The sequence below is a fragment of the Pseudomonas sp. BN411 genome, from assembly GCF_029871235.1.
Lineage (GTDB): Bacteria > Pseudomonadota > Gammaproteobacteria > Pseudomonadales > Pseudomonadaceae > Metapseudomonas.
The window spans coordinates 1-43,959 of record NZ_SSOM01000071.1; the positions used below are offsets into that span (position 1 = coordinate 1).

42 protein-coding genes are annotated in these 43,959 nt (G+C 64.6%); 20 read left to right on the forward strand and 22 right to left on the reverse strand.

Features of this window, described 5'->3' with window-relative positions:
• Positions 1 to 583: 583 nt before the first annotated feature.
• The 10 genes from E8F06_RS17500 to E8F06_RS17545 all read left to right on the forward strand — a co-directional run bounded on the left by E8F06_RS17500 (position 584) and on the right by E8F06_RS17545 (position 9,406).
• Positions 584 to 1,078 (forward strand): hydroxyquinol 1,2-dioxygenase, encoded by a 495-nt coding sequence (locus tag E8F06_RS17500; protein ID WP_280369553.1) that lies wholly within the window; start codon positions 584 to 586, stop codon positions 1,076 to 1,078.
• A 38-nt stretch (positions 1,079 to 1,116) separates the two neighbouring features.
• Entirely contained in the window at positions 1,117 to 2,136 is a 1,020-nt protein-coding gene (locus tag E8F06_RS17505) for a hydroxyquinol 1,2-dioxygenase (protein WP_280369555.1), read from the forward strand.
• Between the two features lie 91 nt (positions 2,137 to 2,227).
• The gene (locus E8F06_RS17510) at positions 2,228 to 3,691 is read left to right on the forward strand and encodes an aldehyde dehydrogenase family protein (RefSeq protein WP_280369557.1); all 1,464 of its coding nucleotides are present in this window, start codon (positions 2,228 to 2,230) and stop codon (positions 3,689 to 3,691) included.
• 8 nt (positions 3,692 to 3,699) lie between these two features.
• Positions 3,700 to 4,767, forward strand: a complete 1,068-nt coding sequence (locus E8F06_RS17515) for a maleylacetate reductase (RefSeq protein ID WP_280369559.1) — start codon at positions 3,700 to 3,702, stop codon at positions 4,765 to 4,767.
• A gap of 105 nt (positions 4,768 to 4,872) precedes the next feature.
• Entirely contained in the window at positions 4,873 to 5,745 is an 873-nt protein-coding gene (locus E8F06_RS17520; RefSeq protein ID WP_280369561.1) for an intradiol ring-cleavage dioxygenase, read from the forward strand.
• Complete coding sequence (locus E8F06_RS17525; RefSeq protein WP_280369563.1) at positions 5,745 to 6,056, forward strand: YciI family protein; 312 nt, start codon at positions 5,745 to 5,747, stop codon at positions 6,054 to 6,056. Before E8F06_RS17520 ends, E8F06_RS17525 begins: the two co-directional genes overlap by 1 nt.
• Positions 6,053 to 6,379: a Rieske 2Fe-2S domain-containing protein gene (locus E8F06_RS17530; RefSeq protein ID WP_280369565.1), complete on the forward strand. Its 327-nt coding sequence runs from the start codon at positions 6,053 to 6,055 to the stop codon at positions 6,377 to 6,379. The genes E8F06_RS17525 and E8F06_RS17530 overlap by 4 nt, the downstream gene beginning before the upstream one ends.
• Before the next feature lie 192 nt (positions 6,380 to 6,571).
• Positions 6,572 to 7,456: a LysR family transcriptional regulator gene (locus E8F06_RS17535; protein WP_280369567.1), complete on the forward strand. Its 885-nt coding sequence runs from the start codon at positions 6,572 to 6,574 to the stop codon at positions 7,454 to 7,456.
• 47 nt (positions 7,457 to 7,503) lie between these two features.
• Complete coding sequence (locus E8F06_RS17540; RefSeq protein WP_280369570.1) at positions 7,504 to 8,166, forward strand: DUF480 domain-containing protein; 663 nt, start codon at positions 7,504 to 7,506, stop codon at positions 8,164 to 8,166.
• A 109-nt stretch (positions 8,167 to 8,275) separates the two neighbouring features.
• Complete coding sequence (locus E8F06_RS17545; protein ID WP_280369572.1) at positions 8,276 to 9,406, forward strand: M14-type cytosolic carboxypeptidase; 1,131 nt, start codon at positions 8,276 to 8,278, stop codon at positions 9,404 to 9,406.
• A 210-nt stretch (positions 9,407 to 9,616) separates the two neighbouring features.
• Here the strand turns inward: E8F06_RS17545 and epsC are convergent, their stop codons facing one another.
• On the reverse strand, positions 9,617 to 10,558 hold the full coding sequence (epsC, locus tag E8F06_RS17550) for a serine O-acetyltransferase EpsC (RefSeq protein ID WP_280369573.1): 942 nt from the start codon (positions 10,556 to 10,558) through the stop codon (positions 9,617 to 9,619).
• A 90-nt stretch (positions 10,559 to 10,648) separates the two neighbouring features.
• Complete coding sequence (gene rhtA / locus E8F06_RS17555) at positions 10,649 to 11,542, reverse strand: threonine/homoserine exporter RhtA (protein ID WP_280369575.1); 894 nt, start codon at positions 11,540 to 11,542, stop codon at positions 10,649 to 10,651.
• A 60-nt stretch (positions 11,543 to 11,602) separates the two neighbouring features.
• On the opposite strand from rhtA, the gene E8F06_RS17560 reads away from it, so the two are divergent.
• A complete protein-coding gene (locus E8F06_RS17560) occupies positions 11,603 to 12,193 on the forward strand; it encodes an XRE family transcriptional regulator (protein WP_280369576.1) in 591 nt (196 codons plus the stop codon).
• 436 nt (positions 12,194 to 12,629) lie between these two features.
• On the opposite strand, the gene E8F06_RS17565 is transcribed toward E8F06_RS17560, so the two are convergent.
• Together E8F06_RS17565 and E8F06_RS17570 are read right to left on the reverse strand one after the other, a co-directional pair.
• Positions 12,630 to 12,959, reverse strand: a complete 330-nt coding sequence (locus tag E8F06_RS17565; protein WP_280369578.1) for a DUF5629 family protein — start codon at positions 12,957 to 12,959, stop codon at positions 12,630 to 12,632.
• Positions 12,960 to 13,012: 53 nt separating this feature from the next.
• Positions 13,013 to 14,113, reverse strand: a complete 1,101-nt coding sequence (locus E8F06_RS17570) for a 2OG-Fe(II) oxygenase (protein ID WP_280369580.1) — start codon at positions 14,111 to 14,113, stop codon at positions 13,013 to 13,015.
• A gap of 129 nt (positions 14,114 to 14,242) precedes the next feature.
• On the opposite strand from E8F06_RS17570, the gene E8F06_RS17575 reads away from it, so the two are divergent.
• Positions 14,243 to 15,229: a magnesium transporter CorA family protein gene (locus E8F06_RS17575; RefSeq protein ID WP_280369582.1), complete on the forward strand. Its 987-nt coding sequence runs from the start codon at positions 14,243 to 14,245 to the stop codon at positions 15,227 to 15,229.
• 1 nt (position 15,230) lies between these two features.
• Here E8F06_RS17575 and E8F06_RS17580 read toward each other — a convergent pair whose 3' ends face one another.
• The 4 genes from E8F06_RS17580 to E8F06_RS17595 all read right to left on the reverse strand — a co-directional run bounded on the left by E8F06_RS17580 (position 15,231) and on the right by E8F06_RS17595 (position 17,620).
• On the reverse strand, positions 15,231 to 15,551 hold the full coding sequence (locus E8F06_RS17580; RefSeq protein ID WP_280369584.1) for a hypothetical protein: 321 nt from the start codon (positions 15,549 to 15,551) through the stop codon (positions 15,231 to 15,233).
• Positions 15,552 to 15,702: 151 nt separating this feature from the next.
• Positions 15,703 to 15,957: a DUF2790 domain-containing protein gene (locus E8F06_RS17585; RefSeq protein ID WP_280369586.1), complete on the reverse strand. Its 255-nt coding sequence runs from the start codon at positions 15,955 to 15,957 to the stop codon at positions 15,703 to 15,705.
• 47 nt (positions 15,958 to 16,004) lie between these two features.
• A complete protein-coding gene (locus E8F06_RS17590) occupies positions 16,005 to 16,565 on the reverse strand; it encodes a cytochrome b/b6 domain-containing protein (RefSeq protein ID WP_280369588.1) in 561 nt (186 codons plus the stop codon).
• Positions 16,562 to 17,620 carry a catalase family peroxidase gene (locus tag E8F06_RS17595; RefSeq protein ID WP_280369590.1) on the reverse strand — a complete coding sequence of 353 codons (1,059 nt, stop codon included), beginning with the start codon at positions 17,618 to 17,620 and terminating at the stop codon, positions 16,562 to 16,564. The genes E8F06_RS17590 and E8F06_RS17595 overlap by 4 nt, the downstream gene beginning before the upstream one ends.
• 139 nt (positions 17,621 to 17,759) lie before the next feature.
• Here E8F06_RS17595 and E8F06_RS17600 point away from each other — a divergent pair, with 139 nt between their 5' ends.
• From E8F06_RS17600 to E8F06_RS17610, 3 genes are all read left to right on the forward strand, one after another.
• Complete coding sequence (locus E8F06_RS17600) at positions 17,760 to 18,266, forward strand: sigma-70 family RNA polymerase sigma factor (RefSeq protein WP_280369592.1); 507 nt, start codon at positions 17,760 to 17,762, stop codon at positions 18,264 to 18,266.
• Positions 18,263 to 19,006 (forward strand): anti-sigma factor, encoded by a 744-nt coding sequence (locus E8F06_RS17605; protein ID WP_280369594.1) that lies wholly within the window; start codon positions 18,263 to 18,265, stop codon positions 19,004 to 19,006. The genes E8F06_RS17600 and E8F06_RS17605 overlap by 4 nt, the downstream gene beginning before the upstream one ends.
• Positions 19,007 to 19,158: 152 nt before the next feature.
• Positions 19,159 to 19,848, forward strand: coding sequence for a GNAT family N-acetyltransferase (locus E8F06_RS17610; protein WP_280369596.1), 690 nt, complete (start codon positions 19,159 to 19,161; stop codon positions 19,846 to 19,848).
• A gap of 302 nt (positions 19,849 to 20,150) precedes the next feature.
• On the opposite strand, the gene E8F06_RS17615 is transcribed toward E8F06_RS17610, so the two are convergent.
• Entirely contained in the window at positions 20,151 to 20,438 is a 288-nt protein-coding gene (locus E8F06_RS17615; RefSeq protein WP_280369598.1) for a hypothetical protein, read from the reverse strand.
• A gap of 712 nt (positions 20,439 to 21,150) precedes the next feature.
• Here E8F06_RS17615 and E8F06_RS17620 point away from each other — a divergent pair.
• Both E8F06_RS17620 and E8F06_RS17625 read left to right on the forward strand, forming a co-directional pair.
• Positions 21,151 to 23,238 (forward strand): multicopper oxidase domain-containing protein, encoded by a 2,088-nt coding sequence (locus tag E8F06_RS17620; RefSeq protein WP_280369599.1) that lies wholly within the window; start codon positions 21,151 to 21,153, stop codon positions 23,236 to 23,238.
• A 9-nt stretch (positions 23,239 to 23,247) separates the two neighbouring features.
• Positions 23,248 to 23,742, forward strand: a complete 495-nt coding sequence (locus E8F06_RS17625) for a hypothetical protein (RefSeq protein ID WP_280369601.1) — start codon at positions 23,248 to 23,250, stop codon at positions 23,740 to 23,742.
• 389 nt (positions 23,743 to 24,131) lie between these two features.
• Here E8F06_RS17625 and E8F06_RS17630 read toward each other — a convergent pair whose 3' ends face one another.
• On the reverse strand, positions 24,132 to 25,340 hold the full coding sequence (locus E8F06_RS17630; RefSeq protein ID WP_280369603.1) for an MFS transporter: 1,209 nt from the start codon (positions 25,338 to 25,340) through the stop codon (positions 24,132 to 24,134).
• A gap of 154 nt (positions 25,341 to 25,494) precedes the next feature.
• Between E8F06_RS17630 and E8F06_RS17635 the strand changes: the two genes are divergently transcribed.
• Positions 25,495 to 26,379 (forward strand): LysR family transcriptional regulator, encoded by an 885-nt coding sequence (locus E8F06_RS17635; protein WP_280369605.1) that lies wholly within the window; start codon positions 25,495 to 25,497, stop codon positions 26,377 to 26,379.
• A gap of 288 nt (positions 26,380 to 26,667) precedes the next feature.
• On the opposite strand, the gene E8F06_RS17640 is transcribed toward E8F06_RS17635, so the two are convergent.
• The 3 genes from E8F06_RS17640 to E8F06_RS17650 all read right to left on the reverse strand — a co-directional run bounded on the left by E8F06_RS17640 (position 26,668) and on the right by E8F06_RS17650 (position 30,509).
• Positions 26,668 to 27,474, reverse strand: coding sequence for a lytic transglycosylase domain-containing protein (locus tag E8F06_RS17640; protein ID WP_280369607.1), 807 nt, complete (start codon positions 27,472 to 27,474; stop codon positions 26,668 to 26,670).
• Positions 27,475 to 28,077: 603 nt separating this feature from the next.
• Positions 28,078 to 29,478 (reverse strand): dihydrolipoyl dehydrogenase, encoded by a 1,401-nt coding sequence (gene lpdA / locus E8F06_RS17645; protein ID WP_280369609.1) that lies wholly within the window; start codon positions 29,476 to 29,478, stop codon positions 28,078 to 28,080.
• 149 nt (positions 29,479 to 29,627) lie between these two features.
• Positions 29,628 to 30,509 (reverse strand): pseudouridine synthase, encoded by an 882-nt coding sequence (locus E8F06_RS17650; protein WP_280369611.1) that lies wholly within the window; start codon positions 30,507 to 30,509, stop codon positions 29,628 to 29,630.
• A 171-nt stretch (positions 30,510 to 30,680) separates the two neighbouring features.
• Here E8F06_RS17650 and E8F06_RS17655 point away from each other — a divergent pair, with 171 nt between their 5' ends.
• A complete protein-coding gene (locus E8F06_RS17655) occupies positions 30,681 to 31,007 on the forward strand; it encodes an I78 family peptidase inhibitor (RefSeq protein ID WP_280369613.1) in 327 nt (108 codons plus the stop codon).
• A gap of 106 nt (positions 31,008 to 31,113) precedes the next feature.
• Here the strand turns inward: E8F06_RS17655 and ald are convergent, their stop codons facing one another.
• The 7 genes from ald to E8F06_RS17690 form a co-directional block, all read right to left on the reverse strand.
• A complete protein-coding gene (gene ald / locus E8F06_RS17660; protein WP_280369615.1) occupies positions 31,114 to 32,235 on the reverse strand; it encodes an alanine dehydrogenase in 1,122 nt (373 codons plus the stop codon).
• Between the two features lie 134 nt (positions 32,236 to 32,369).
• Positions 32,370 to 33,137: a slipin family protein gene (locus E8F06_RS17665; protein ID WP_280369617.1), complete on the reverse strand. Its 768-nt coding sequence runs from the start codon at positions 33,135 to 33,137 to the stop codon at positions 32,370 to 32,372.
• A 2-nt stretch (positions 33,138 to 33,139) separates the two neighbouring features.
• Positions 33,140 to 34,519, reverse strand: a complete 1,380-nt coding sequence (locus E8F06_RS17670; RefSeq protein ID WP_280369618.1) for a nodulation protein NfeD — start codon at positions 34,517 to 34,519, stop codon at positions 33,140 to 33,142.
• Between the two features lie 218 nt (positions 34,520 to 34,737).
• Positions 34,738 to 35,697, reverse strand: a complete 960-nt coding sequence (locus E8F06_RS17675; protein ID WP_280369620.1) for a homocysteine S-methyltransferase family protein — start codon at positions 35,695 to 35,697, stop codon at positions 34,738 to 34,740.
• A gap of 344 nt (positions 35,698 to 36,041) precedes the next feature.
• Entirely contained in the window at positions 36,042 to 37,193 is a 1,152-nt protein-coding gene (locus E8F06_RS17680) for a catalase family protein (RefSeq protein WP_280369622.1), read from the reverse strand.
• Between the two features lie 41 nt (positions 37,194 to 37,234).
• Positions 37,235 to 39,109: a di-heme-cytochrome C peroxidase gene (locus tag E8F06_RS17685; RefSeq protein WP_280369624.1), complete on the reverse strand. Its 1,875-nt coding sequence runs from the start codon at positions 39,107 to 39,109 to the stop codon at positions 37,235 to 37,237.
• A gap of 85 nt (positions 39,110 to 39,194) precedes the next feature.
• The gene (locus E8F06_RS17690; protein WP_280369626.1) at positions 39,195 to 40,298 is read right to left on the reverse strand and encodes a GNAT family N-acetyltransferase/peptidase C39 family protein; all 1,104 of its coding nucleotides are present in this window, start codon (positions 40,296 to 40,298) and stop codon (positions 39,195 to 39,197) included.
• Positions 40,299 to 40,531: 233 nt separating this feature from the next.
• Here E8F06_RS17690 and E8F06_RS17695 point away from each other — a divergent pair, with 233 nt between their 5' ends.
• Complete coding sequence (locus E8F06_RS17695; protein WP_280369630.1) at positions 40,532 to 41,806, forward strand: sigma-54 dependent transcriptional regulator; 1,275 nt, start codon at positions 40,532 to 40,534, stop codon at positions 41,804 to 41,806.
• A gap of 33 nt (positions 41,807 to 41,839) precedes the next feature.
• Here the strand turns inward: E8F06_RS17695 and E8F06_RS17700 are convergent, their stop codons facing one another.
• Entirely contained in the window at positions 41,840 to 42,436 is a 597-nt protein-coding gene (locus E8F06_RS17700; RefSeq protein WP_280369628.1) for an NAD(P)H-dependent oxidoreductase, read from the reverse strand.
• 494 nt (positions 42,437 to 42,930) lie between these two features.
• Positions 42,931 to 43,959: methyl-accepting chemotaxis protein (locus E8F06_RS17705; RefSeq protein ID WP_280365293.1), on the reverse strand; the 1,029-nt coding region annotated here is incomplete at its 5' end.

Genomic DNA, 43,959 nt, shown 5'->3' on the forward strand with positions numbered 1-43,959 from the left:
TACGGTTGGCACCGGTACGGTCAGCGCCGCCTTCGGCTACGCGGTGGATGCTGGTGCGGTCGGAACCACCTTCAGCGACAACGGCACCCTGGGGCAGGGCAAAAGCAGTGGCGGACAGGCTGGCGATGAACAGGCTGGCAAGGATTTGCTTTTTCATTTTCGGGCACCTCGGTAAGGGTTGGAATTGGTCTACGGGGCCCATGTTACTGATGTGATTTCGATGAAGAAGTGATGCTGCGTGATGTTTACCATCGACGTCAGTGATAGTTATGTGTGTTCTATTAAAAACAAAGAGTTAAGCGTTTGATTTGGGCGTTATTACGCCGAATGGAAAGGCTATTTCCATGAATTGGTATAATCGATTAGTTCGATCAATCTGCGCGATAGAGTCCCTTCATCGTTGCCACAGTTGCATCTTTTTCTGCGCAGGTTAGCTCGCCGTTCTGGCTGAAAGCGCTGTTCCAGAGCCGCTGAGGTACTGTTCGCGTTTTGCAAACACTGTTGTCGTCCGCCCTGGAATTGTTGGTTGTCGGCGTCGCTCGTAACGTTCACTCACCCACTACAACAACAAACGGTGAATGAGATGAGCACTGCCGCATTCCGGACCGTCTTCGGCTCGCTCGACGACCATCGCATGGGGTCGATCGAGATCATCCAGGGCGAAGCCCGCCACTACGCTTTTTCCAACATCTTCGACGTCGCCAGTCGATCCGCTCCTTATGAAAAGGTGGTGGTCGGCCTGAACCTCGGCTACGTCATCGAGACCCTGCGTTCCGAAGGCACCTCTCCCTGGTACACCGCCGCGCACGATGAATTCGCCATCTCGGTGGACGGCGAAGTACGGGTGGATTTCCTCAAGCTGGACGAGCCGCTGGCTGACGGCGAAGGCACTCGCCTGGCCGGTGAGCAGCCCAAGGGCCGCCCGATGGGTTACGTCCTGCTCAAGCGCGGTCACCAGGCCCTGTTACCGGCGGGCTGCGCCTACCGCTTCGAAAGCGCGCAGCCTTCGGTACTCCTGCTGCAGACCATCAAGGGACCGCTGTCGGTGGAGAAGTGGGCAGACATCTGCCTGAAGTGACAGCCCCGACCGACGACCAGAACAAGAGGACATCCACCATGGCCATGCTCGAAACCCTCGACACCTCCGCCAGCTTCGCCGCCGATGAAGTCGAAGCCAGCCTGCCTGACTCCATTACCGGCTACCGTAGCTTCAAGCTGGGCGCCTTCACCTTTTCCCGCGATGAATACTTCGCGCGCATCCAGTGGTCGGCCAAGGGCCAGGAGCGCTCGCACTTGATCCCGGCCGACGCCTTCCTGCGCGCCACCATGCGCGACGTGGCCTGGGGCTTCTTCTATGGGTGGGTGAACTTCGACGAGGTGATCGGCACCCGCAACCATTACGGCAAGGTCGACCTCTATGCCGGCACCTTCAACGGCGTGCTGCGCGAGGCGGGCGTCGACTACACCGAGCAGTTCGAAACGCCGAAGATCATGGCCACTTTCAAGGCCATCCTGCGCGACTGGACCAATGCCGGCTTCGACCCCTTCGCCGCGCCGGAAGAAACCGGCAGCGCCTTCGGTCGCAAGAACGGCGACAACATCGAGGCCATCGAGCGCTTCCGCGTCGCCACCCGCCGCATGCCGGGCCTGCCGGATGATTCGCCGTTGCGCAACGACCTGCCGGTGAACCGCCAGTTCGCCGACGTGCCCCAGGACGAGCCGGAAATCCACGCCGCCGACGGCTTCGAAGGCGAGCTGCATGCCTTCAACCTGTACAAGTACCTGTCCCGCTCCGACGTGACCTGGAACCCCTCGGTCAGCTCGGTGTGCAAGGCCAGCCTGTTCTGCCCGACCACCGAGGAATTCATCCTCCCGGTGTTCCACGGCAATGATCGCGTGGAGTGGTTCCTGCAACTCTCAGACGAAATCATCTGGGACGTCGCTGACAAGGACGACGGCGCGCCGCGTGCCCGCATCACCATGCGCCCCGGCGACATCTGCGCCATGCCCGCGGACATCCGCCACCAGGGCTACTCCACCAAGCGCTCCATGCTGCTGGTGTGGGAGAACGCCACGCCGAACCTGCCGCAACGCTACGAGAGCGGTGAGCTGCCGCCGTATCCGGTGGAGTTCTGACTCCCAGCCCCCCTCTCCCCTGAGGGGAGAGGGGGGCATTCATGCCACATATGGACGCCGTGCCTGGTCACGGCGCCCGGAGAGCTTTTTTATGCAAAACCAACTCTTCATCGATGGCCGCTTCGTGCCGGCGCAGAAGGGCGGGACCCTCTCAGTCCTGTCGCCCCATGACGGCTCGCTGATCACCCATATCGCCGCCGCCGAAGCCGAGGACGTGGACCTGGCTGTTGCCGCGGCCAAGCGCGCCTTCCCGGCCTGGGCGGCGCTGTCGGGCGCCGAGCGCGGTCGCCTGCTGCTGAAGCTGGCGGACAAGATCGAGGAACAGGCAGAAGAACTGGCACAGCTGGAATCCCTGGACACCGGCCATCCGATCCGTGATTCCCGCGGCCTCGATGTGCCGCGCACCGCTGCCTGTTTCCGCTACTTCGGCGGCATGGCCGACAAGATCGAAGGGGCGGTGATTCCGGTGGAAGCCGGTTTCCTCAACTACGTGCAGCGCAAGCCCATCGGCGTGGTCGGCCAGATCGTGCCGTGGAACTTCCCGCTGATGTTCACCAGCTGGAAGATGGGCCCGGCGCTCGCCGCCGGTAACACGGTGGTGATCAAACCGTCGGAGATCACCCCGCTGTCCACCCTGCGCATCGCCGAGCTGATGAAGGAAGTGGGCTTCCCCGATGGCGTGGTCAACGTGGTGCCGGGTTATGGCCACACCGCCGGCCAGCGCCTGGCCGAGCACGAGGACGTGGGCAAGATCTGCTTCACCGGCTCCACCGCCACCGGCCGTCGCATCGTCGAAGCCTCCCAGGGCAACCTCAAGCGGGTACAGCTGGAGCTGGGCGGGAAGGGCGCCAATATCGTTTTCGAAGATGCCAACCTGGACGCCGCCGTGAATGGCGCCGCCTGGGCGATCTTCCATAACCAGGGGCAGGCCTGCATCGCCGGTTCGCGGCTGATTCTCCACGAGCGCATTGCCGACGAATTCCTCGAACGTTTCATCGGCCTGGCGCGCTCCATCCGCCTGGGCAGCCCGCTGGACCCGAACACTGAAATGGGCCCACTGACGTCCGCCCAGCACCGCGACCGCGTGATGGACTATGTGGACATCGCCCGCGCCCAGGGTGGCCGCATACTTACCGGCGGCAAGGCACCCAGCGATCCGGCGCTCGCCGATGGCTACTACGTCGAGCCGACTGTAGTCGAAGCCCAGCCGGATCACCGCGTGGCCCAGGAAGAGGTGTTCGGCCCGTTCGTCACTGTGCTGCGCTTCTCCACGGATGAAGAAGCTCTGGCAATCGCCAACGGCACCCAGTACGGCCTGGGTAGCGGTCTGTGGACCCGCGACCTGCAGCGTGCTCACCGCATGGCGGCGAACATCCACGCCGGCATGTGCTGGATCAACTGCTACAAGCGCGTCAGCCCCGGCAGCCCCTTCGGCGGTGTCGGCCAGTCGGGCTATGGCCGTGAGATGGGCTTCGAGGCCATCCACGACTACACCGAGGCCCGCTCGGTATGGGTCAACGTGGACGCGAAGATTCCGCCCCATTTCAAGCGTTGAGGTCGACCATGAATCCCTTCATCTACCAGGGCCTGGCATCCCGCGTGGTGTTCGGCTGGGGCAAGCTGGACTTGCTGGCCGAGGAACTGGACACGCTCGGCGCCCGCCGCGCGTTGATCCTCACCACGCCGGAACAGCGCCACTTGGGCGAGCGGGTCGCTGACATCCTCGGCGAGCGTTCCGCCGGGGTCTATCCGCAGGCGGTGATGCATGTGCCGGTGGAAGTGGCCCGTGCCGCGCGTGAGGAGGCAGCCCGGCTTGGCGCCGACTGCTGCGTCGCCATCGGCGGTGGCTCCACCATTGGTCTTGGCAAGGCCATCGCGCTGGAGTCGGGCCTGCCGATCCTGGCGGTGCCGACGACGTACGCCGGCTCCGAGATGACCCCCATCTACGGCCTCACCGAGAACCGCCTGAAGAAGACCGGGCGCGATTTCCGCGTGCTGCCGAAGACAGTGGTCTATGACCCGCAACTGACCCTGACCCTGCCGGCGGCTATCTCCGCCTGCTCCGGCATGAACGCCATGGCCCATGCGGTGGAGGCGCTCTATGCCCAGGACGCCAACCCCATCATCACCCTGATGGCGGAAGAGTCGATTCGTGCGCTGGCCGAGTCCCTGCCGGGCGTGGTCGCCAACCCGGACGACGCCGAAGCCCGCAGCCGCGCGCTCTACGGGGCCTGGTTGGCCGGCATCTGCCTGGGCTCGGTGGGCATGGCCATCCACCACAAGCTCTGCCACACGCTGGGCGGCACTTTCAATCTGCCCCATGCCCAGGCGCATGCAGTGGTGCTGCCCCATGCCGCGCACTACAACCGCGAGGCTGCCGCCGAGCCGCTGCGTCGCGCTGCCCGTGCTCTCGGCGGTCGGGAAGCGGAGGAGGTGGGGCCGCTGTTGTTCGCCCTGAACCGCAAGCTGGGAATCCCGGCCTCCCTGGCCGAGATCGGCCTGCCCGAGGAAGGCCCGGCGGAGACTGCGGTAATCGCCTGCTCCAGCCCCTACTACAACCCACGCCCGTTCGAGCAGGACGCCATCGAAGCCATGCTCGTACGCGCCTGGCAGGGCCTGCCACCGGCCTGACGTCGCTCGTAGGGTGCGCCGCGCGCACCAGTTCCCGCGCACGCGCTTTCTCGTGCGCACGGCGCACCCTACGGATCAGCAAACCTGGACCCACGGGAACACAAGATGAACAACATCCCGACTAACGAAGCGAAGATTTCCGCCCAGGCGGTTGCCGCCTTCGCCAACACGCCCAACCCGCGCCTGCGCCAGGTGGTGCAGAGCCTGGTTCGGCATCTCCACGCGTTCGCCAGCGAGGTGGAGTTGACCGAGGACGAATGGCTGGAAGGCATCCGCTTTCTCACCGATACCGGCAAGAAGTGCGACGGCACCGTGCGCCAGGAATTCATCCTGCTCTCGGATGTGATCGGCCTGTCCATGCTGGTGGACGCCATCAATCACCGCGCCTGCGAGTCGGCTACCGAAACCACGGTGTTCGGGCCGTTCTACATCGCCGGCATGCCGGAGCGTGGCCACGGCGAGAACATGGCCTTCACCCCGGGCGAACCGGCCCTGGTGCAGGGGCGGGTACTGGATGCGGCGGGCGAACCCATCGCCAATGCGGTGCTGGATGTCTGGCAGACCGCGGAGAACGGCATGTATTCCGGGCAGGACCCGGAGCAGCCCCTGACCAACCTGCGCGGGCGTTATCGCACCGACGCGGAGGGTCGTTTCGCCATTCGCACCACCTTGCCGGTGAGCTATCCCATTCCCACCGATGGCCCGGTAGGACGCCTGCTGCAAGCCAGCGACCGCCACCCCTGGCGGCCGGCGCACCTGCACTTCATGGTCATGGCACCCGGTCAGCGCACCCTGGTCACCCACCTGTTCAACCATGACGATCCGTACCTGGAGTCGGATGTGGTGTTCGGCGTCAAGGATTCCCTCAAGGTGGTCTACCAGCCGTGCCAGGCGAACCATCCGCTGGCGGCGCAATTCGGCTTCGACGGTGATTTCCGCCTGGCCAGCTACGACTTCGTGCTGGAGCGAGAAGCCTGATGAGCCAGTACTTCGCCGTCTTCGCCACCGACAAGCCGAACCAGATCAGCCTGCGCAACCAGGTGCGTCCGGCTCATCGCGAACACCTGCGCAATCCCTATCCGCACCGGGTTGTGGTGCGTCTCGGCGGTCCGACGCTGGACCACAGCAATGGCCGCATGAACGGCACATTGCTGGTGGTGGAGGCGATGAGCCTGGCCGAGGTGCAGGCCTTTCTCGGCGACGACCCCTACGTGCTTGCCGGGCTGTTCGAGCACATCGAGATCCGCCCCTGGAACTGGGGCCTGGGCAACCCGGAGCTGCGTGGATGAACCCGCTCTGCGCGCTGGACGCCATCGCCGACGGCGGCGCCCTGGCCCTGGACGCCGAGCTGGAGGGCAAGGCGTTGCCGTTGGTACTGGTGCGCCGTGGTGAGGAGGTGTGGGGCTACCGCAATCGCTGCCCGCATTTCTCGGTGCCGCTGGACTTCCGCCCCGGCGAGTTCTGCACCTATCGCAGCCAGGTGCTGATGTGCGCCCACCACAGCGCCCTGTTCCGCTTCGAGGACGGTCACTGCATCGAAGGCCCCTGCGAAGGCAGTCGGCTGGAACCAGTGCCAGTGCGGGTGATGGAGGGGAGGGTGGTGGTTCTGTAAAGGCGCCGCGCTTTTTTGTGGGGGCGATTTCAATCGCTGCGCGTACCGAAGGTTCGCCCATTGGCCCTGGGGCAGCTGCGCTGCCCTTGGCGAATGGATTCGCCCCCACAGGCGGCCCGTCTTAACAAATGCCAATGCCCAAATCCGCTAAACCTGTGATAACGGCCACTCGTTCCTCACAGGCGGATAGCGATGAACCTGTTCGAAGACATGCGGGTATTCGTGGTCGTGGTCGAGACCGGCGGCTTCTCGGCGGCCGCGCAGCGCTTGAACATCGCAAAATCCGTGGTCAGCCGGCGCATGAGTGCGCTGGAGCGGCACCTGGAATGCAGGCTGTTCAATCGCACCACCCGGCGCCTCAGCCTGACCGAGACCGGGATGGACTACTTCGAGCGCACCCAGCGCATCCTTCGCGACCTGGCCGAAGCCGAGGAGGCAACCCGCAGCCTGCAGAGCGAGTTGCGCGGACGCTTGCGGTTGGCGGCGCCCATGTCGTTCGGGCTCAAATACCTGTCGCCGGCGCTCAACGAGTTCATGCAGGCCCATCCCGGCCTGGAGGTGGAGCTGGACCTGAACGACCGCTACGTGGACCTGGTCAACGAAGGCTACGACCTCACCCTGCGCATCGGCCGCCTACCGGATTCCACCCTGGTGGCGCGCGAGTTGGGGCCTTGCCCGCACGCCATCTGCGCCAGCCCCGCCTACCTCGCCGAACACGGCACCCCGCAAGTGCCCGACGACCTGCGCGAGCACCAGTGCCTGGGCTACAAGAACCGCGCCAACAGCAGCCAGTGGCAGTTCCTCATGGGGCGTGAATGGCGTTCAGTGACGGTGCGTCCCAGATTGATCGCCAACAATGGCGAGGTGCTGGTGCAGGCGGCGATGGATGGCCTCGGGCTGGTGTCGCTGCCGCGCTTTCTGCTGGAGGAAAATCTCGCCAGCGGCCGGTTGGTGGAGGTGTTGCAGGACTTTCCACTGCCCGCTTCGCAGATCTACGCGGTGTGCCCGCCGGGGCGCCGGCTGCCCGCCAAGGTGAGGGCCTTCATCGACTTCCTGGTGCAGCGCTTTTCTCGCTAGCCGGCGGAGACTAGGCTAGTGGCACTTTTCAGCAGACGGATAGTGCTATGTCCACCGAGATCCATGCCCAGTTCGCCGACGCTCCGCTCAACGCCATCGAGGCCCGGCTCCTCGGCAGCCTGATCGAGAAGCAGGCCACCACCCCCGAGTCCTACCCGCTGACCCTCAACGCCCTGGTACTGGCCAGCAACCAGAAGACCAGCCGTGAGCCGGTGATGAACGTCACCCCCGGTCAGGCCGGCCAGTCGCTGCGCAATCTGGAGTCGCGTGGCCTGGTGAAGCTGGTGATGGGCAGCCGCGCCGACCGTTGGGAGCAGCGCACGGACAAGGCCCTGGAAGTGGTTCAGCCGCAGCTGATCCTCATCGGCCTGCTGCTCCTGCGCGGCCCGCAGACCCTGGGCGAGCTGCTGACCCGCAGCAACCGCATGGCCGACTTCGACGACACCGAAGACGTCCGCCACCAGCTCGAACGCCTCATCGGCCGTGGCCTGGCAGTCCTGATGCCGCGCCAGGGCGGCCAGCGCGAAGACCGCTACATGCACCTGATGGGCGAGCCGGCCGACCTCGAGGCCCTGCTGGAGGCCCGCGCCAGCCAGCCGGAGCGGGGTGGCGAGGCGCGCGCCGCTGCCGATGCCCGCATTGAAGAGCTGGAAGCGCGGGTCGCGGACCTGGAAGCACGCCTTGCCCGCCTGGAAGACCGAGGCGAATAACCTCCATACGGGGCGCCGGCTGTCCGTCGATGTCGCCCCGACGATTTTCCCGGACGGCGCGACCTGCGATGCTGTTCGTACCGTGAAAAAAAGAGCCCCTGAGGTATTCATGAAGATCAGCTCGGACTTCGACAGCGGCAATATCGAAGTGATTGACGCCAGCAACCCGCAGCAGGTGCTGCTGGCCATGCGGCCGGACCTGAAGAGCCACCACTTCCAGTGGTTCCACTTCAAGGTCGAGGGCATGACCCCCGGCCAGCGCCATGGCTTCAGCCTGACCAACGCCGGGCAGTCCGCCTACAGCCACGCCTGGACCGGCTACAACGCCGCCGCGTCCTACGACCAGGTCAACTGGTTCCGCGTGCCCAGCAGTTTCGACGACAAGGGCCTGCACTTCGCCCTTGAACCCACCCACGATCAAATCTGGTTCGCCTATTTCGAACCCTACAGCCGCGCCCGCCATGACTGGCTCATCAGTGAAGCCCTGGACAAGACCGGCGCCGAAGTGGTGGCGGTGGGCAAGAGCATCGAGGGCCGCGAGATTCCGCTGCTGCGCGTCAGCCGCAACCCGAACGCCCAGCGCAAGGTCTGGATCATCGCCCAGCAGCACCCCGGCGAGCACATGGCCGAGTGGTACATGGAAGGGGTGGTCGAGCGCCTGTCGAAGGAGGGTGATGCCGAGATCGATGCGCTGCTGGCCAAGGCCGACCTCTACCTGGTGCCGAACATGAACCCGGATGGCGCGTTCCGTGGCCACCTGCGCACCAACGTCGCCGGCAAGGACCTCAACCGCGCCTGGCAGTCCGCTGACGACACCGAGACTCCAGAGGTGTTCTTCGTCCAGCAGCAGATGCGCAAGGTAGGCGTGGACCTGTTCCTCGACATCCACGGTGACGAGGAAATCCCCCATGTGTTCACTGCCGGCTGCGAAGGCAACCCCGGCTACACACCGCGCCTGGAAGCCCTGGAAAACGAATTCCGCCAGCGCCTGGTGGACATCGGCGCGGAGTTCCAGACGAGGTTCGGCTATCCCCGCGACGAACCGGGCAAGGCCAACACCACCCTGGCGTGCAACGCCGTGGGCATGGCCTTTGACTGCCTGTCCTTCACCATCGAGATGCCGTTCAAGGACCACGACGACAACCCGCACCCGCGTACCGCCTGGAACGGCGAACGTTCCAAGCGCCTGGGCAAGGATGTGCTGTCGGTGATCGCGGCAATGGTGGACAAGCTGCGTTGAGCTGAGCGCGCAATGAAAAACGGCCCCTGATGGGGCCGTTTTTTGTTGGTGGAAATGAAAGGCTATTTCCACCCTACGGCTGGCACGATCTTTCAGTCCTGCACCGTCGGCCCCCTCTCCCTGAGGGAGAGGGCTGGGGTGAGGGGGAAATGTGGGTACCGAACCCCTGTGGGAGCGATTTCAATCGCGAATGAATTCGCCCCCACAACGTCAAACCCCGCTTTCGTTCTGCAGGTTTGCCTGGGTGATGTTGCTGTCTTCCGGCACGCTGCGGGTCAGCCAGACGTTACCGCCAATGGTGGAGCCCTTGCCGATGGTGATGCGGCCGAGGATGGTCGCGCCGGCGTAGATCACCACGTCGTCTTCGACGATCGGGTGGCGCGGCTGGCCCTTCTGCAGGTTGCCTTCCTCGTCCGCCGGGAAGCGCTTGGCGCCGAGGGTCACCGCCTGGTAGATGCGCACCCGCTCGCCAATGATCGCGGTCTCGCCGATCACCACGCCGGTGCCGTGGTCGATGAAGAAGCTCTTGCCGATCTGTGCACCGGGGTGGATGTCGATGCCGGTGGCGGAGTGGGCGATCTCGGCGATCATCCGCGCTAGCAGCGGCAGGCCGGCCTTATAGAAATAGTGGGCCAGGCGGTGGTGGATCACCGCGTGCACGCCCGGATAGCAGATCAGCACTTCATCCACGCTGCGCGCCGCCGGGTCGCCCTGGAAGGCGGCCAGCACGTCGGTATCCAGCAGCACCCGCAGCTTGGGCAGGGTGGCGGCGAATCCCTTGACGATCTCGATGGCCTGGCAGGCGATGTCATCGCCGCTCGCACCGTTGTGGCGCGCGGTGTAGGAGAGTTCGCGGCGCACTTCACCGGCCAGCGCGTTGAGCGCCACGTCCAGGGTATGGCCGACGTAGAAGTCCTCGCTCTCTTCGCGCAGGTCGGCTGGGCCGAGGCGCATGGGGAAGAGGGCGCCGGACAGGGCTTCGATGATGTGACCGACGGTGACGCGTGAGGGCAGTTCGCGGCCGCCACGGTCCTGCAGGCGGCCGTGCCGGCTACGCCATTGGGCGCGGGCGTCGCGCAAGTCGCTGACGATCTGGTCCAGCTGCCAGTTCACCGGCTGGCAGCCGGTGGCGACATAGGGAAGTCTGTTCATTGGGGTACCTGTAAGACGCGGTCCGGATCGCTATAGCCTGCGGAGAATCACCCGTTCTCCGCAAGAGGAAAATCAGCGGAAATGCCCGGATTAGTCGGCTGGCACCAGGGGCTGGGACGGCTGGCGCGGTGGCGCCGTGACGGTGCAGCCGACGGACGCGAGGATGATGCAGAAGATCGCCAGCCACTGCAGCAACGACAGGTGCTCGCCGAGGAAGATCAGCCCGGAAAGAGCGCCGAATGCGGGCTCGATGCTCATCAGGGTGCCGAAGGTCTGCGTCGGCAGGCGGGTCAGGGCGACCATTTCCAGGCTGTAGGGGATGGCCGTGGAGAGCAGGGCGACGCCCAGCGCCACGGGCAACAGTTCCGGGCGCAGCAGGTCGACGCCAGCATGGGCGATGCCGATCGGCGCCGTGAAGATGGCCGCCACCAGCACGCCGAGGGCCGCGCCCTGCATGCCGTGGTCGCTGCCGGCCTTGGCGCCGTAGAGGATGTACAGCGCCCAGCAGACGCCTGCGCCAAGGGCGTAGGTCATGCCCGTCAGGTCCAGGTGGCCTCCGGTCTTGCCCAGCGGCAGCAGGAGCCAGAGGCCCAGGGCTGCCAGGCCGATCCAGATGAAGTCGATGGCGCGGCGCGAAGCGAACAGCGCCACCGCCAGGGGGCCGGTGAACTCAAGGGCGACGGCGATGCCCAGCGGGATGGTGCGCAGGGACATGTAGAACATCAGGTTCATGCCGCCCAGGGCCAGGCCGTAGAGGATCAGCGGCTTGAGGGATTCCTTGCTGATGCGTGCACGCCAGGGCCGAAGGACCAGCGTAAGGATGATGGCCGCGAACACCAGGCGCAGGGTGGTGGTGCCCTGGGGGCCGATTACCGGGAACAGGCTTTTGGCGAGCGACGCGCCGCTCTGGATGGAGGCCATTGCCACCAGGAGGACGGAAACGGGCAGCAGGGTGGAGGCGAGGCGGCGCGACAGCGAGGTCATGGTGGCTGATCCGGCAGAACGGTAGAGGGCTGGCGTATTCGAATGCTAATGTGCAACATAATGCGCAAAAGCCAGGGTGTGAGCAATATGTTGCCCAAATCCGATGAACGTCCCAACGTCCTGGAGCACGTCTCCGAGAACGTCCGCCGCCTGCGCCGTGCCGCAGGCCTCAGCCAGGAAGCCCTGGCCACTGCTGCCGGCGTCAGCCGGCGCATGCTGGTGGGCATCGAAGGCGGTGATGTGAATGTCAGTCTGGCCACGCTGGACCGAATCGCCGCCGCCCTCGGTGTGCTCTTTCCCGATCTGGTGCAACAACCGGATCGCCCCGATCGTTCCCGTATCAATGCTGTGGCCTGGGTGGGCGCCAAGCCCGGCAGCCAGGCCACCTTGCTGGCCAGTTCAGCGACGCGGCATGAGGTGGAACTCTGGAGCTGGTCGCTGGCACCGGGCGAGCGCTACAGGGCCGAACCGGATGCCGAAGGCTGGCGAGAGATGATCTACGTGATCGAAGGTGATCTGACCGTACTGCACAGTGGGGAGACGCATCAGGTAGCGGCCGGAGATTTTCTGGTGTTCGGAAGCGACCAGCCCTACATCTATGCCAATGAAGGCGAGCAGTTGGTGCGGTTTGTGCGCAATGTCCTCACCTAAGCCGGCTTAGTGGGCCGGGCATTGCCTTGTGGGGGCGATTTCAATCGCTAAGCGGACCGCAGGTTCGCCCTGATCATCGGCAGGGGGACGGCTGGGCCGTCCTTGGCGAATGAAATCGCCCCCACAGGAGAAGAGCGCCTCAGCCCACCATCGGAGGTCGGCGTGGGCTAAAGCCCACCCTACAGCAGAGTTGGGCATTGCCTTGTGGGGGCGATTTCAATCGCTAAGCGGACCGCAGGTTCGTCCTGATCATCGGCAGGGGGACGGCTACGCCATCCTTAGCGAATGAATTCGCCCCCACAGGAGAAGAGCGCCTCAGCCCACCATCGGAGGTCGGCGTGGGCTAAAGCCCACCCTACAGCAGAGTTGGGCATTGCCTTGTAGGGGCGATTTCAATCGCCAAGCGGACCGCAGGTTCGCCCCTAGAGCAGGCAGCTCACTCCTGCTCGTCTTCATCCTCGGCATCGCCGCCGAAAGCATCAAAGCAGCGCAGGGCGTGTTCGCCATCGGTGCCGGCCAGTTTCCAGCAGCCGGTTTCGGCGTCGAAGTGAGCGGCTTGCACGGCGGCCTGGGTGAAGCGCCATTCGCGGCGGGAGCGGCCGTCCATGCATTCAATGCGCAGCAGCTGGGCCTCGGGGTCGCCCGATTGGCCGGCGTCCAGCGCTTCCACCAGCGCTTCGTCCAGGTCGAACTCCCAGGCGTGCAGGTCGTCGATTTCCAGCATGTCGGCGTCGAGCAGGGCGTCCAGCAGGGTTTCGTGGCTCATTGGGGTATCCATCAGTCAGTCGCGAGGCGCTGAATGATATGCCAGGCCGCCGGTCATTGCTCAGTCGAGCTTTCCAGGTACTGCTGGTTTTCCTCGCGGATGCGCCTGGCTTCCTCGTCATAGAGGAAGGGCAGGAACATGTAGCGGCGACCGGAGGTGACGGGCGTGGCCTCGTGCAACAGCGAACAGGAGAACACCACGGCGCCGCCGGTTGGCGCGTTGTAGAGGCTGCGGCCGAACTCCGGGAAACGCAGCTGGCCGCCTTCGTACTCGCCGCTGTTGAGGAACAGGGAAACGGCGAAGCGGCGGTGTGCGGTGCCCTTGGTGGTGTTGTCGCGGTGGGGGCGGAAGTGGCCGCCTTCGCTGGCGTCGTAGCACGCCACCAGGTAGCGCTCCATGCGCGTGGCATGGAACTGGAAGGCCTTCTGGATCTCCGGGACCAGGCGCAGGGTGATGCGATGCATGCAGGACTGGCACAGTTGCTGGTCTTCGAGGGCGCAATCGCGGCGGCGCTTGTGGTCGTACTTGACCACTTCGACCGTCTTGCCGTCGCGCTCGATCATGTAGCCCGAGTCGGCGCCGCCGTGATGGTCGTAGTAGTCGATCAGCGTCTTGCACAGTTCGGGTTCGAAGATGCGTGGCACCACCAGCACCGGCGCTTGGGGCAGGGCGGGCGCGGCCGGCGGAATGGGTTCCTGGGCCTTTAGCAGGGCGATGAGGGTATCGATATGGCCTTCGCCGCCGGGCAGGATCGGCAGCACGGCGATCACCCGCAGGCGGGCGTCGAGCAGGTAGGTCGTCTGGCGGATGGCGCCGTTCTCGCGCTGCACGCCAAACAGGTTGCAGATGCTGCGGTCCATGTCCCAGAAGAAACGGATGCCCGGTAACAGGTCGCGCACGCGCTGTTGTTCCCGGTCGCGCGGGTCGGCGGTCACACCGAAGAAAGCTGCCTGGTCGTCGTCGAAGCACTCGCGGCGGGCCAGCAGGTCGCTCAGCACCCGCGCCGCTGTCGGGTCCGCGGAGGAGCCGAGGAAGCACAGGACGATGTAGCGCCCGGCGGTGGTATCGAAGGTGAAGCGTTCGCGGCTGGGGGTGCTGCTGGTGAACCAGGGCACCGCTTCGCCCGGGGGCACGGGTGAGTTGCGCTGGGTCATGGTGGTCTCCGTTCGCCTAACCAGAACCTAGTCCAATTGCCGGACGCGTGCCTCCCGGTCCGCCAGACGCGTCTTCGCAGGGCATGACCGGTGCTTTACTCATTCCCAGACGCCCAAGGAGCAACCTGGATGATCCACTACTACGCGCAGGATGGCGGCGTCCTGCACGCCAGCGCTGGCCAGCCCGGCGTGGCCATTCCCCCGGCCACCCTGTGGATCGACCTGATGGACCCCGAACCGGAAGAAGCAGCCTTCATCGGCCGGTCGCTGGGGGTGGAAATCCCTTCTCGCGAGGCCATCGTCGAGATCGAGGAAACCTCGCGCCTCTATCAGCACGCCGGCACCCTCTACATGAACGCCACCCTGGTGAGCGGCCTGCGCGAGCAGCGGCCGATCTCCAGCGACGTGATGTTCGTGGTGGCGCCCGACTACCTGGTAACGGTGCGCTACGCCAACCTGCCGTTCTTCGAATACCTGGAAGACAAGTTCCTCCGCGAGCCTGAAACCCACGCCTCCAGCGAGCAGATATTCCTGTCCCTGTGCGGCAGCGTGGTGGATCACATCGCCGACATGCTGGAGCTGATGCAGCGCGAGCTGGACGAGATGTCTGGTGCGGTGTTCAGCGAGGAGCGTGGTGCCGCGCCGCAGCGCAAGGGCAGCCGCACCGACCTGCAGCAGGTGGTCAAACGCCTGGGTCGTAACAACTCGGGCCTGGTGAAGCTGCGCGAGAGCCTGATCAGCATGGGGCGGGTGCTGGACTATTCGAACGCGTGGTCGGAGCTCTGGCTGAGCGAGCCCGGCCTGGACCGTTCGCGTTCCATCGAGCGGGACATCCGCTCGCTGGTGGACTACGTGGCGAAGATGTTCGACGAGATCGCCTTCCTGCTCAGCGCCACCCTGGGGCTGATCGATATCGAGCAGAACAGCATCATCAAGGTGTTCTCCATCGCCGCCGTGCTCTTCCTGCCGCCGACCCTGGTGGGCACGGTGTATGGCATGAACTTCAGGTCCATGCCGGAACTGGACTGGGCCTTCGGCTACCCGGTGGCACTGGGATTGATGGTGGTGTCGGCGATCCTGCCGTACGCCTGGTTCAAGTGGAAAGGCTGGTTCTGATTCAGGGCTTGCGCGCATCCAGCAGGGTGTCGGCTTCGGCGATGTGAGCCTTGCGCGACTTGCGCTCGAACAGGCACAGCTCGCGACCGCGCTGGTTCTTCATGTGAGGCTGCGGGTAGCGGCCTTCCAGCACCAGGGCGGTCAACCCCAGAGAATCATCGAAGAGCACCGGCTGGCCGGCGGGGCGGACGTCCTTCAGGCCGCTGACAGCCTTGCAGGCACTGAGCAGGCGGGCGTCGTGCTCCTGCCAGGCCTGGTCGCTGGAGGCGTGGGCCTGGGCGGCGAAGAGCGTGGCCAGCAGCAGCGGGAGCGAGTTTTTCAAGGAATGGGCCTCGGGTGGGGTTGGCGATCTGCTATGGACCGCCGGCGAACGCCCGGGTTTCGTAGGTCGGTGCGGGCCACGCTGGTCTGAGGCCGCGAAGCCCAACGATGCACTGCTGGGCTTCGTTGGGCTCAGCCCGATCTACGGCTTCTCAGTAGTCGTTCTTGCAGCCGGTGCCCCAGACCAGGTACTCGATTGTCTTGGTCTGCATCTGGCTGTCCTCGTAGGTCATTTGCGCCGGCCCCACGCCGCAGAAGGTGGTGAGGTCGGTCATCTGGACCACCCGCGCGATATCCAGGTGCACGCCGTACTCGTACTGGGTGACCGGCGGCGCGGTCTGGTCCGTGGCGGCCAGGGTGACGGTGGAGGCAAGGCTGAGGCTCAAGGCGACGACTAGGGTTTTCATGGTGGGGTTCTCCTGCTGGAGAGGTGGGTTGCGGGGAATGCCCGCGTCTACTGACCGTCAGGCATCGATCGGATGCCCCTGCCGGTGGTCATGCTCGAAAGCACGCCATCCCTGCGGATGAGCGCGTGGTAGAGGGCCGCCGCCAGGTGCGCCAGGATGCTGATGAACAGCAGGTACGCCAGTACAGTGTGGGCCACGCGCAGCAAGGCATAGAGCCGCGCGTCATGCGGGACGATGGGCGGCAGCAGCAGGGAGTCGTGGAGCACCACCGGGTAGTCGCCGGCGGACTGCATGGCCCAGCCCACCAGCGGCAGGGCGATCATCAGGCCGTAGAGCAGCAGGTGGGACAGCTTGGCGATACGTTGCTGCCAGTTGGGCATGTCGCTGGGCAGGGACGGCACCGGACGGGTCAGGCGTACGGCCAGGCGGATCAGCACCAGGACCAGCAACGTCACGCCCAGCGGCTTGTGCAGCGCCACCAGTGCGCTGTGGCGCGGCGACAGGTCGCCCACCATGCTGACGCCGATGAAGAGCATGGCCAGCAGCAGGATCGCCATCAGCCAGTGGAGCACCCGCAGCAGCGGGCTGAAGTGGGTCTGGGTGTTCATTTCTGGACTCCTTGCCCGGCGCCGGGTGCGCCTTCCCGGGTGCGGCGGTTATAGGACACGGCATAGGCGGCCGAGCGTGCGGCGAGGATCGGGTCGTCCGAGACCTGGATACCGTCGGGCAGTACCGTCGGGTCGTAGTTGATGTCGCGGCAGGCGCCACTGTCCTGCGGCTCGGCGCTTTCCACGACCAGGGTGCCGGCATCCACCTGGCGACGGTCGGCCGGCCACTGGCGGGTCGCGTCATGGGTGGGGTCGCCGGGTTCGGCGAGGGTCAGCATCAGGTGCCAGCGCAATGGGCCCCGCGCCAGGCGTTGCTGCAGGTCGTGGCTGAGGAAATCCGCGTCGGTGCCGGCGTCGCCCAGGGGCTCGAAGGGTGTCTCCGGTTGCACCGACCAGCGCACGAAGTGGCCATTGCCGGCAGCGTCCACCAGACGGAAGGCGTTGATGCCGTTGTAGGCGACGTTGGCAAAGCTGTTGCTGGGCTTGGCGCTTTGGGACCACTGACGGAAGGCGGCGCTTTCCGGGTGGGCGGCGAAGAAGGCCTGCATCTTTGCCGGGTCCGGCTTGCCGGTGGCGGGATCGGGGCGGGCGGCCAGAACCTGCTCGTAGAAGGCTTCCGGGGTAGCCACCGGCAGCACCGGCGGCGTGTTCATGCCGGTGCGCCACTGCTCGCCGCCGGGTAACTGGAACAGCAGCGCCATGCTGCGGGTGGGTACGCCGGCATCCGGCGCATGGGGATTGCTGCCGCCGATGGCCAGGCGGCCGATCACCGCCACCGTGCCGGGGGCGAAGACGGAAGCGCGGGACAGTTGCGCAGCCTGGCCGTTGCTCTCGAAGTGGCCGGCAATGCAGATGCCTTTCGCGTGGTTCTTGCGGTAGCCGGGGAACTTGCCGGCGTTGGCCTCGAAGGCGTCGATGATCCGCTGCGGGGTCAGGTGCTCGCCGCCGATCCAGCCGCCGGCGTAGGCGAAGGCGGCTGCCAGTCCGCCAGTGGCGAGGCCGATCACGGCCAGTCGTGCCGCCAGGTCAATCCCCTTGGGTGGTGCCTTGCTCATGCGATACTCCCGGGCGAAATGCCCTTGTCCATGAGCCGGTGAGACGCACCCCTCAGGGCTTTATTCCCGGTCGGGAATAAAATCCCGCCTCGCACGTCTTCTCGTCGCACCCTTGGCAAGAGCGGCACAACACCTGGCTATGAACATGATCGAAGACGCGGAACTGCGGGAGTTATTACAGAGGCTGCGACGTTTCGCGCTGTGGCTGACGCGCAATGCGAGCAGCGCTGACGACCTGGTCCAGGCGACGCTGGAGCGGGCGCTGTCGCGCTGGAGCAGCAAGGGCGACGGCAACCTCCGCGCTTGGCTGTTCGCCATCCTCTATCGGCAGTTCCTTGACGGCCAGCGGCGGGCCCGTCGCCATGCGCGGCTGCTGGAAATATTCGGCGGCCGCACCGAGGAAGCGCCCTCCACTGAGGATCTGGTGGTCAACCAGGCCACCCTCGAGGCGTTCGGCCGGCTGCCGGCGGAGCAGCGCGCGCTCCTGCTCCTGGTGAGCGTGGAGGGGCTCAGCTACAAGGAGGCCGCCGATACCCTCGGCATTCCCATCGGCACCGTGATGTCCAGGCTGTCCCGCGCGCGCAAGGCGCTGCGTGAGCTGGCCGAGGGCGAGATGTCCAACCCTCATCTGCGGGTACTCAAATGAACGCATTCCATCCCAGCGAAGATGACCTGCACGCCTACCTCGACGGCCAGCTCGATGCCGAGCAGAGCAAGGCGGTAGAAGCCTATCTGGCGGCCAATCCGGAAGCGGCCGCACGGGTGGAGGCCTGGCGGCGGGATGCCCAGATGCTCCGCGTGGCCCTGGCCAATCCGGGCCTCGCGCCCAACCCGCGTCTCGACCCGGTGGCCATCCGGGCTTCACTGCGTGCGCGCAAGCAGCGTCGCCTGGCCCTGGCGGCATCCTTCGTCCTGGCGCTCGGTGCGGGCGGCCTGGGTGGCTGGCAAGCGCGGGACATGAGCCTGCTGGCGGCCAATCCGCCGATGCAGGATGCCCTTCAGGCCCACCGCCTGTTCGCCGCCAGTCCAGTGGTCGACATCCGCGCCAGGCAGCCCAGCGAACTCCAGGCGTGGCTGGATCAGCGCTTCAGCCATGCAGCTCGGATTCCCGACCTCAGCCCCTACGGCTTCACCCCGGTAGGTGGCCGCTGGCTGGTGACCGAACAGGGCGCGGCGGCGTTGCTCCTGTTCGAAGACAACCAGGGACAACGGGTCAGCCTGTACCTGCGGGCGCCGGGCTCGCTGTACCCGAGCATGAAGCAGGGCCAGCGCCGGGACGGCGAACTGGAGGCCCGGTACTGGTCCAGGAATGGCTACAACTACGCCCTGGTGAGCAGGGAAGGGGACCCGCGCGGCGACGTGCTGGGGCGGGCGCTGTCGTTTTGACGGGCGTCCGACGCTCAGGACCGCAACGCGGTCCCCGCTCTTCTGTGGGAGCGGCCCATGCGAGTGCCGGTGGGAACGCTCGGTGCTCGCGGGCGTTACAATGGCGCCAGCGCTGATCCCTCCGGATCGGGCACACCCGGAGCCAGCTTCGAATGTTCACCCTTGCAAACCTGGACACATCGCCGCCCGAATCCCTGAAGAGCCAGGTTCTACAAATGGTGGTGGACTACTTCAGCGACATCAGCCCGGTGTCGCTGACGCCTAGCAATCCGCTCTATCAGTTGTATCAGTACGTGATTGGCTACGAGGTACATCTGTATCTGCAGGCCATGAACAGCTCTCTGGATAGCACCGCGCGGTTGATCCTGGCCCTGGATGATGAAGATCCCTCCCAGGTGCTGGGTTTTACCCTGTATCTGCCGAGTCAGGATGATGCCGAGGCCTGCACTCTCGCCTATATCGCCGTCAAAGCCAGCCACCGCCGACGCGGTATTGCCCGGGCGATGTTGCAGCGGATGGTCAAGCATCGGCCCCACGTCGAACTGGCCTGCGTGGCGAACAAGGTGCCTACCTTTGAAGCGATGGGGTTTCAGGTACTGGCAGTGCAGGGGCCGCACGTGCTGCTGAATACTCGCGACCACCGCTCGGACGGCATGGTGGCGGTGCAGGATCTGGCCCCGATATTCCAATCCAAGGAAGTGCGGCAGATCCACGCCTACCTGGTGCAGCAACACGGCAAGAAGGCCATGAGCGAGGCCGAGAACAAACGCGACCGCCTGCTCGATCAGATGGCCCATCAGGCTCAGGCATTGGTGAAAGAGCGCTTCCCTACGATTCACTGACCGCCAAAGGGACTGACAGGTACTCAAACTCTCTTTGCCCGGCAGGCGTCACCAGCAACTTCATTTCAGGCCCAGATAGATGGATGGTGATCCTGGGGCAATGGATGGGGCGGCAGTCTTCAGGTGGACGTCTAGGCTGATTCGTGCCCCACCCTCTTAGGGGGCATCGGCGCCTCTGGCAGGTTGAACCTCTGTCCGAGGCGCTTTCATTTCGAGCGGCATCATCCACGGTTTCACTTTCTCGGATTTGCTCACCTGGCCGAGAGGGCCCTGATGCCGAGCATTCATCCGTCAGTCGTGAGTCACCGCAGCGCCTTGATCCGCTTCAGGACCAGGACCAGGGCGAACCCCATGCCTCTTTCGTATTCAGTCTTGTGCAGGCTGGGTGAGGTGGTGGCGCCGGCTTTCCTGAGTTCTCTGACCAGGTCGAACAATTCCATGAGTGCCGGGCGGCCAACGGGTGAGGCGATTGCTTCGTTGATCAATGCTTCGAGCATCGCTGGCAGATCACTGACGCACGTGCCTTCGCGGGTGACGACTTCCTTGGCCATCGCCAGGCCTGCAGCGTGCTGTTGGGTGGGCTTTTTCATGATGTTCTCCAAAGGAGTATCACTTTTTAGACAGCCTGCGGCCGGAGGCGATCAAACTGATTCCTGTGTCAGGTCACTGCGAGCAGGGGGCGATTACCTTTTGACCGGTCTACGGCGCAATAACGCTTACGGCCCGGGGCACCCTGTGCTGTTCGGAAAGGGCAGGGTGGTCAGGTGTTAGTCGGCTTCATCGGATGTGCTCGCCGAACGGCGGAGGGTCGTTCCAAGGCTTTAGTAAGGCCAGCGATACAGGAGCAACCACGATATCGCCATCTGCGATCAACCTTGATCCATAAGGCGCAATCAGACTGAAAGCTGTCCGATGGCTGATTGACAGTATCGGAGGGGTTGTAACAAAGTGTTTCCATTGGATGGAGAAGGTGAAAGCCGCAACAGGATTCGTCTCGGCTCTACCACTCGTCACGCTCATACCCGTGACAGCGCTACGCTTGGTTCCCGCTTCGCGAAACCGTCAGCTATCACGTAGTTTCCAACTCTTTGGCGCCCTTCGCCGATGCCGTTCCCTGGCAATTTGATTACAGGGGTCTATGGCGAGGAGTGGCTGATGTACCTTCCGAAAGATGCGTCAAGGGCACGCCTGCGCGAAGCAGAAAATGCGAGTAGGAATTTCGCGGAACTGGCAACGGCCTTATCAAAAGGGGAAGTCACTCGACGCGACTTCATCAAATGGGGCCTGGCGACTTCCAGTGGCTTGCTGGTTCCCGTACACGGCTTGACTCCCTTCTCCAGCAGCGCCTATGCGACGACGTTAGGCATCCCCACGGGGTTGTCACCCAGCCCGCTGTTCGGCGTGCAACCTTTCACCCAACCGATGCCACGCTTCGATGTACTGCCCCGCAAGACATTCACCTTCGGAGCGGGCGTGATGAATCCCATTCCGGCGTTCCCCGGAACGCCAGGCCCTGACCCGACCGAACAGGCCAACACCACGCAGCAACCGGTACCTGCCGTACTGGGCGGCGGCACCGGCCCCATCGAGGGGCGGCCACCGGGACCGATCTGGGCCCACCAGCACTGGAATGAGTTCCCACCCAAGGTGACGGTCGAGGTCACCCAGGAAGGTGCCAAACCCAACACCGTCTACAACCCCGGTGTGCCATCGGAACTGAACTCCGGGATCGACCCGGCGCACGCCCTGCGCCCGGCGTTCCACCCCGACTTGCCGGACCAGGGACCGCTGGCGTTATGGACCTTCAACGGCACCCTGCCGCCCAAGCTGCTGGTCGGCCGATACCACGAGCACATCCTGTTGCGGCACCACAACCGCCTGCCGGAGGACCCGACGCAGAATGGCGGCTTCGGTATTCACACCATCACCACCCACGAGCACAACGGCCACCACGGCGCGGAGAACGACGGATTCACCGGAGCCTATTTCTTCCCCGGCGAGTTCTACGACTACCACTATCCGATCTGCCACGGCGGCTACTTCAGCATCAACCAGGGCGCCAATGATCCGCGTTGCGGTTCGCCCAACGATGCCGGCGGCATCGACAACCTCCAGGGTGACTACCACGAAACCATGAGCACCCACTGGTTCCACGACCACATGTTCAGCTTCACCTCGCAGAACGTGTACAAGGGCAACGCCGGGATGTTCAACATCTACAGCAGCCTCGATCGCGGTAACGAGGAGATCGACGACGGCGTGAACCTGCGCCTGCCCAGTGGCTCGGCCAAGTCGTACGGCAACCTCGACTACGACGTGAACCTGATGCTCGCGGACAAGGCCTGGGACCAGGACGGCCAACTGGCGATGGATATCTTCGACTTCGACGGGTTCCTCGGCGACGTGATGACGGTGAACCTGGTCTACAAGCCGTTCTTCGAAGTGGAGCGGCGCAAGTACCGCTTCCGCATCCTCAACGCGGCGGTGGCACGTTTCTTCAAGCTGGCCCTGAGCGACGCCTCGCCGATGGTCCAGATTGCCAATGACGGTAACCTGCTGCCAACTCCGGTGACGCTCACGACCCTCGACGAAATGGGCATCGCCGAGCGCTACGACATCGTCATCGACTTCTCCCGTTATTCCATCGGGAGCAAGGTCTGGATGGTCAATCTCGCCGAGCACGAAAACGGCCGCAGGCCCATTCAGGATCTCTCGCTACGCGATGCGATGTCGGGCACGTCCAGCGACCCGTGCGTCGGTCGCTTCCTGGAGTTCCGCATCGTCCGCGATCCGCCCCGACCCGATATCAGCCAAGTCCCCGAGGTCCTCGTAACGAATCCCGACCTGTCAGATATCCCGGTCGCCGCCGAGCGTACGTTCGTGTTCGGTCGCGGCGCCATCCAGACCACCAGCGACCCCATCTCGTCGTTCTTCGGCCCATGGGGCATCGGGACCGATGGCGGCGACAAGCTTGACGCGGACTTTGGCCGCATCTCGGCAGCCCCGCGCTTCGGCACTCGCGAGATCTGGACGCTGAAGAACGGCGGTGCGGGCTGGGACCACCCGATCCACATCCACTTCGAGGAGGGCCAGATCCTCGCTCGCAACGGCCGGGCGAGAAACGTCCCGGCCTGGGAACGCGGCCGCAAGGATGTCTATCGCCTGCACCCGGGTACCAGCGTCACGCTCACCATGCAGTTCCGCGACTTCGGCGGGATGTTCATGGAGCACTGCCACAACACCACCCACGAAGACAACGCCATGCTCTTGCGCTGGGAGATCGACGATGCCGGCGGCGCTTTCCTGCGTCCATTGCCAACGCCGATCCCGACACCCCAGGGAGTGCGCTTCGTGGACCCGACCGAGGTCCTGCCGACGGCCTTTCGATAGGAGCACAGCATGAACATCATGCACGGAAGAATCCCGCCAGCGCTGCTGGCATTCGCCGGGTTGGTGGCAGTCCTGGAGTCCAGTAGCGCTGCCTCCTCGCGCCGCTTCGAACGTCGCGAGGATGTGCGGACGGTCACCATCGCCGGCACCTTGGCGGGCAAAACCGAGGACATCGACATCAACGGGGTCGCGCGCATCATCTCCACCGCGTTCGTCGATGACGACCCGGGCGCGCCGCCGGGGGTATTCCTGCTCATCGACTTTATCGAGGCGACCGGCGTCGGCCAGCAGAGTGGGACGCTCTTTCTGGTTCATGGCGAGAACCAGGTGCTCCGTTTACTCATCCCGACCGACGTGGTGGAGCTGACGTTCCCCATCTCGCCAGCGAACGCCAAGAAGTCTGCGGCCACGGAGTCGGTGCTGGCCACTTTTCAATTGACCTACAACGTGGGCCAAGGCCAGTTGATCGCTGCCAGCGCCAGCTTCTCCACGCCGGCGCTCTAGGACAGGGGGGCAGAGGTGTGAGGGGGCGATCCGTTGCTTCGGTGTGGATCGCCTTTCTCGATCTCACTGCAGCGCGTTGGGTCAGCGCCTGCCCGGGCTGGCAGGATGAGGCCGATCCGGTAGGGTGCGCCGTGCGCACCGGCGGTTTGACGTGGTGCCGAAGCTCTTCCTGAAGTCGGTGCGCACAGCGCACCCTACGGTTCAGTCCGAGCTAAAGAGGTCGGCGGGACGGAGTTGCCCCAGTCCGCCCCGTCTGTTGTGAGGGCGACTTCAGTCGCGAATAAAGCCGCCCCACAACATCAGCCCCTAACTCACAACACCCTCCGCCCAATCGGCAACTTCGCCTTGGTGATGATGTCTGGCTGCTCTACCCCACGTAGCAGCAAGGATTAGCTGCGGGGCTGTAGTAGGGCGAGCACAACTGTCAACGCGGCAAGGTTAGCGGTAAGCGTTAAGGGCCCCATGGCGCCATAGGTATCCACGACGTAGCCGCCGACAACCGCGCCGATAGTGATGGCGACCTGGAAGGAGGTGATCATCAAACTCCCCGCTGCTTCCAGCGCGTCGGGCGCCGCACGGGACAGGTTGATCGGAAGCACCACCGGCGCCATGCCAAAGGCGAACCCCCACAGCGCGGCGAAGCCGAAGGCAACGTCGAAGCGCACGCCCCAAAGCACCAAAGCGAGCGCCGCAAACGCCATTAAGACAGCGGTGGTCGTGACGGCCATGTGGATATTGGCATCGGCCATGCGGCCACCGACAACATTGCCAATCACAGCGGCGATACCGAAACCGAGCAGCGCCAGGGCAATCGGCCCGGTTGCAAGGTGCGTAACCTGTTCGAGGAACGGGCGCAAATAGACCGATCCCGCAAAATGCCCCGTCATGAGCAAAAGGATGGCCAGCATGCCGAGTTGGATGCCACGTCGGCGTGTCAGCCGCAGGACGTCGGCAAGACTGTTGCTTGTAGTTGCAGGCAATGCCGGCAGGGCGAGCCACTGAAGCACCATAGCAAGTGCGGCCAGCCCCGCCGTCATGGCCATGGCGCTGCGCCAGCCCAGCCAGTCGCTAATCAATGCACCCATCGACGGTGCGGCAATGGTGGCGAGCGAAACACCGAGGGTGACCATAGCCATCCCCCGCCCCGTCGCATCGGTGCCCACCAGCCTCGCTACGACGGCAAACGAAAGCGCCCAGAAACCGCTGAGGGCAATGCCCAGCCCGGCCCGACCTAACAATACTTGCCAGAACTCCGTCCCCACAGCCGCAAGAATGTTGGAGATGATCGCCAAGGCGCTGAGACCCATCAGCACCGTCTTGCGGTTCAATCTGCCGATGAGAACATTGCTCAATAGGGCCATCACGGCGCCAACAGAAGCCGTGGCAGTGACGACCTGTCCCGCCGTTCCCTCGCTGATGCCGAGATCGCGCGCCATTGGCGTCAACAGGCCCGCCGGCAGGAACTCGGCTGACACCAATGCAAAGCTGGTGGCCGCCATTGAAAGGACTGCGAACCAGGTGGCCAGGCTCCACCTGGTTGGCGCATCGGCGTTCAGGTCTATCAGCTCACCATCAAGCTGCAATGTTTTGTCCGTCATTGAAGTTTTCCAAGTTTTCCAATTCGTCGGGAGTGCTGTGCGATGCCGAGAGAACCTCGGCCAGCGCAATGTAGACACTCTCAATACGGAGAACTAGGATCGCACTTTAAGAGTCAGTATCTCGGAAAGTGAGAATATGGATCGGATAGAAGCCATGGCTGTTTTCGTCGCAGCAGCGGATGAAGGAAGCCTTTCGGCCGCCGGGCGGCGACTGCAGATGCCACTGCCCTCGGTCAGCCGAAAACTTGCTGATCTGGAGGCTCACCTTGGTGTGCGATTGATGACCCGATCGACGCGGCAACTGACCTTAACTGATGCGGGTCGTGACTACCTGGTCGCGTCTCGCGAGATTCTGGATCGTGTGGCCGAAGCCGAACGCACGGCGATCGGGGGCAACATGAGCCCGCGGGGCGAGTTGGTCATCGCCGCACCATTGATGTTTGGGCGCCATCATGTGCTGCCGATTGTCATGGAGCTTTTGAGTCAGTCCGATGATGTCAACGTTCGCCTGGTGCTCAGCGATTCCAACGCGAACCTGCTTGAAGAGAACATCGATGTGGCCGTGCGCATTGGGTCCCTTCCCGACAGCGGCTTGACGGCTAGACAGGTGGGCGAGATCACCAGGGTCGTGTGCGCCAGTCCTGCGTATCTTGAGAAGCATGGGACGCCGAAGACCCCGTCCGATCTGCGCGCCCACGAATGCGTGACCTTCGCAGGACTCTCGTCATCGCACGCGTGGTCGTTTTCCTGCTCGAAGGGCACGACGCGGGTGCCGATTCGCTCTCGCTTGACCGTCAACACCGCCGATGCGGCCGTGGCCGCCGCTACGAGCGGCCTCGGTATCACCCGAGTGCTGTGTTACCAGGCCGCTTCCCAGTTTGCACAGAACTCACTGGTCCGCCTATTGAGGGAGTACGAGCCCACGCCATCCCCGGTGAACTTGCTCTATGCGCGTCAGGGAAGATTGCCTGCAAAGACGCGTTGCTTTCTCGCGCTTGCGGCTGAGCGCCTCACACAAGTGCTGGCCGGGAGCGAGTAGCTTGAGGTGCATCGCCCGCGTGCCTGAGGTAGGTCTATTTGCGCGCTTAAGTCCTTCCCACATTGATGGCGTATCTCCTCACCGATATGGGGGCAGCACCAATGGCTTTTTCAACAGAATCGGTCGATAGCTACCGGTGCGTGGCAGTTCGGCTGAGCCATTCCCCGCCCGGCGTATTGATCGAGCGCAGAATCTGATTGCTTGCGTAGGGCGGATAACGCGCCAGCGCTATCCTCCGTGGAGGGGGCGGCGTGTAACCTATTCCGGGTTATGCACCCTTGAACGGTACTAGCGATGGTTGCGATAGCGTTCGGTCAAGGACTGCACGAGGGTGACGTAGGATTGCGTCTCGGCGTAGGGAGGCACCCCGTTGTACTCGACCACGGACGCTTCGCCGGCGTTGTAACCTGCCAACGCCAGCACCTGGTTGCCGTTGAAGCGCTTGAGCAGCCAGGCCAGGTAGCGCACGCCGCCACGAATGTTCTGTCTCGCGTCGAACGGATTGTCCACGGCGAATCGCGCGGCGGTGGCGGGCATCAATTGCATAAGCCCCTGGGCCCCAGCTTGGGAAATGGCGTTGGGGCGAAACGCCGATTCGGCATGTATCACTGCACGAACCAGCGCCCTGTCGACCCCGTAATGACCCGAAGCGGCTTCGATCTCCCGCCGATAGGAACGGGTGTCCAGGCGCAGTGAGGCGACCTTGAAATCCTTCGGCGCCATGCACAGATAGCAGCCCTTGATGTAATAGAGCTCAAGGACATCGACCCGAGCGGAGATTCCAACGGGGCGCCGGCTCACATATTGACGAATACCCTTGTGGACGAAGGTGTATACCCGAATCCGCACCGCGCCTGAGTTGTCGTCCCGCGCAAGCCTTGGCAGGGCCATCGCCTTGGCGCCGGCAGCGGCGCCCGCCTTGCCATCCAGGAGAGTGCAGCGGGCGCTGGCGATGGCTTGGCTGGTGTAGCTGATGGTTCCGTCCCTGGCTTGGCACTTGAACATGGCGCTGGCGCACAGTGGAGCGACCAGTAAGGCCAGCTCGATGCAGCCAAGAAGGCTCTTGCGAGCCCATCGCCATGCTCTGGAACTCATCACATCGCTCCGCGCCGCAGGCGCCGATCAGGCCTGGGGGGCCTTGACCCGGGCAAGCGGGAAATACCAACTGGGACTGTCGTTGCCGACGGTAGCCCCAAGCAAGCTTTGCGCACGCTCGCCGTACTCCTGATACCGACAGGACTCCAGAGTTTCCCTGACGCTGCCTCTGGAGGGCCTATCCTGAGTGATCTACCTTTTGTTTTTCGTAGTTATAGCCCTTGTAACCGGCCTTGGAACCTGCTTTGACGTACGGTCTGTCGGCGCTCCCGCGTGGCGCAGACCTGATTGCTCGCACGACGCGTCGTCCCGGCTTGTCAGGACCGGGCGCAAGTCTGATCCGCGGGTAGGCTTCAACGCAGCGAGCTGGTCCTCTAACCCACCTCAAGAACCGCCTTTAACCTCTCGCGAACCCGCCTGCCAACCCCAACGTCTTCCCTGATCAGACTACCGCTCGTTGGGCTTCGCTTCGCTCTGCGCCAACCTACGGGAGTGCGCGGGTGTTTTGTGCGGGCAAATAGAACCCGCCGTTGAGGCGGGTCGAGTGGTGTCCAGTCCACGTGGGAGCGAATTCGCTCCCACAGGTTCAGGTATCCCTCGGGATCAGGCCTGCATCGCTGCTCCGTGCACATCCATCGCGGCCTGGCGCAGGGCTTCGGAGCGGGTCGGGTGGGGGTGGCAGATGAGGGCGATGTCTTCGGCCGAGGCGGAGAATTCCATGGCCACGCAGTACTCGCCGATCATCTCGCTGACGCTCGGGCCGACCATGTGAACGCCCAGCACTTCGTCCGTGCGTTCGTCCGCCAATACCTTCACGAAGCCTTCGGTTTCGTGGTTGATCTTGGCTCGGCTGTTGGCGGTGAAGGGGAATTTGCCGACACGGTAGGGGCGTCCTTCGGCCTTCAGCTGTTCTTCGCTCTTGCCCACGCTGGCCACTTCCGGGCGCGTGTAGATCACGTTGGGGATGACGTTGTAGTTCACCTCGGCCGCCTGGCCGGCGATGCGCTCGATGCAGACGATGGCTTCGTCTTCGGCCTTGTGGGCGAGCATCGGGCCGGAGGTGACGTCGCCGATTACCCAGACATTGGGAGCCGGCGTCTGGTGGCGTTCGTTGGCGAGCATGCCGCGGGTGTCGGTGGTCAGGCCGACAGTTTCCAGGCCGAGGCCTTCGGTGTAGGGGCGGCGGCCGATGGCTACCAGCACATAGTCGGCCTTGAGGGTTTCCGCCAAGCCGCCGGCGGCGGGTTCGATGGACAGTTCCACACCGGCCTTGCCGGACTTGGCGCTGGTGACCTTGGAGCCGAGCTTGAAGGTCATGCCCTGTTTGGTCAGGGCGCGTTGCAGGGTCTTGGCGGTTTCATCGTCCAGGCCGGGGCAGATGCGGCCGAGGTATTCCACTACCGTCACCTGGGCCCCCAGGCGGCGCCAGACCGAGCCCAGCTCCAGGCCGATCACGCCGGCGCCGATCACCACCAGATGCTTGGGCACCTCCGGCAGCGACAGGGCGCCGGTGGAGTCGAGGATGCGCTTGTTGTCGATGGTCACTCCGGGCAGCGGCGTGGGTTCGGAGCCGGTGGCGATGACGATGTGGCGGGTTTCCAGGATCTGCTGCTGACCGTCGGCGGCCGTCACCACCACCTTGCCGGCGCCGTTGATGCGGCCCCAGCCCTTGACCCATTCCACCTTGTTCTTGCGGAAGAGGAACTCGATGCCCTTGGTCAGGGCAGTCACGCTCTCGGCCTTCTGCGCCATCATCTGCGCGAGGTCGAGCTTGGGCTTGACCTGGATACCCAGGGTGGCGAACTCCTTGCCGGACGCCGCTTCATAGAGTTCGGAGGCATGCAGCAGGGCCTTGGAGGGCATGCAGCCGACGTTCAGGCAGGTGCCGCCCAGGGTTTCCCGGCCTTCGACGCAGGCCACCTTCATGCCCAGCTGGCCAGCCTTGATCGCCGCGTTGTAGCCGCCCGGCCCACCGCCGATCACTACCACGTCGTATGCGCTCATGAGTTCACCTCGATGCAAAAGTCGTAAGGGGAATGCAGAAGCCTAGTGGACAACCGCGAGCCTTCCAGCCAGGCAATATCCTGCTTGAATTACGGTTGTAATATTATTGCTGTCATATTCGCCGTCAAGGGTCGCGGCGGTTTATGGGGTTACCAGTCCAGGCGTAAACGGCTGTCGAAGCGGCGCGATTCGCCGCTGATGGGGTCATCGAATTCGAGGCTGCGGGCCAGCAGCTTCAGGGGGCGGCGATAGTCGTCAGGTCCGCCCTTGTCGGTCAGTTCCGGGTAGAACCCGTCGTTGCAGATGGCCGCGCCGAGGGACGCCAGGTGCACCCGCAACTGGTGCTGCTTGCCGGTGATGGGTTCAAGGTCGTAGCGCCAGAGGTCGCCGTTTTTTTCCAGCACGTTCAGGCGAGTTCGGGTATTGGGCTCACCCTCGATTTCCTGCATGCGGAAGAACGGCTCGCCCTTGCCGAGGCGGGTTTCCCGCAGCAGCGGAAACGCCAGATGGGGCAGGGCAGGGGCGATGGCCTCGTAGCGCTTGTGAATCTCGCGGTCGCGGAACAGCGCGTGGTAGATGTTGCGGCTGGCCGGGTTGGCGGAGAACAGCACGAGACCGGCGGTGTGGCGGTCGATGCGATGCAACGGCACCAGATGCGGATTGCCCAGGCGCCGGGTGAGGCGCGCCTGCAGGGTTTCCTCGACGTACTCGCCGGCCGGCATCACCGGCAGGAAGTGTGGCTTGTCGGCCACCACCAGGTGCTCATCGACATGCAGCACGGTTTCCTCGAAGGGAATGGCCTTCTCGCCCTTCACTTCTCGGAAGTAGTGCACCCGCATCGCCACCTGATAGGGATGCGCCGGGCTGAGCGGATTGCCCTCGCTGTCGGTCACCTTGCCCGTCTCCATCCGTTCCAGCCAGGTTTCGCGGGGAATGGCAGGGAAGCGGTCGCAGAGGCAGTCGAGCACCGTGCTCCAATCGCCCTGGGGCAGGTGGAGGGTGCTGGGGCGTATGCTCGGGGTGCGGGACATGGAGTGTTTCGGCAGGTTTCAGGAGCGGGGCATTAGGCCGCAGCTGACTGACCGGAGTCAAAGGCAGAGGATAGAATGCACCGGCTGTGCGCTCGCGGGCAGGAGCCCCGCCGCGATGCACAACGCCATTGCAGGCGCACGCCAGGATGTTCGTTTAGTAGAGGACCCAATATGTACTTCAAACCGATTTCCCTCAGTCTCGCCCTTGCCGGCCTGCTCCTGGCTGGTTGCAGCTCGACTGACAAGCCCGAGACTCCAGCCGCTGCCGCACCTGCCGCTGAGGCGTCGCTCTCCGGCACCTGCAATAGCGCCGCCGTGGCCGCCCTGGTGGGCAAGAATGCCGATACCGCGCTGGTCGAGCAGGCCAAGCGCCAGTCCGGCGCCGAAATGGCCCGTGTGCTGCGCCCCCACCAGCCGATCACCATGGACTACAACTCCCGCCGCCTGAACATCGATGTCGATGAGCTTGGTGTGGTGAAACAGTTCAGCTGCGGCTGAGGCTGGATTGATGAATGAAGAAGGCGCCCTTGGGCGCCTTCTTTGGTTTTGCTGGGTTGTGTTTGGGCAGGCCTGCTTGGCGAATGAATTCGCCCCTACAGGTCCGTCAGAGCTGCTTGAGCATCTCCTCCAGGTGCACGTAGTCCATGTGGTGTGCGGCGGCGACGCTGCCGTTGGTGAGTCGTCCTTTCGCCACATTCAGGCCGTGGCGCAGGTGCATGTCGTCTTCCAGCGCCTTGCGTGTGCCTTTCTGTGCCAGGGCGATGACAAAGGGCAGGGTGGCGTTGTTCAGCGCCAGGGTGGAGGTACGCGCCACCGCACCGGGCATGTTGGCCACGCAATAGTGCACCACGCCATCCACCACGTAGGTGGGCTCGGCATGGGTGGTGGCATGCGACGTTTCCGCGCAGCCGCCCTGGTCGATGGCCACATCCACCAGCACCGCGCCTTCCTGCATACGCGCCACCATTTCGGCGGTGACCAGTTTGGGTGCCGCCGCACCAGGAATCAGTACGCCACCGATCACCAGGTCGGCAGCCAGCACCTGCTCACGCACAGTGCCGTGGGTGGAATAGAGGGTGGTGATGCGATTGCCGTAGAGGGAGTCGAGCCGGCGCAGCGCGTCCATGCTCTTGTCGAGCACCGTGACATCGGCGCCCAGGCCAACCGCCATGGCCAGCGCATGGGTACCGACCACGCCGCCGCCCAGCACCACGACCTTGCCCGGCGCCACACCGGGCACGCCGCCCAGCAGCACGCCACGACCGCCCTTGGCTTTTTCCAGGCAACCGGCGCCGGCCTGGATGGACATGCGCCCGGCCACTTCCGACATGGGCGCCAGCAGGGGCAGGCGGCCGTGGCTGTCGGTGACGGTCTCGTAGGCGATGCAGGTGGCGCCGGAGGCGATCAACTCGTCAGTCTGCGGGCGATCCGGGGCCAGGTGGAGATAGGTGAACAGGGTCTGCTCCGGACGCAGGCGCGCGCGCTCCTGGGTGAGGGGTTCCTTGACCTTGACGATGAGTTCGGCTTGCTCGAAGACCTCACCGGCGCTGCTGGCAATCCTGGCGCCGGCGGCCTGGTAGTCCTCGTCGGAAAATCCGATGGCGGCACCTGCCCTGGTCTCCACCCAGACTTCATGCCCCTGGCGGGTCAATTCGGCCACAGATTGCGGGGTCAGGCCGACCCGGTATTCGTGGTTCTTGATCTCCTTCGGCACTCCGATACGCATGGCGACCTCCAGGGTTCTTGTTGTCCTTTGAACAAGTGTAGAAACCCGGCCATTGCGCCCCCGCCGAATAGTGGCGGGTTTTCAGGGAATCTCCCTGAAAATTGCGGGTAAAGCAGGCTGTCTCGGGAATGTCGTCAGCTTTCCTGGTCCTTTCGCCCACCCTTGGCCATGCCTCCGAGCAAGTCCACTGGCAGGGGGAAGACGATGGTGGTGGTCTTGTCGTTGGCGATGGAGCCGAGCGTCTGCATGTAGCGCAGTTGCATGGCGCCATCCTGGCGGCTGAGCATCTCCGCTGCCTGCATCAGTTTCTCCGAGGCCTGCAGCTCGCCTTCGGCGTGGATCACCTTGGCCCGGCGTTCGCGCTCGGCCTCGGCCTGGCGGGCGATGGCGCGGACCATGGATTCGTTGATGTCGACGTGCTTGATCTCGACGTTGGAGACCTTGATGCCCCAAGCGTCGGTCTGCGAATCCAGGGCCTGCTGGATATCGACGTTGAGGCGTTCGCGCTCGGCCAGCATCTCGTCCAGCTCATGCTTGCCGAGCACCGCGCGCAGGGTGGTCTGGGCCAGTTGGCTGGTGGCCATGAGGAAGTTCTCCACCTGGATGATGGCGCGTTGCGGGTCCAGCACTCGGAAGTAGACCACCGCGTTGACCTTCACCGAGACGTTGTCGCGGGAAATCACGTCCTGGGGAGGCACGTCCAGCACCACGGTGCGCAGATCCACCCGCACGACCTGCTGGATGGCCGGGATGATCAGCACCAGCCCCGGTCCCTTTACCTTCCAGAAGCGCCCGAGCTGGAACACCACGCCGCGCTCGTATTCTCGGAAGATGCGGATGGCCGAAACCGCCAGCACGATCAATAGGAACAGGAGGGTGGCAAAACTCAGCGGAAAGGCCATGTTCAGTCTCCTTTGGGCGGACCTTCATCCGCCTTCACGTCCAGCAACAATCCATTGCGCGCCAGCACGAGTACGCGCTGGCCACTCCTCAATGGGGCTTCGCTACGCACCTGCCAACGCTCGCCCTGCAATTGCACCCAGCCGCTGCGCGGGTCGCCCGCCATCAGGTCGAGCAGGACGGTCTGGCTGCCCACCAGCCCGGCGTCGCCGCTGACCAGCGCCCGCCGGCGTGCACGCACTGCCATGGCGATGATGGCGAAGATCACCAGCCCGCTGGACAGCCCCACAGTGAGGATCAGCGACAGGGGGATACCGAAGCCCGGTACTTCGGTGTCGATCAGGATCACGGCGCCGACCACGAAGGCGGCGATGCCGCCAAAGCCGATGATGCCGAAGCTGGGCATGAAGGCTTCGGCCGCCATGAATAGGATGCCGAGCAGGATCAGGGCGATGCCGGCGAAGTTCACCGGCAACAGTTGCAGCGCATACAGGGCGAGGATCAGGCAGATGCCGCCGATCACGCCGCCGACGCCGCTGCCGGGGTTGGAGAATTCGAAGATCAGGCCGTAGACCCCGATCATCATCAGGATCAGCGCGACGCTGGGGTTGGTGATCACTGCAAGAATCTGCGCGCGCCAGTCCGGCTCACGCTGCACCAGTGGTGCGCCGACGGTGACCAGGGTGACTTTCTGCCCGGCGATTTCAAAGGTCCGCCCATTCACCTTGGCGATCAGGTCGTGTATGTCATTGGCGAGCAGGTCCACTACCTTCAGGCGTTCTGCGTCGGTGGCGGAGAGGCTGACGGATTCGCGCACCGCCTGTTCGGCCCACTCGGCATTGCGTCCGCGCAATTGCGCCAGGCCGCGGATATAGGCAGCCGCATCGTTGACCTGCTTACGGGCCAGAGTTTCCTCATTGCCACTTACGCCGGTCTTGTCGTCCTTCTTCTCGCCCTTGTCACCGGTGGGCTTGTCGCCCTCCGGCTGCCCTGGCATGCCGCCGATCTGCACCGGAGTCGCCGCGCCGAGGTTGGTGCCCGGTGCCATGGCGGCGATATGGCTGGCGTAGAGGATGTAGGTGCCGGCGCTAGCCGCCCGTGCGCCACTGGGGCCGACGAAGCTGGCGACGGGCACCGGACTTGCGAGGATCGCCTTGATGATGCTGCGCATCGAGGTGTCGAGACCGCCAGGGGTGTCGATCTGGATCACGACCAGTTGCGATTTGTCAGCCTCGGCGCGTTCGATGCCACGGGTGAGGTAGTCGGCGGTGGCCGGTCCGATGGGGCCGTCCACGGTCAGCACGGTGACGCTCCCGGCGGCCAGCAACGTGCCGGGCAGGAGCAGGGCCAGGCACAGCAGCCTGCCAAGCAGCCAGCGGATCATGAGGGCCTCCCGCCATGCCGTGTTCACTTACAGCATAGTTGAGGCCATTACTCGGGTATTTGGAGTGAGGTGGGGAGGTGCAACGGGATGTTTGCGAGCGGCCGCTCCTGTTGTTTGTGGGGGCGATTTCAATCGCTAAGGGCCGCGCAGCAGCCCCCTAGGCGGAGGGCAGGACTGTGTCCTGCTTAGCGACTGAAGTCGCCCCCACAGAGTTCGAGTTAAAGGGCCGCGCGGAACAACGGCTTGCACGCCTTGGCGATCTGCTCGATATGGCGGTGGTCGGTGCCGCAGCAGCCACCCATCACGTTGATGTGCGGCAGGCGCTGGCGGAGCCGTGCGTACTGGGCGCCCAGTTCTTCCGGATCGCCGCTGTCCAGGGCGACCGCCTCGTTCAGCTCCGCGTGGCTCCTGCGCGAGGCGTTGGCCCGCAATCCGCGAATGCGCTGCACCCAACGGCTGCCCGGTACCAGCACATCTTCGAAATGGTCGGGGTGGGCGCAGTTGATCATGTAGTAGGCCGGGTAGGCGGCGGTGGCGCTGTCGACCTGCTCGATGGCTTCCTTCAGTGTCTGGCCGGTGGGCAGTCTGCCGTCGGTTTCCACGGTGAAGGAGATGACCACGGGCAGGCGGGCCTCGCGCGCTGCGAGGGCGATGCCCAGTGCTTCCTCCGTGTAGTTCATGGTGATGGCGGTGACCATGTCGGCGGCGGTCTCGGCGAATATGCCGATCTGCTCGCTGTGGTAACGCTGCGCCTGAAACTCGTCCATGGCCTCGTCGGCGACATAACCATCGCCGCGCGGGCCGATGCAGCCGCTGATCACCACCGGGGTACGGCCGCTTTCCACTTCACCGCGCAGCTCCTGAAGCAGGGCGATGGCCTGGCGATTGGCCTCGGCCATGCCCTGGGGGGTGAAGCCGAGGTGGCTGGCCCAGTCGGGATTGGCGCGCCAGGTCGGGCTTTCAAGGATCAGCCCGGTGCCGTAATGGCTGGCGAGGGCGCAGTAGGCGCGAAAGTACTTGCGCAGGGCTTCCTGGCCGTCCGGGTAGTTGAGCAGCACGAAGGCCGCGAAATCAGGAAGGGCAATCCCCTCATGGAAAACCAGGGTGGTCTCGATGCCACCGTCGGTGAGGAAAAGCTCGCCCTCCAGTTGCGGCAGGGCATCGCGATATTGCGCCATGGTCTGGGCTCCGTGACCGGTAAAGGATCGCTGTCCGGAGCAGGCTTCTTTGGCGAAGACGGGGCGGGCAGCCGGACTGGCCTCGGGCTTTTTCCGCGATTGAAGGGTTGGCCCGTAGGCTCTGCACCGGGCGGACTCTGGGCGCTCGGCGGGTAACAAGAAAGGCTAGCACCAGCGTGGGGCGTGGCCTGGCTGGGCTGATGGGTGGGGATGGCGCTGGAGCAGGGGCTTCGGATTTGTGGGGGCGATTTCAATCGCTATGCAGGACAACGTCCTGCCTTGGACGGGGGGCAGCTGTGCTGCCCTTGGCGAATGAATTCGCCCCCACAAGCGGAAGGTTCGCCTCAAGGCGTGGTCGCGTCGCTCGCTCCATTGCGCTCGTGGCGATAGGCGCTCACCGCCTCGTACACCGCCTTGCGCAGCCGGTTGATGCCGCCGATGGGGCGATGCTCGGGCAGGCCGTGCCAGGGGTTGAAGGAGAGGTTGTCGCAGGCGACGTTCTGCTCGCGGCTGTCGAAGTCCTGGGCCGGGACCTTGATGGTGGCGACCGTCACGAAGGGGGAGACGGATTCGTCCCACTCGACGCTGGTGTCCTCGATCGGCATGTAGTGCTGGGCGTTCTGTTTCTGTACCTGGAAGGCGAAGCAGACTGGCACGCGGTCGAGGGACAGCTGCTGGTACAGAGCATTGCGCAGGAAGTTGGGCAGGGCGGTGTTCTGCTCCGGCAACTCGTAGGGCGGGCAGCTCTGCGGGTCGGGGATGACGCGGTACTTGATGTTCGCCTCGCCCAGCTTGTACGGCGAAATGGAGCTGTAGGTGGCGCTCACCGGGCTGTCCGGGGCCGGTGCGAGGGTCTTCAGGGCGATGATCAGGTGACGGACTTCCCAGCTGCGCGGGTCGAGGCTGGGGAAGAAGGCACCGACCTTCTGGCCGTTGGCCTGGGCGTTGAAGTTCTGCCGGTACTGGGCCACGTCACGCACGAAAAACACCGGATGGTTGAACATCACGAAGTCCTGTTCGTTGGCGTGTACCGGGCTTTTCATCAGCTTTTCGCCGGGCACGTCGAGCAGCTTGATGGCCAGGCCGCGGGCGTCGCGCGCGCTGTCGAACTGCGGGAACGCGTTGCCGTTGGACAGGCGCATCACCGCCTGCCAGGTCTTGCCCGGCTCGGCGAATACGCCGGCACGCAGACTGGCGTCCAGGTCCGGCAGGACGCTGACTTCCGCCTTCACGCAACCGTGGGCCTTGGCATGGGCGTCGCGCAGCACGCGGGTGTTGTCGCGGTGCTGCTCGACGATGCGGACAGCGTCCTCGATGATGGCGCGGGTCTGCACCGCTTCATCGGCGGGGATGACTTCTTCGGTGGGCACCGGACCGGAGAACTTCCAGCCGTAGTAGGCCTCGCCCGCCAGCCAGCCGATCACGCCGACCACCAGCACGAAGAGAAGGAGCTTGCCGAGGAGTCGGCCGAGCCAGAGCCAGAAACGCTTGAGCATGAGTGCTTGTGTCCTTTGTCTGCTTCAGTGTTGGCGAGGGCTCAGCCCTCGCAGGACGGTCCGGGCGTCCAGGGGCGGGGTTCCACCGGGGTGAGCTGGCCTTCCAGCGCAGGGTTGCCGAGCACCTTGAGGTACTCGATCAGCGCCAGGCGCTCATCCGGGGAGAGGGCGCGGCCGATCACGCCGTTCTTGCGGCAACCGTCGCGGAACTCGTGGCCACCGTTGCCATTGCCCTTGATGCGGGTGTCCAGCAGGAAGCTGCCGGGGAAGGCGGTGGTCTGGAAGCCGACGAATTTCGGGTCGTACTCGAAGCTGCCGACATGGAACTGGCTGACCCGTTCGGTAACCGGGGAAAGCAGCTGGAACAGGGTGGGCACCGAGCCGTTGTGCAGGAAGGGCGGGGTGGCCCAGATGCCGTCCAGGGGGCGGGGCTTGTAGCCGCGTTTCTCCTGCACGCCGATGGGCAGGCCGAAGCCGTCCATGCGGGCACGCCCGTCGCCGGAAATACCGGCCTGTTTGTAGGCCTGGTTCTCGACGAAGGCGGTGATGTAGGCCAGGCCCTGGGCGCTGGAAATGCTCTTGAAGTCGATCTTGTCCAGACTGCCGTCGAACAGCTTCACATCCAGCTTGGCCAGTTGCTCGCGGGTCCAGCCCAGCTTGCTGATGTCGAAGCGGTGATCGGCGATGTTGTCGGCGGTGGTGGAGTCGGTGCCGATTTCTTCGATGGGCACGACGCGCATGTGCCACTCCGGGTCCCGATCGGGCGCCATGCGTTTGTCCGCTGGTACCACGTGGGGGGCGTGGCAGTAGGCGCAGTTCTCAGCGAAGAGGGCGCGGCCCTGGCTGGCGCGGGCCAGGTCCACCTTGCCGAAGACTTCTTCCGGCCAGCGCGGCGGGGCGAGCTGCTTCAGGGTTTCTTCCAGGGTATGGAGATCGCGCACGCGCACACTGGAGGCGTAGCGTTCGGCTTCCGGGACAGCACCGCCGTCGGGCTGGAACAGGTGCAGGGTGGCACCGACGCCCAGCGCTTCGCCGACGTTGCGGGCCATGGGCTGCATGGCCGAGGCGTTCCACTGCACCCAGTCGAACTTCCAGATGTCCCAGAGGTGCGGGTAGCTCACCGGGGCGTCGGCTACGCGGTAGTTGTCGGGGCTGATGGCGTCGCCGTAGACGCTGTTGGCGATGCGGCCGAACGCGTCAGTGCGGCCGAAGCCTTCCTGGGTGGGGTAGAGCCCGCGATGGGTATCGTTCCAGGCGGTGCCGAGCAGGCGGTCGAGGACTTTCTTGAAGTCGCGGCGCAGCTCGTCCTTGCCTTCGGGATAGCGTTCGCCCAGCACGTGTTCGGCGAAGCGGCTGAACTTCAGCGGGTTGTAGTAGGTGAAGGCCATGCTCATGCCCAGCGCTTGGCCGAAGCCGCCGCCGCGCAGGGTGGGCACGGTGGATGCCAGGGAGTGCAGCGCGGCGCCGCCGTCGATGCGCACGGCCTGGCCCTTGTAGCGCAGCTCGCCGGTGTGACAGGCGGCGCAGCTGATGTCGAGGTAGTGGACGCCGGTCTTCTCGTCCTCGTGACGCGCCATGCCCACCGGCAGGTTGCCGGGGTTTTGGGGGGTGGCGGTCTGTTTCGGGTCTACCAGGAAACCGAAGCGCGCCAGGTATTCCGGGCGGGCGAACTTGTCGCGGGAGAAGGGCAGTTCCAGCGCGGTGAACCACTCGTAGCGCAGGCCCTTAACCGTGGTGCCTTGTGGCGTGTAGTAGTAGGTCTGGCGCTCCTGGTCGCTCCACTGATCCAGGTAGTGCAGCTGGTCTGGCGCCTGGTAGGTCGGGAGGTTGGGGTTGGCGACGTAATAGAGGACGACCGCAAGGCCCGCGAGCAGGAGGAAAAGCACCAGCCAAAGGACACGGCGAAGCACGCGCATCAGATACTTCCTTGTAGCTTGCTGAAAAATTCCTACCTTATGCCAATCGCTATGGGTGTTGGCAAGGTGCTACTACGTAATTGTGCTAAGTCCCTCGCGGATAGAGCACGACCGCCGCGCGTTGTTTCCCCAGGCCGAAACGGCTAATGCGCTCGAACTCCCGATGAGTGACTGGAATGTGCTGACAGTCCTGCGCACGCCTGTGCAGGCTGCGTTCGGCGTTGGGATCGTGCAGGTAGATGAAGTTGCGGTCGCAGTCGGTGACCAGCACCCAGTGGGGCGCCCGGCTGCGGCTGCGGCGATGGCCGTCCACCAGCACCAGGGGTTGGCCACCGGCATCCAGCACGGGACGCAGGTCCAGTTCCTCACCGAGGTGCTGTTCGACGTCGGTGTTCTCCAGGGCGGAACAGAAGTCCTCGTGGGCCTGGCGAATCACTTCGCGCTTGCCGGCATTGCGCACCTCATCGAGAAACAACGGGCCCTTGTCGCTCAGGTGCAGCCTGACCTGATAGCCGCGCCGCCAGGCTGCCAGTGCCAGTCCATGCGGGCTGCAGCCGCCGTGGCCGCCGGGCATGTGCACACTGCTGGCTTCGCGCCAGAGGCGCAGCTCGTCCTGGTGATCGCCGGGCACGGCACCGTCCAGGGCGCCCATGGCCATCAGCAGGCACGCCGGACCGCAGGTGAATTCGGTGGTCTGGTGGTAATAGGGCACCGGGCGCTGCAGCGCCTGCGGATGCCGGACCACGCGTTTTTCCATGCGCAGGGCTTCGCGGTGGTCGGGGAAGAAGTCGCTCAGCAGCTCCAGCTGGTCGTAGCTATTGCGCTCGAACAGGGCCACGGCGTCGCGATCGTTGGGGCAGACCTCCAGCCGCAGGTAGGCGCAATCATGTTCGCGGGCGCTGGTTTCGGCCATGTCCAGCAGGCGCTGGCCGATTCCGTTGCCACGGGCGCGCGGGTCGGTGGCGACAGAGTGGAGGCGGGCGAGGGTGCTGCCCTGGCGGAACAGCACCAGTGCATAGCCGAGTAATGATTGGCCATCGCCCTCGGCCACCATCAGACAGGCATTGGCCTCCAGCATCATCCAGCGAAACTGTTGCCGGCCGAGGCGGGTGGCCTCGAAACAGCGCGTCTCAAGCTCTACCAGCGCCGACAGATCGTCGAGGGTGGCCGCACGTAGAAGCAGGTTCATGGCAGGCCCCGCAAGGCAGGGGAGGAATCGCACGAGTATTGGCCCGGATTGGAACGCTGTCGAGACGATTGCCGAGGGCGGTGGCGGTCAAAGTTCGAAGGAGAATTGCGCTTATAGAGAAACATTCCATAGGGCGCCAAAGTTCTTGCTAGCGTTACAAGTGGCGCGTCCAAACTATTGTTTTTATTGGCAATACAAATTTTTGGCGTCAAGGAAGGTTCACTTTGGAAGCCATCTCCTCCGCACCGCGACGCCTCCTGCTGGTCGACCCTTGCGACCACTGCCGGCGAATCCTACCCCACCTGGAAGAGGCTGGTTGGACGGTGTCCAGCCAGAACCTGGACGAGGCTTTGGCGGCCAGTTACGACATCGGGCTGTTGCGATTGCGTGGCGACCACCTGGAACGCGCGGAGGGGATCAAGCACCTGATCAGCCGCAGTGGCACCGAATGGATCGCATTGATCGATCCGCTGACCGAGGTGGGGGCGGGCGTGGATGAGTTCATCGGCGAGTGGTTCTTCGACGCCATGCCGCTACCGGTAGACCTGCCGCGCCTGCAGGGCCTGTTGGGACGCGCTTTCGGCATTGCGCGCCTGCGTGGCATCGGCAATCGCCGGGGCGACCAGAATGAATTGCTGGGCCAGAGCCGGCCGTTGCGGGACCTGCGCAAGCAACTGGCGCGCCTGGGGCCATGCGAGAAACCCGTGCTGATCCTGGGGGAGAGCGGCAGCGGCAAGGAACTGGTGGCGCGAACGCTACACAGGATGTCGCGACGGGTGGCGGGACCATTCGTCAGTTTCAACTGCGGTGTGTTGCCTGAAGCGGAAACCGCCAACCTGCTGTTCGGCCACCAGGGCAAGCTGGCGTCGGCCAATGGCGGCACCCTGTTCCTCGACGCCATCCATGAGTTGCCGCCTGGCCAGCAGGAACGTCTGTTGTACTGTTTGCGCTCCAAAACCCTGCGCCATGCCGATGGCGAGGTGTTGAGCCTGAATGTGCGGGTGCTGGCTTCGACCCGCGAGGAACTGGGCGATCTGGTGGAGCAGGGGACTTTCCATCCTGGCCTGTGCCAGTGGCTGGAGCAGAACCGCCTGCAGATCACCCCACTGCGCAAACGCCAGGGCGATATCGCGCTGCTGGCGGGGTACTTCGTTGATCTCTACAGCCTGGAGGCGGGGCGACGACCCAGCCATTTCAGCGAGGAGGCGCTGGCGGCAATGGTCCGTCACCGCTGGCCCGGCAATGTGCGCGAGCTGGCCAGCCGGGTAAGGCGGGGTTATGCCCTGGCGGAGAATGGGCCCATCGAGGCGGATGACCTGGGACTGCAGAGCGCCCCGGTGGACGGGACCCTGCTGGGCACGCTGGAGGACTACAAGCGGCGGGCTGAATATCAGGCGTTATGCGACGCCCTGGCTCATTACAGCAGCAACCTCAGCCATGCGGCCAAGGTGCTGGGGGTGTCGCGGCCGACGTTCTATCGTCTGCTGCACAAGCATCAGTTGCTGTAGGGGCGATTGTCGTCGCCCCTGCAACTGTGTTGCTTACATGCCGTTGGCGAAGGCCGGGATGCTCATGTCGATGGCTTCGCGGACCGGCTTCAGGGCTTCGGCGTAACGCGCCAGGATATCCAGGTCGTAGTCCATACGGGCGCGGATGCGCTGGTCGTCTTCGCTCACCGGCTCGACTTCGTTCAGCACTTTCTCGACGCCGCGAATGATCAGGTGCTCCGGCAGGTAGCAGAGGCGGCAGTTCTTGTAGCTGGAAGCGCGCAGCTCACTGATGGGATAGCCGCCGCCGATGCCGGAGGACACGCCCACCAGCAGACCCGGCTTGTGCGCCAGCTCTGCCTTGCTGGCGTAGATGAAGAAGTTCTTGATGGCCGGGCAGGCCATGCCGTTCCACTCGGGGGCGATCACTACCACCGCATCGGCGTCGCGCAATTGCTGCTGGTATCCGCTCCAGGGGCCGGTGTCTTCTGCCGGCCACAGCGGCAGCGGGCCCTGGCCGAGGTCGATGATGCTGCAGGAGCTGGGGCTGGCCTTGTCGAGTTCGATCAGGCGCTGGCGGATGAAACGGGCAACCTTGCCCGACTGACTGTTGGCGCGGCTGGAGCCGGCGATCAGGACGATGTTCAGCATCTAGGGGTTCCTTGTTCAGACCGTGGGGCAGGCTAGCCGGCAGTTTGCGAGCCGGCAAGTGAATGCATGCCAGGGTGAGACACGGATGGCGCCAGGGGGGTGTTTGAGGGTGGGGTGGTGCGCCCGTTGTGAGTTCGTCGGGGCAGGACTGCGTCCTGCTTAGCGATTGAAATCGCCCCCACAAGGTCAGGTGTTCGCCGGATGGCACGGAGCTGCCGGCGAGCGTCACCCCTCTCCTCTTCAGGGGTGAAGAGGCACGCTTTCGGAAGCACCACTTCCGGTGCCGATGAACGCCTGAGCGCGAAGCGATCAGGCAGGGGCGCAGAGCGGGGGCCGGGGGTGAGGGTCGTTCGGCTGGTTTCGGATTTCCCAGGGCAGACCTGCGGCCTGCTTGGCGAATGAATTCGCCCCCACAGAAGAGCGCAGGACCGGTGCCGGACGTAGCCTCGCCGGTGGAAGTAAAGAGCGACATCCACCCTACGCCCGCGCCCGACCTACACCCGGAACTGATCCATCAACCCCTGCTGGTGGTTGGCCAGGCGGTTCAGGGCCTGGCTGACCTGGGCGGATTCCTCGGCCTGGCCGGAGAGCGACTCGGTGACGTCGCGGATCGCCGCCACGTTGCGGTTGATCTCCTCGGCCACCGCGCTCTGCTCCTCGGCGGCGCTGGCGATCTGCAGGTTCATGTCGGTGATCACCGTCACCGCCTCGCCGATGCGTTGCAGCGCGACCACTGCCTGCTCCACCTGCTCGACGCTGCCCTGGGCCTGGCGGTGGCTGCTGTGCATCGAGCCGACCACTTCGCGGGTGCCGTGTTGCAGGCCTTCGATCACCTGGCGGATTTCCTCCACCGAGTCCTGGGTGCGCTTGGCCAGGTTGCGCACCTCGTCGGCCACCACCGCGAAGCCGCGCCCGGCCTCACCGGCCCGCGCCGCCTCGATGGCGGCGTTGAGCGCCAGCAGGTTGGTCTGCTCGGCGATGGCGCGGATCACTTCCAGCACCGAGCCGATCTGCTCGCTGCTGTTGGCCAGCGCCTGCACCTCTTCCATGGCCGCGCTCATTTCGCTGGCCAGTTGCTCGATGGCGCTGGTGGTGCGACCAATCACGCCGAGGCCTTCCTGGGTGGCATGGTCGGCACCGCGGGCGGCTTCGGCGGCCTGGGCGGCGCTGCGGGCGACGTCCTGGGCAGTGGCGCTCATCTCGTGGGAGGCGGTGGCCACCTGGTCGACTTCGCGGTACTGCTGCTGCATGCCGGCACTGGTCTGGCTGGCCACGGCGGCGGATTGGTCGGCGGTGCCGCGGGCGTCCTGCACCGAGCGTTTCACGTCGGCGATGATCGGCTGCAGCTTGTCGAGGAAGCGGTTGAACCAGCCGGCCAGCTCACCCAGTTCGTCCTGGCGGGCGTAGTCCAGGCGGCGGGTCAGGTCGCCTTCGCCGCTGGCGATGTCCTTGAGCATGCTGGCCACGCCCTGGATCGGCCGGGTCACGCCCCGGGCGGTGAGCCACACCAGCAGCAGGCCGGC

Excerpts from the sequence above, each read along its gene's own strand:
- E8F06_RS17500 (WP_280369553.1), top strand. The coding sequence starts at position 584 with ATGAGCACTGCCGCATTCCGGACCGTCTTCGGCTCGCTCGACGACCAT.
- E8F06_RS17505 (WP_280369555.1), top strand. The coding sequence starts at position 1,117 with ATGGCCATGCTCGAAACCCTCGACACCTCCGCCAGCTTCGCCGCCGAT.
- E8F06_RS17510 (WP_280369557.1), top strand. The coding sequence starts at position 2,228 with ATGCAAAACCAACTCTTCATCGATGGCCGCTTCGTGCCGGCGCAGAAG.
- E8F06_RS17515 (WP_280369559.1), top strand. The coding sequence starts at position 3,700 with ATGAATCCCTTCATCTACCAGGGCCTGGCATCCCGCGTGGTGTTCGGC.
- E8F06_RS17520 (WP_280369561.1), top strand. The coding sequence starts at position 4,873 with ATGAACAACATCCCGACTAACGAAGCGAAGATTTCCGCCCAGGCGGTT.
- E8F06_RS17525 (WP_280369563.1), top strand. The coding sequence starts at position 5,745 with ATGAGCCAGTACTTCGCCGTCTTCGCCACCGACAAGCCGAACCAGATC.
- E8F06_RS17530 (WP_280369565.1), top strand. The coding sequence starts at position 6,053 with ATGAACCCGCTCTGCGCGCTGGACGCCATCGCCGACGGCGGCGCCCTG.
- E8F06_RS17535 (WP_280369567.1), top strand. The coding sequence starts at position 6,572 with ATGAACCTGTTCGAAGACATGCGGGTATTCGTGGTCGTGGTCGAGACC.
- E8F06_RS17540 (WP_280369570.1), top strand. The coding sequence starts at position 7,504 with ATGTCCACCGAGATCCATGCCCAGTTCGCCGACGCTCCGCTCAACGCC.
- E8F06_RS17545 (WP_280369572.1), top strand. The coding sequence starts at position 8,276 with ATGAAGATCAGCTCGGACTTCGACAGCGGCAATATCGAAGTGATTGAC.
- epsC (WP_280369573.1), bottom strand. The coding sequence starts at position 10,558 with ATGAACAGACTTCCCTATGTCGCCACCGGCTGCCAGCCGGTGAACTGG.
- rhtA (WP_280369575.1), bottom strand. The coding sequence starts at position 11,542 with ATGACCTCGCTGTCGCGCCGCCTCGCCTCCACCCTGCTGCCCGTTTCC.
- E8F06_RS17560 (WP_280369576.1), top strand. The coding sequence starts at position 11,603 with ATGCGCAAAAGCCAGGGTGTGAGCAATATGTTGCCCAAATCCGATGAA.
- E8F06_RS17565 (WP_280369578.1), bottom strand. The coding sequence starts at position 12,959 with ATGAGCCACGAAACCCTGCTGGACGCCCTGCTCGACGCCGACATGCTG.
- E8F06_RS17570 (WP_280369580.1), bottom strand. The coding sequence starts at position 14,113 with ATGACCCAGCGCAACTCACCCGTGCCCCCGGGCGAAGCGGTGCCCTGG.
- E8F06_RS17575 (WP_280369582.1), top strand. The coding sequence starts at position 14,243 with ATGATCCACTACTACGCGCAGGATGGCGGCGTCCTGCACGCCAGCGCT.
- E8F06_RS17585 (WP_280369586.1), bottom strand. The coding sequence starts at position 15,957 with ATGAAAACCCTAGTCGTCGCCTTGAGCCTCAGCCTTGCCTCCACCGTC.
- E8F06_RS17590 (WP_280369588.1), bottom strand. The coding sequence starts at position 16,565 with ATGAACACCCAGACCCACTTCAGCCCGCTGCTGCGGGTGCTCCACTGG.
- E8F06_RS17595 (WP_280369590.1), bottom strand. The coding sequence starts at position 17,620 with ATGAGCAAGGCACCACCCAAGGGGATTGACCTGGCGGCACGACTGGCC.
- E8F06_RS17600 (WP_280369592.1), top strand. The coding sequence starts at position 17,760 with ATGAACATGATCGAAGACGCGGAACTGCGGGAGTTATTACAGAGGCTG.
- E8F06_RS17605 (WP_280369594.1), top strand. The coding sequence starts at position 18,263 with ATGAACGCATTCCATCCCAGCGAAGATGACCTGCACGCCTACCTCGAC.
- E8F06_RS17610 (WP_280369596.1), top strand. The coding sequence starts at position 19,159 with ATGTTCACCCTTGCAAACCTGGACACATCGCCGCCCGAATCCCTGAAG.
- E8F06_RS17615 (WP_280369598.1), bottom strand. The coding sequence starts at position 20,438 with ATGAAAAAGCCCACCCAACAGCACGCTGCAGGCCTGGCGATGGCCAAG.
- E8F06_RS17625 (WP_280369601.1), top strand. The coding sequence starts at position 23,248 with ATGAACATCATGCACGGAAGAATCCCGCCAGCGCTGCTGGCATTCGCC.
- E8F06_RS17630 (WP_280369603.1), bottom strand. The coding sequence starts at position 25,340 with ATGACGGACAAAACATTGCAGCTTGATGGTGAGCTGATAGACCTGAAC.
- E8F06_RS17635 (WP_280369605.1), top strand. The coding sequence starts at position 25,495 with ATGGCTGTTTTCGTCGCAGCAGCGGATGAAGGAAGCCTTTCGGCCGCC.
- E8F06_RS17640 (WP_280369607.1), bottom strand. The coding sequence starts at position 27,474 with ATGAGTTCCAGAGCATGGCGATGGGCTCGCAAGAGCCTTCTTGGCTGC.
- lpdA (WP_280369609.1), bottom strand. The coding sequence starts at position 29,478 with ATGAGCGCATACGACGTGGTAGTGATCGGCGGTGGGCCGGGCGGCTAC.
- E8F06_RS17650 (WP_280369611.1), bottom strand. The coding sequence starts at position 30,509 with ATGTCCCGCACCCCGAGCATACGCCCCAGCACCCTCCACCTGCCCCAG.
- E8F06_RS17655 (WP_280369613.1), top strand. The coding sequence starts at position 30,681 with ATGTACTTCAAACCGATTTCCCTCAGTCTCGCCCTTGCCGGCCTGCTC.
- ald (WP_280369615.1), bottom strand. The coding sequence starts at position 32,235 with ATGCGTATCGGAGTGCCGAAGGAGATCAAGAACCACGAATACCGGGTC.
- E8F06_RS17665 (WP_280369617.1), bottom strand. The coding sequence starts at position 33,137 with ATGGCCTTTCCGCTGAGTTTTGCCACCCTCCTGTTCCTATTGATCGTG.
- E8F06_RS17670 (WP_280369618.1), bottom strand. The coding sequence starts at position 34,519 with ATGATCCGCTGGCTGCTTGGCAGGCTGCTGTGCCTGGCCCTGCTCCTG.
- E8F06_RS17675 (WP_280369620.1), bottom strand. The coding sequence starts at position 35,697 with ATGGCGCAATATCGCGATGCCCTGCCGCAACTGGAGGGCGAGCTTTTC.
- E8F06_RS17680 (WP_280369622.1), bottom strand. The coding sequence starts at position 37,193 with ATGCTCAAGCGTTTCTGGCTCTGGCTCGGCCGACTCCTCGGCAAGCTC.
- E8F06_RS17685 (WP_280369624.1), bottom strand. The coding sequence starts at position 39,109 with ATGCGCGTGCTTCGCCGTGTCCTTTGGCTGGTGCTTTTCCTCCTGCTC.
- E8F06_RS17690 (WP_280369626.1), bottom strand. The coding sequence starts at position 40,298 with ATGAACCTGCTTCTACGTGCGGCCACCCTCGACGATCTGTCGGCGCTG.
- E8F06_RS17700 (WP_280369628.1), bottom strand. The coding sequence starts at position 42,436 with ATGCTGAACATCGTCCTGATCGCCGGCTCCAGCCGCGCCAACAGTCAG.